Genomic DNA, 54,903 nt, shown 5'->3' with positions numbered 1-54,903 from the left:
TCTTCATCACCGGCCATGGCGACATGGCGATGGCGGTGGGCGCCATGAAGGCCGGCGCCATCGAATTCCTGGCCAAGCCCTTTCGCGACCAGGACCTGCTGGACGCCATCCAGAACGGCATCGCCCGCGACCGGCAGCGGCTGGCGCATGAGGCCGCCGGTGCCGAGCTGCGTGCACGCTGGGCCACGCTCACGCCCGGCGAGCAGGAGGTGGTGCGCCTCGTCGTGCAGGGCCAGTTGAACAAGCAGATCGCCTGGCAGCTTCAGCTGAGCGAGGTGACGGTGAAGGTGCGCCGCGGCCAGGCCATGCGCAAGATGCAGGCGCCGTCGCTGGCGGAGCTGGTGCGGATGGTGGACCGGCTGGGCGACGCGGGCTGAACGGCGCCTCCACCCTCGGGTCAGCCCAGGGGCGGCAACAGGTTGAGCAGCAGCACCATCACGAGGCCCACCACCGCCACGATGGACTGCACCACCGAGATGGTCCTGGTGGCCTCGCCCATGCTCATGCCGAAGGATTCCTTCACCAGCCAGAAGCCGGCATGGTTGGCATAGTTGAAGAACAGCGAGCCGCAGCCGATGGCCAACGCCAGCAGCGGCAGGTTGAGCGAGGGGTCGGCCGCACCCAGCGGCGCCAGCAGGCCCGCCGCGCCCACGATGCCGACCGTGGCCGAGCCCGTGGACACGGACAGCAGCATCGAGATCAGCCAGCCCAGCACCAGCGGCGACAGCGACAGCTGACGGCTCATGTGCACGATGGCGTCGCCCACATGCGCATCGGTCAGTACCTGCTGGAAGGCCCCGCCGCCGGCAATGATGAGCAGCACGCTCGCGATCGGCTTCAGGCTGCTGCCCAGCGCGGTGCGCATGGCCTCCGGCGAGCCGGGGCGCAGGGCGACCATGGCCAGCACGACGCCCAGCAGCATGGCCGTGACGGGATGCCCCAGGAAGGCCAGTGCATGGAGCAGGGATGAGCCCTTGGGCAGCAGGACCTCGCCCGCGGCATGGCCGAGCATGAGCAGCGCCGGCGCCAGGGCGGTCAGTACGCCGAGGCCCAGGCTGGGCAGACGGCGCCTGCGCGCAGCATCCTGCGCCGCATCGGCGGCCGGCGCATATTGCGCCACCAGGGCCTCGTCGGGCCGCACCGTCATGCGCGGCGCGATGAAGGCGCCATACACCGGGCCTGCCAGCACGATGGCCGGCAGCGCCGCGATGAAGCCATAGATCATGGTCGCGCCAACGCTGGTCTTGAGCGTGGCGATGGCCGTGAGTGGACCGGGATGGGGCGGCACCATGCCGTGCATGGCCGCGAGCGCTGCGATCACCGGCACGCCCACGTACACATAGGCGGAGCCGCTGCCCTCGCGCTGCGCCTCCAGCTTGCGCGCGACGCCGAAGATCAGCGGCAGCAGCACCACCAGACCCACCTCGAAGAACATCGGGATGCCGATGACGAAGGCGACGCCCGCCATGGCCCAGGGCAGCATGCGGCGCGAGGCCCGGTCGAGGATGGCATTGGCCAGCGTCTCGGTCACGCCGGCATCGGCCAGCAGCTTGCCCAGCATCGCGCCCAGGGCGACGACGAGGCCGACCGCGCCCAGCGTCTTGCCGGCGCCCCCCACGATGGACTGCATCAGCTTGTCCAACGGCATGCCGGTGGCCAGGCCGGCGCCCAGGGAGACGATCAGCAGCGCGAGCAGGGGATGCAGCCGCGGCTTGGTCACGATCAGCACGACGAGGGCGACGACGCTGACGAAGGCGGTACTCAGAAGTCGAATGTCGGTGGAGGTCATGCCGAGAAGCGGCCCCGGGCGGGGTCGGCCCCGGGGCGGATGGGAGGGGGTCGCATCCTAGGTGAAATCTCACGCACGCGTGCGGGCAGGGGCACGGCTCTGCCTGCTTCGGCGACGGCACTCGGCAGGCGACGGGGCGCAGCTCCGCCCTGCCCCGGTCATGGAGCCGGGGCAGGGCGTCAGCCCTAGGCGGGCCGCAGTGACTGCACCATGCGCAGCAGCGCCACCATGCCCGGATCGTCCAGGCCGACGGTGCGCTCGGCGAACATGCGGGCGCGCCCTACCCGATTGGGCAGCTCGCGGAAGGCGTCCAGTGCCGCCCGGGCCGCGTATTCGGCCGTCTGCTGAAGGGACGCGTCGTCGCCGGCGCGCCCGAGGGCCTGGCGGATCGCCTCCAGCCCATCGAGGACGGTCTTGTCGCCCAGGCTGGCGCCGCCGCGCGCGGACAGGGTCTGCACGATGTCACCCAGCAGCGCGGCCAGCGCCGCTCGCTCCAGCCGCTCGGCGCCTGCGCTGCCCTTGGCGGCCGTCATCAACGCCACGGCCAGCAGGGTGCCGAAGCTGGAGCCCGAGGCCTTGGCACAGGCCTGGGCGCAGCGGCGCAACGTGCCGTCGAGGCTGGCGGGCATCTCGGGCAGGGCCGCCTCGACCAGCGTCGCGCATTTGTCGAGCGTGGCGCCGAGGTCGGCATCGCCGAGCCGGCCGTCGATTTCGTTGAGTTCGGGAGCGGCACGATGCAGCCCCGCACACCAGCGCGGAAGGACTTCGTGAAGACGGGCGGCATCGATCATGCGCGCACGCTCCAGAAGGGGCAGTCGGCCGGTGCGGCCAGCAGCTCGGCCAGTTCGTCGTCCAGCTTCATCACGCTGAGCGACGCACCGGCCATCTCCATCGAGGTGGCGTAGCGGCCCACCAGCGGATGGGCGATGACGATGCCGCGCTCGTCCAGCATCTGCCGCGCGCGGCGGTAGAGGATGTAGAGCTCTTCCAGCGGCGTCGCGCCCAGGCTGTTGACCAGCAGGGCGATGCGGTCGCCACGCGCAAGCTGCAGTTCGGGCAGCACGTGGCCCAGCATCTCGTCGACCAGCGCATCGGCCGTCTTGAGCGGCCCGCGCCAGATGCCGGGCTCGCCGTGGATGCCCATGCCGAATTCCAGCTCGGTGTCGGCGATCTCGAAGGAGGCCTTGCCCGATTCGGGCACCACGCAGGGCGTCAGGGCCACGCCGATGGAGCGCACGGCATCGGCGGCCTTGCGCGCCAGTGCCGCCACGTCCTGCAGCGGGGCACCGGCCGCCGCCTTGGCACCCGCCGCCTTGTAGACGAACACCAGGCCCGCCACGCCGCGGCGCTTGTCGCGCTGGTCGGCCGGCGCACTGGCCACGTCGTCGGCCACGCGCACCGAGGCGACCGGCATGCCTTCGAGTTCGAGCATCTCGGCCGCCATGTCGAAGTTCATGCGGTCGCCGCCGTAGTTGCCATAGAGCTGCAGCACGCCGGCACCGCCGTCGGCCGCACGCATGGCGGCCATGCAGTCGTCCATGCGCGGGCCGGCGAACACATTGCCCACCGCGCAGGCGTCGAGCAGTCCCTCGCCCACATAGCCGAGGAACACCGGCAGATGGCCCGAGCCGCCGCCGGTGACGATGCCCACCTTGCCCGCCACGGGGCCGCCGGTGCGCACGATCACGCGGCCGTCGTCGCCCTGGCGCTGCAGCTGGGGATGGGCCAGGCACAGGCCGTCGAGCATCTCGTCGACATAGTGCTGGGGGTTGTTGAGGATCTTCTTCACGGCAGATGGCAGGAGGAGAGGCAGTCGAAAGAGACGAGGCGGCCCCACGGCCGCCCCGAAAGACGCGCAAAGGTGGTCAGTCGACCTTGAGGCGACCGTCCTTGGCGGCGGCGCTGGCCAGCGTGTACTCGGCGTCCAGGATGCGGGCGAATTCCTGCGGCGTGCTGGAGAAGGCCACGCTCCCGAGCTCGCGCGCGCTGCGCACGGTCTGCGGGTCCTGCACGGCCTGGGCGAGGGCCTTGGCCAGCTGCTCCTGCAAGGCCGGCGGCATGCCGCTCGGGCCGAGCACGCCGACATAGGTGGTGCCGTCGATCTGGCCGAAGCCCAGCTCGGCCACGGTCTTGACGCCGGGCAGTGCCGGGTCTTCCGTGGGACCGAGCACGGCCAGCGGCTCGAGCGTGCCGGCGCGGATGTGCTGCAGCGAGCTGGTGACCTGGTCGAAGTGCACGTCCACCTGCCCACCGATCAGATCGACCAGCGCCGGGCCTGACCCCTTGTAGCTCACCGGGGTGAACTTGGCCTTCAGCAGCGCCTCCAGCTGCAGCTGCGCCAGGTGGTTGGGCGTGCCCGGGCCGGAATGCGCGGCATTGACCTTGCCCTCGCCCGAGCGGGCATAGGCGACGAATTCCTGGAAGGTCTTGAAGCGCGGATCGTTCTTGCGCGCCAGCAGCACCATCGAGCTCTTGTTGACCAGCCCGATGGGCGCGAAGTCCTTGCGGCTGTAGGCCGTCTTGACCATCTCGGGCACGGTCACGACCACGCCGGCACCGCACAGCAGCAGCGTATAGCCGTCCGGCTGCGCACGGGCGACCACGTTGGCGCCGATGGAGCCGCCGCCGCCACCGCGGTTGTCCACCACCACCGACTGGCCGAGCACCTTGCCGAGGGCCACGGCCACGGTGCGGGCCACGATGTCGGTGTTGCCGCCGGCCGGGAAGGGCACGACGATGGTCACCGGCTTGGTGGGAAAGGCGCCACCCTGCGCCCAGGCCGGCGCGAGCAGCGGGCCGCCCAGGGCGGCGAGCGTTCCGGCCTTGAGCAGGCCACGGCGTTGGATCTTCATGAGCGTTGTCTCCGTTCTGGATGGAAAAGCGGGCGTCAGGCGTCGAAGCGCAGCACGCCGTCCAGGGCCTTGCGGATGCGGGCTTCCTGTTCGGGCGTGGTCGGCGGCATGGGCGCACGCGGCAGGCCGGTGGGGCAGCCCTGCAGTGCGATGGCGGTCTTGAGGTTGGCCGGCAGGTTGTCGGCCACCACGGCGTTCCAGAAGGCGAGCATGGAACGGTGCATTTCCAGCGCCTTGACGTGGTCGCCAGCCTGCACGGTGTTCCACAGGTTCACGCACACGCCCGGCAGCGCGGCCGGCGTGGCGGCGATGGTGCCGTGCGCGCCCAGCGCGAAGGAGGAGTACAGCAACGCGTCGACGGCCGAGAAGACCTTGCAGCCTTCGGGCACGCCCAGCACCAGGTCGGCCATGAGCTTGAGGTCGCCCTGGCTCTGCTTGATGCCCTGCACACCCGGCAGCTCCTTCATCAGGCGGATCATCTGCGCCGGGTTCAGGTAGTTCCACGGCACGACGTTGTAGATGATGACCGGGATGTCGACGGCCTCGGTCAGTGCCTTGAAGTGCCGGAAGGTGGCCTCTTCGTCGGGCTTGAAGAGGTAATGCACCGGCGTGACCTGCAGCGCGGCGATGGGCAGGTGGGCGATGGACTTGGCACGGCGGATCGCCTCGCGGGTGCTGTTGGCGATGATGCCGGCCACGATGGGCACGGCGCCGTTCACCTCTTCCACCGTGATCTCCAGCAGGCGCTGGAACTCCTCGGCGGTGAGCGTGTGGCCCTCGCCGCTGCTGCCCCCCGGGCACACGCCGTGCACGCCCTTGGACAGGTTGAAGCGGATGACCTGCCGGTAGGCCGCCTCGTCGATGTCGCCGTCGGCGGTGAAGGGGGTGACGAGGGGCGGGATGACGCCCTGGAGCTGAAGAGCCATGGTGATTCCGTGAAAGGAAAGAGGGTTCGAGGTCGATGGCCGGTGAAGGCCCGGCCGCGGCGCGCCGCCTGTTCGCTGCGCTGTGATGCAACTATAAGCGCACTGACATGTTAGCTAAACGTCAGTGATAACCCGAACTGCGTTCACCGATGCCCGGACGGTGCGAGTCCACGTACCATGGCCCCATGCGCAGCACCGCTCCGGCCCGTCCCTCTTCCCGTCCCGCCCGCTCCACGGCCACGCCCCCGCCCCCGCCCCCTTCACCGGCCGGAGAGCCGGTGGCACAGCGCACCCTGGCCTACCACGGCTTCCGTCAGCAGATCATCGATGCGCGCATCCGGCCGGGGCAGTTCGTCTCGCAGCGCGAGCTGATGGAGCTGCTGAAGATGCCGCTGGCGGCCGTGCGGGAACTGGTGCCGCGGCTGGAGGCGGCCGGGCTCATCAAGACGGTGCCCAAGCGCGGGCTGCAGATCGCGCCGGTCGACCTCAAGCTCATCCGCAACGCCTGGCAAGTGCGCGCCATGGTCGAGCGCGAGGCGGTGCAGCACTTCGCGGCCACGGCCAGCCCGGCCACGGTGACACGGCTGATCGAGCAGCACGAGGCGATCCTGCAGCGGGCGCTGCAGCCCGAGCCCGATGCCACGCTGGAGAAGGATGCGCAGGCCGTCGACTGGGGCCTGCACGACACGATGGTCGACGCCATCGGCAACGAGATCCTGTCGGAGATCTACCGCGTCAACAGCCTGCATGTGCGGCTGATCCGCTATGACGCCGACTCGCTGCGCCCCATGCAGGTGGTGCCCGCCATGCGCGAGCACCTGGACTTCCTGCATGCGCTGGCCGAGGGCGACCGCGCGGGCGCCCTGGCGCGGATGATGGCCCACATCGAGCAGTCCAAGCACCGTGTCCTCACGGGCATGCTGCAGACGCAGTAGGCGTCCGCAACTTTAGGGCCGTCCCCGGCCCCAAGGCGAAGGCCGTCAGGCAGCGGGCGCGACCGACGCCCCCTCGATTCCATGCCGCGCCAGCGCTTCAGCCACGAAGCCGCTGGCCTTGGCCTCTTCCACGAAGGCGGCCAGCGCGGCGGCCGCGGCCTCGCCCCGGCTGGCGGGCGTGCCCATGGCTTGCTGGATCACCATGAAGCGGCCTGGCAGCAGGCGCAGGCCGCCGATGCGCGCGGCGTCGGCCTGCAGTTGCTGCTTGACGCCGGCGGCCACGTCCGCGCCTTCGGCGATGAAGCTGTCGACCACCGCCGGCGAGGTGGGCGCGCGCTCGATGGTGGCGGCCTGGAGCTCGCGCGTCAGGTACAGGTCGTAGGCGCTGCCCCTGCCCACCATCACGCGGGTGCCGGCGCGGTCCACCTCGTCGTTGGATTGCAGGGGCGAGGCCTCACGCACCAGGTACGCGCCCTCGATCAGCACATAGGGTGCGGTGAAGCGGATGCCCTCCCCGCGCAGCGGGTCGATGGCGAAGAAGCCGATGTCGGCCTCCTCGGCCTTGACGGCGGCCACCGACTTGCCGGCGGCGTCGAACACCACGAGCTCGATGCCCACGCCCAGCTTCTGTGCAAAGGCCCGCGCCAAGTCCACCGACACGCCACCCACCTCGCCCGTGTCCGGGTGGCGGTTGGCCAGAATGGGGTTGCCCAGGTTGATGGAAGCGCGCAGGACGCCGCACGGCGCGAAGGTGGCGACGAGGGCCGGGTCGATGTCGGGCATGGCAGGCTCTTTCTCAGGACACAAGAGGACGGAACAGGCCGGCGGCGGGTGCGCCGCACAGGTCGATCATTGTCTGCTCGGCCACCGTCTCGCCGAACCACGCGGCAATGGCGGCGCGGCGCTCGCCCACATACTGGGGCCGGCCGTGCGCATCGAGCCGCATGCTCAGGTCGTGGCCCGGCACCAGCAGCGTGCCGGGCACGGCGCGCCACAGCGCCCAGATCCGCGCCAGCGATTCGCGGCTGGCTGCGTGGTCCAGGCTGGCGTCCACCCGCATGCCGATGAGCTCGGCGCGGTTCTTGGCGGCGTCGCCGGTGAAGAGCACAGGCGACGCGCCCGCGCCTTCGAGCAGAAAAACGAGGTGCCCGGGTGTGTGGCCGGCCGCGCCCACGGCCCGCAGGCCCGGCAGGCATTCGTCGCCGTCGCGCAGCAGGCGCACGCGCGGGCTGGCGCGCAGCTCGCGCACGTACAGCTCCGGCAAGGGGTTGAAGCCCGGCGGCTGGGCGGCGGCCCAGGCCAGCTCGGCCTCGCCGATCCAGACCGTGGCCTGCGGGAACAGCGTGAAATTGACGGCATGGTCGTAGTGGGCATGGGTGAGCACGACGTCCGTCACGTCCAGTGGCGCCACGCCCAGGCGGGCCAGTTGCCCCGCAAGTTCGCGCCGCACGCCGAAGGCGCCCACGTCCAGCAGCGCCATGCGGCCACCGCCGCGGATCAGCGTAACGGTGCTCCAGCCCAGACCGCCATGGCAGACGGCGCGGCCCGGAAAGCCCTGCACCAGCACATCAATGTGGTAGTCGGGCATGGTCATTCGGCGCGGATGTGGGCGTCGCGGATCAGCTTGCCGTAGGCCGCATGCTCCTGCGCCACCAGCCGGGCGAACTGCTCGGGCGTGCCGCCCACCAGCTCGTAGCCGCCGTCGGTCTGCAGCCGCTGCACCACCTCGGGCAGGCGCAGGGCCGCCACCAGCTCGCGGTGCAGCCGCCCGACGACGGCGGCGTCGGTGCCGGCCGGTGCGAACAGGCCCTGGAACTGCGTGACCACGAAGCCGCCGAAGCCCAGCTCCTGCATCGTCGCCACCTCGGGCAGCAGCGGCGAGCGGCTCGGACCTGACACGGCCAGCGGCCGCAGCTTGCCGCTGGCGATCTGCGGCGCGGCGGTGACCACCGTGTCGAAGGTGCAGGACAGCTGGCCGCCCAGCACGTCGGCCAGGGCCGGCGCGTTGCCCTTGTAGGGCACATGCGTCATCTCGGCGCCGGCCATGCGCGCCAGCATGGCGCCCGCCAGATGGGCGCCGCCGCCGATGCCGCTGGAGCCATAGCTGACGCGACCGGGCGCGGCCTTCGCCGCCTGCACCAGCTGCTTCACATCGCGCAGCGGAGAGGCCTGGGCCACCACCAGCACGTACTGGTAGCTGGTGGCCTGGGACACGGCCCGCAGATCCTTCAGCGGGTCATAGGGCAGCGAGGCATACAGCGCGGGGTTGGCGACGATGGGCCCGCTGGCGGTAAACAGCAGCGTGTCGCCATCCGGCGCCGCCTTGGCCACCGCATCGGTGCCGATGTTGCCGTTGGCGCCGCCGCGGTTGTCGATCACCACCGGCACGCCCAAGGCCTGCCCCATGGGCTTGGCCAGCACGCGCGCCGTGATGTCGGCCGCGCCGCCGGCGGCATAGGGCACGATCAGCCGGATGGGCTTCGCGGGCCAGGCCGGGCGGCGCTGTGCGCCAGCGGGTAGTGCACAGGCGGCCAGGGCCGCGCCGGCGCCGGCCAGGACTTGTCTGCGTGTGAAGGTCATGGTTGTCTCCGTGCATGTCGCCACGCCGCGACTCGGCGGCAGGCTCGGGATGGGGCGCTGCCCGGGCGCCCGAGCGTTCAGGCCGGCACGCGCGCCGCGTGGCGCTGCAGCAGGGCCAGCGCGGCGGGGTCGACGGCCACGCCCTCGACACGCTGGCGGGCCATGTTCCGCAGCTCGATCTCGCCGGGCACGATGACCGGCCGGCCGGCGTCCACCGGCGCGCTGCCGTGCAGGATCTGCGCGAAGTCCTGCATGCGCGCAGCCAGCCAGCCCGCCGATCCCAGGCGGCGCGTGTCGATGAGCACGAAGAAGTGGCCCAGGTTCTGCGGCTCGTCGGGCGCATCGACCCAGGACTTCACATGCGTCAGATAGGCCGCATCGGACAGCAGGCCGGCGAACAGGTCGACCAGCAGGGCCAGTCCGTAGCCCTTGTGGCCGCCAATAGGCAGCAGGAAGCCGTCCAGCGCCGCACGCGGGTCGGTGGTGGGGCGGCCCGCCTTGTCGGTGGCCCAGCTGTCGGGGATGGCCTGGCCGGCCTTCAGCGCATTGCGGATCTTGGCACGGGCGACCACGCTCATCGCCATGTCGAGCATGAAGTGCGCCCCGTCGGCACCGGGCACGCCGAAGCCCAGCGGACTGTTGCCCAGCCGTGCGTCGCTGCCGCCCCATGGCGCGATGGTGGTGGTGGCATTGCTGCCGATCATGCTGGCGAAGCCGGCTTCGGCCGCGATCCAGCTGTACGGTGACACCGGCCCGAAGTGGTTGCTGCCCCGCACGAAGGCCGCGCCGATGCCGTGCTCGCGCGCCAGTTGCATGGCGGTACGCAGTCCATGCATCCCCACCAGCGGACCGACGCCATTGGCGCCATCGAGGCGGGCCAGCGCCGGTGCCACGCGCTCGGTGGCGATCTCCGGCCGGCAGGTGATGCCGCCCAGTTCCAGCCGCTCGCCATAGGACTCGATGCGGCCCAGGCCGTGGGTGGACAGCCCGAACAGGTCGGCCAGCAGCAGCACCTGCACCACGTCCGCGGCATCGGTGGCGGGCAGGCCCAGGCCCTGGAAGGCGCGTTCGCCCAGGGTGCGCAGTTCGGCCTCGGGCAGGCAGGGAAAGGTATCGGCGCGTGCGTTCATGATGGTCGCGATCGGAATGGAATGAAGGAAAGAGAAAGCGGGACCAACTCAGTCGGCCGTGAGGCGGGCGCTGCGCACCACCTCGCCCCAGCGCTTCTGCTCGGCGACGATGAAGCGGGCGAATTCCTGCGGGCCGAGCGGCGTGGGCGTGCTGGAGTCCTCGGCCAGGCGATGGACCACGGCCGGCGTGCCCAGGGCCTTCACGGCCTCCTGGTACAGCCGCTCGACGATGGGTGCGGGCGTGCCGGCAGGCGCCAGCAGGCCGAACCATTGCGAGCTTTCGAAGCCCGGATAGCCCAGCTCGGCCACGGTGGGCACGTCGGGGATGGCGGGCAGCCGCGCGGCGGCACCCACGGCCAGGATGCGCAGCCTGCCGGCCTTCACATGCGGCAGGAAGCCCGGCAGCCCGGCCGAAGCCGCCTCGATGGTGCCGGCCAGCAGGTCGGTCATCTGCGCGCCGGTCCCCTTGTAGGGCACATGGGTCACGTCGATGCCCGCACGCAGCTTGAGCATCTCGAAGGCCAGGTGACCCGCGCTGCCATTGCCCGCGGAGCCATAGTTGAGCCGGCCCGGCACGGCCTTGGCCTCGGCGATGAAGGCCGGCAGCGTGGCCGAGCGGTCCCTGGGGCCGACGGCGAAGAGCATGGGCACCCGCGTGAGCAGAGCCACGGGGGCGAAGTCCCTGGCCGGGTCGTAAGGCAGCTTCGCCATCATGGCCGGGTTGACCGCCAGCGTGCCCACATGACCGAGCACTACCGTGTAGCCGTCGGGCGTGGCACGGGCCGCTTCCAGCATGGCGATGGTGCCCTGTCCGCCGGCCTTGTTGTCGACGAAGACCGACTGGCCGAGCGACTTGCTCATCTCGCCGGCCAGCGCCCGGGCGATCACGTCCGAGCTGCCGCCGGGGCCGTAGGGCACGATCAGGCGGATGGGCCGTTGCGGCCAGGATGCAGACGGCGCGGCGAGGGCTGCGCCGCCTGCGGCGGCCAGCGCCAGGGCGCACAGCGCGCGGCGGCCGATGCGGCGGGGAAATGAAGAGCGATTCATGGGCTTGCCTTTTTCAAGCGGCCGACCGTGCGGGGCGCCGTCGGCGCGCCAGGCCTGCCTGTCTCCGTGGATGGCCGTGCAGCGCAACTGCCGGCCGTGGATGAATGATCGAGACCACCATTGCCGGTGTAAAGTGCAAATATCCGAGGCATTCTTGCGTTCACAACAAGAATCGCCACCCTCCCCCAGTCCCATGAACTTCGACCTCGCCGACCTGCGCGCCTTCCTTTCCGTCGCCGACCTTGGCAGCTTCCGCGCCGCCTCCGACGCGCTGCACCTGTCGCAGTCGGCCCTGTCGCGGCGCATCGACAAGCTCGAGGACGCGCTGGGCGTGGCGCTGTTCAACCGCACCACGCGCAAGGTCGAGCTGACGGTGGTCGGCCGCACCTTCGTGCACAAGGCGCGCAACGTGCTCAACGAACTCGACAGTGCCCTGCTCGGCATCGAGGACGTGGCGGCCCGCCTGCGCGGCGAGGTCACGCTGGCCTGCGTGCCTTCGGCGGTGGGCCACTTCCTGCCCGCCGTGGTCGACCGCTACCACAGCCGCTATCCGGCCATCCGCATCCGCGTGCTCGACGAGGCCTCCAGCGACGTGCTGCTGGCCGTCACGCGCGGGGACGCCGACTTCGGCCTCACCTACATTGGCACGCAGGAGGCCGATGTGGACTTCCGGCCACTGATGGACGACGCCTTCGTGGTGGCCTGCCCGGCGGGCCATGCGCTGGCCCGCCGAAAGATCGTTCGCTGGCGCGAGCTCGGCGAGCATGCGTACATCGCGCTGGCCCAGGGCAGCGGCAACCGCTTCCTGATCGACCAGGCCCTGGCCCAGGCGCCCGAGCGCCCGCGCTGGTTCTGCGAGGTGAGCCACGTGCCCGCGCTGGTGAGCATGGTGGAGGCCGGCGTCGGCATCGCGGTCGTGCCGCGCATGGCGCTGCCGCCCACCGGCAAGGGCAACGTGGTCGCCGTCCGCCTGGTCGAACCCGCGATCGTGCGCACGCTGGGCCTCATCTCGCGCCGCGGCAAGGTGCTGCCGCCGGCGGCGCAACTGCTCTACGACCTGATCGTGCAGGGCGCGCAGAAGCGCAGCGCCTGAGGCCGTGGGATGATCGCCGCGGCCGCGCGCACGCCACTGAAAGGCTTTTGACAGCTTGGTTTGCGCACCATCGCAATTCGTGGCCTGCATCGCACCGGCCGCGTTCGACCCCTGTACAGGCGGGCATTGCCACAGCACCCGCACAGCCCCGGAGACACATGCCATGAACCTCGAGCCGCTCGCCCACCCCGCCCTGCCCACCCGCCGCCGCCTGCTGCAAGGCGCGGCCGCCTCCGTCGCTGCCGGCGCCCTGCCCCACCTGGCCTTCGCGCAGGACAACTGGCCCACGCGCCAGGTGCGCTTCGTGGTGCCCTTCGCACCGGGCGGCTCGTCCGAGATCGTGGCGCGCTCCACCGCGGCCGAGCTGGGCAAGACGCTGGGCCAGAGCGTCTACGTCGACAACAAGCCCGGCGCCGCCGGCAACATCGCCATGCAGGACGTGGCCCGTGCCGACGACCAGCACACCATCATCCTGGGCCACATCGGCACGCTGGCGGTCAATCCGTACATCTTCGCCAAGCTGCCCTACGACCCCAACAAGGACTTCAAGCCCGTCAGCCTGCTGGCCAAGGTGCCCAGCCTGTACGTGATCCATCCGGATGTGCCGGCCAAGAACCTCAAGGAGTTCATCGCCTATGCCAAGACCCGCCCGGGCCGCCTGAGCTACGGCTCGGCCGGCAACGGCAGCGCCGGCCATCTGGCGATGGAATACCTGAAGATGAGCGCCGACATCTTCATGCTGCACGTGCCCTACAAGGGCACCGGCCCCATGCTCACCGACCTGATGGCCGGCCGGCTGGAGGCCTCGGCCATCGGCGCGGCGGCCGTGATTCCCTTCATCAAATCGGGCAAGCTGCGCTGCATCGCCACCGGCTCCACGCGGCGCCTGCCGCAGTTGCCCGACGTGCCCACGGTGGCCGAGCAGGGCTTCCCGGGCTTCGAGATGACGCAGTGGTACGGCATGATGGCCCCGGCCTCGATGACGCCGGCCCACCTGGCCAAGCTGTCGGTCGAGACCATGAAGGCGGCCAAGTCGCCCCCCGCGCTGGAGCGCATGAACGCCGATGCGGCCGAGGTGGTCGGTGGCACACCGGAGCAGTTCGCGCAGTTCATCGCGGCCGAACAGGCCCGCTGGCAGAAGGTCATCGCCCGGGCCAACATCAAGCCCGATTGAGCGGCGCCGCCGGCTGCCGCCGCGGCCCGGGCCGCGGCTAGCATCGGCCCCCATGCGCATCCTCCTGGCGGAAGACGAACACACCCTCGGCACCTGGCTGTGCCGGGCGCTGGAGCATTCGGGCATCCAGGTCGAATGGGTGGACGACGGCCGCCTGGCCGACCGCGCCCTGCAGCAGCGCGACCATGACGCCGTGGTGCTCGACCTGGGCCTGCCGGGCCTGGACGGCCATCGCGTGCTGCAGCGCCTGCGCGAGCGCGACCAGCGCATCCCGGCGCTCATCCTCACCGCCCGCGATTCGGTCGACGAGAAGGTGGCGGCGCTCAACGCCGGCGCCGACGACTTCCTCGCCAAGCCCTTCGCCCTCGCCGAGCTGGAGGCGCGGCTGCATGCGCTGGTGCGGCGCGCGCGCGGCGTGGAGCATCCGCGCCTGGCCTGCGGCCCGCTGGTGTACGACGGCACGCGCCGGCAGTTCACGCTGCATGGCGAGGTGCTGGCCCTGTCGCCGCGCGAGTCGGCCGTGCTGCGGGTGCTGGCGCAGCGCACGGGCGAGCCGCTGTCCAAGCAGCAGATCATCGACCGCGTGTTCTCGGACCAGGACGACGTGCACCCCGAGGCCGTGGAGGTGCTCGTGTACCGCCTGCGCAAGCGCCTGGAGGGCAGCGGCGCGCGCATCGTCACCCTGCGCGGGCTGGGCTATGTGCTCGAGCCGGACTGAGCCTTCTCCCACCACGGGCGGGCCACGCACGCGCATCGCGCGCTGGCTGCGGCGCAGCAGCCTCTGGCAGCGGCTCGCGCTGCTGCTGCTGCCGGGACTGGCGGCCGTCACCACGCTGGAGCTCTGGATGACGCGGCACGACGCGCTGGAGTCCGCCAACGCCGCCTACGACCGCTCGCTGCTCGGCGCCCTCAAGTCCATCGACGCCAACATCTCCACCGCCTCGGGCGGCCTGTCGCTGGAGATGCCCTTCACCCTGCTCGAGTTCTTCGAGCTGACGGCCAGCGGCCAAGTGTTCTTTCGCGTGGCCACCTCGGACGGGCTGGTGGAGCTGGGCAGCGCCGACTTTCCGCCGCCGCCCACGCCGCCGCCCATGGGCGTGCCGGTGTTCTACGACGCCAGCTATTTCGGCGAGCCGGTGCGGCTGGCGGCCTATCAGCGCGCGCTGGACCATGCGCCGGCCGGCAGCACCGCGCGCAGCGTGATGATCCAGGTGGGGGAAAGCACGCGCTCGCGCCAGACCTTCAGCGCCCGCTTCGTGCGCAGTGCGGCCCTGCGCGACCTGCTGGTGCTCCTGCTGCTGCTGGGCGGCACCACCGCCGCCCTGCTTGCCGCGTTGCGTCCGCTGTCGCGCCTGGCGCAGGAGGTGGAGGAGCGCGCGCCCGAGGACCTGAACCGCATCTCGCAGGAGAACCTGCCGGCCGAGATCCGCCCGCTGGTGGCCGCCGTCAACCGCCACATGGCGCGCACGCAGGAGCTGGTGGCGCTGCAGCGCCAGTTCCTGGACGACGCATCGCACCAGCTGCGCACCCACCTGACCACGCTGCAGATGCAGGTGGACTACGCGCGGCGCGAGCAGGACGCGGCCAAGGTACAGGACGCGCTGGCCGCCCTGGAGGCGGAGATCGCCAGCGCCACGCGCAGCGCCCAGCAGCTGCTGGCGCTGGGCCGCAGCGACACGGTGTCGGTCGAGTCTGCCGCCTTCGGCGCCGACGAGCTGCTACGCGAGGTGGCGCTGCAATGGCTGCCCGCCGCCCGCCGCAAGCGCATCGACCTGGGCATCCAGCCCGAGGAAGGCGCCGCGCGGGCCATCGGCGACCGCCACCTGCTGCGCGAGGCCTTCGCCAACCTGGTCGCCAACGCCATCGCCTACGTGCCCGAGGGCGGCACGGTCACGCTGCTGTCGGGCAGCGACGAGCAGGGCTGGTACCTGGCCGTCGAGGACGATGGACCCGGCCTCGGCGAAGAAGACCGTGCACGGCTGGGCCATCGCTTCCAGCGCGGAAGCGGCGCGCGGCCCGGCGGCTTCGGGCTCGGCCTGGCCATTGCGCGCTCCGTCGCCCAGCGGCACGGGGGCGACCTCTGGCTGATGGACCGCGGCAGCCTGCCGGGTCTGCACGCCGAGATCCGGTGGCCGCGCGACCGCCGTGCCGAGGCCACGAGAACGACAGGAGACCCGCATGACACGTCCGCCACTGCCGCCCCGGGCTGAGCGCCGCCGGCTGATCCTCGGCGCCGCGGCGACCCTGGCGCTGCCGGCCGCACCGTGGCGACCGGCCCTGGCCGCGACACCGGCGGACACCACGGCGAGCCCGGCCGATCCCAGCCGCCTGCCGGCCGACTGCGTCATCCCGGCGAAGGCCGGCGGTGGCTTCGCCCTCACCTGCGCGTTGGCGCGCGATGCGCTGCAGGCGGTGCGGCCGCAGCGCGCGCCGCTGGGCCAGCGCTTCCTGCCCGGCGGCATCGGCGCCGTCGCCTTCGACCAGGTGGCCACCGGCCGCCTGGGCGGGGCGGGCACGCTGGTGGCGTTTTCCGGCGGCTCGCTGCTCAACATCGCGCAGGGCCGCTTCGGTCCGCATCCGGTGTCGGCCGTGCGCTGGCTGGCGCTGCTCGGTGCCGACTACGGAGTGATCGCCGTCCACCGCGACTCGCCCTACCGCCGGCTGCAGGACCTGGTGCAGGCGCTGCGCGCCAACCCGGCCCGCATCGCCTTCGGCGCGGGCGGCACCGTCGGCAGCCAGGACTGGGTCAAGGCCGCGCTGCTGGTGCGCGCCAGCGGCGGCGACCACCGGCGCATGCGCTTCGTGGCCTTCGAGGGCGGTGGCGACGCGCTCAACGCCCTGCAGGGCCGGCATGTGGACGTGTTCTGCGGCGATGCGGCCGAGGCCGCGCAGGCCGTGGACGCGGGCGCCGCCCTGCGCTTCCTGGCGGTCTTCTCGGCCCAGCGCCTGGGCGGCGTGCTGCAGGGCGTGCCCACCGCGCGCGAGCAGGGCATCGACATCGTCTGGCCCACGGTGCGGGGCCTGTACGTCAGCGCCGATGTGCCCGAGCCGGCGCTGCAGGCCTGGACGGTGGCCTTCGATGAGGCGACCAAGGCGCCGGGCTACGCGCAGCTGCTGGCCCGCCATGCGCTGTACCCCTTCGCGCTGACCGGTCCGGCGCTCGACCGCTACGTGGCCGACGAGATCGACAAGTACCAGGCGCTGGCCGCGGAACTGGGTCTGCGGCGCTGGGGCCGCCCCGGCAGCTAGCGCCGAGTGAGGGCGAGCCCCACGCAGGCCCTACTGGATGACCCCCGCCGCCACATTGATGGACAGCGCCAGCACCACCATGTTGAAGCCGAAGGAAAGCACGCTGTGCAGCAGCGTCAGCCGCCGCATCTGGCGCGTGGTGACCTGCACGTCCGACACCTGCGAGGTCATGCCGACCACGAAGGCGTAGTACATGAAGTCGGCGTAGTCGGGCTCTTCCTTGCCCGGGAAATCCAGCCCGCCCTCGTCCGGCGTGCCATCCTCGCGGTAGTAACGGTGGGCATAGTGGAAGGCGTAGACGGTGTGGATCATGAGCCACGAACCCGCCAGCGCCACCATGCCCAGCACGATGTGCGCGCCGCGTTCCACGCCGCCGAGCTGCTTGACCTGCTGCAGCAACAGGCCGATGGCGATCACGCTGCTGACGATGGCGGCCGAGACGATGGCCAGGATGATCGGCCCCGGCGGGTCGAGCGAGCGCGCCCGGGCCTTGACCTGGGCCGCGTCGAAGATGCGCGCCTGCCAGCAGGCCCAGCCCAGGTAGGCGGCAACGGCGGCACACCAGCCAAGCAGGCCGGCCGGCCGCGCGGCCATTCCGCCACCCAGGCAGAGCCCCGCCACGGCCAGGCCGGCCAGGGCCCCGTAGCCCAGGCGCTGCGAGCCCCCCACATGTCGCAAATGCCGTTTCATGCCGGCGACTCTAGCGGCAGCCGGCTGGCGCCCATCTGACCCGCGGAACGATCGGCGTGGCGACCTACACCGGTGCGCAGATCCGCTGCTAGCTTGCCTTCTCGATCAAAGGAGCACGCGCGATGACGACGTCGATCAAGACCGGCGACAAGGTGAAGTGGGAAACGTCCCAGGGCGAGACCACCGGCAAGGTGACACGCAAGGTCACCCATACGGCCCATGTGCAGGGCCACGAGGCCAAGGCCTCTCCTGCCCATCCTCAGTACGAGGTCGAGAGCAGCAAGACCGGCAAGAAGGCGATCCACCATGCCGACGCATTGAAGAAGGCCTGAGGTCATGACGCAGGCACAGGAACACAGCGCCAGCCAGACGCTGAGCGACTTCAAGGACGTGGTGAACATGACACCCGCCCGGCTCGAACGGTGGCTAGAGACGGAGGACTCGAAGACCGTCGGATTCAAGGGCAGCAGCGGCGGCGAATCGGTCGGCCACCGTTCCGGCCGGCGGATCGTGCGGCTGCTCAGGAAGAAGATGGAGGACCTGACGCAGGGCGACCTGGCCCACATGCGCAAGGTCGTGGGCTATGTGAAGCGGCACCTGGCGCAGCGCCCCAGCGGCGCGGTCCGCGACACGCCCTGGCGCTATTCGCTGATGAACTGGGGCCACGACCCGGTGGGTCGCTGACCGGCCAGCCCGCCGTCGGCGCGGCTTCCTTCGGTCAGAGCGCCCAGCTCGCCGCCATGCTGGGCCGCTGACGGAAGTCCTCGTACCAGGCGGCGGTGGGCGCATGGCGTTCCCGCCAAGCCAGGTCGGGAAAACGCAGATCCAGATACCAGAGCGCGCAGCCCACGGCCAGCGTGCCGAGGTCGACGCGACCGGCGAGTAGCTGCGGTTCGGCATCCAGATGGGTGAGCGAGGTCTCGATCTTGTCCAGCTGGCCGGCGCGCCATTGCGGCCACCGGATGGCTTCGGGGCGGGCCGTGTCCTCGTAGCGCGCGAGCAGCGCCGCATCGAGCATGCCGTCGCCCAGCGACTGCAGGGTGAGCGTGGCCCAACGCGCGGGGCCCGCCGCCGGAATCAGCCGCCCGCCCGCCTGCACGTCGAGGTATTCGCAGATGACGCGGCTGTCGTAGAGCACCTGGCCATCGTCGGTGAAGAAGGTCGGCACCTTGCCCAGCGGGTTGTGGCCAATGATGGCCGCATCGCGCTGGATGGGGTGTGCGCTGGACGGCAACAGCGCGATCTTTCCGTCCATGCCCAGCTCATGCGCCGTGACGAGGCATTTGCGCACGTAAGGGGAGAAGGGTGAGAACAGGATCTTCATGCAGAGGACTCCGTGTCAGGGGACGTCGGGTTGGAGGGGGCCACCGGTCGCACGAGGGCGAGCGCTGGGCAGGCGTGATGTCGCGCGCAGCATAGCGGCGCATGTGCGCCCGCGAGATGCCGGTGCGGCGTCGGCCGGGGCTGGACCTCAGGAAGTGGGGCAACCTGGAGAAACAGCCACCCTAGGCCAAGCATCGACCCTGCACGTTGCAGCCATTTTTCGCCTTCAACCGGCACGCCTAGCATCGTTGACACAGGAAATCGTTGATCCAACGCCAAAGCGTGTTGGAAATTGCAGGATATGTGCGCACCGCTTTGCCTACAGTAGAGGCACGTTTTTCACCCCCAACACCTGGAGCCAACGATGTCCGACCTCTTCGACAACCCCATGGGCCTGTGCGGCTTCGAATTCGTCGAATTCGCTTCTCCCACGCCGAATGTCCTGGAGCCCCTGTTCGAGAAGATGGGCTTCACGCTGGTCGCCAAGCACCGTTCCAAGGACGTGCTGCTCTATCGCCAGGGCGGCATCAACTTCATCGTCAACCGCGAGCCGCGCAGCCCGGCCGCCTACTTCGCCGCCGAGCACGGTCCCTCGGCCTGCGGCCTTGCCTTCCGCGTGAAGGACTCGCACCACGCGTACCAGCGCGCCCTGGAGTTGGGTGCCCAGCCCGTCGAGATCGCCACCGGTCCCATGGAACTGCGCCTGCCGGCCATCAAGGGCATCGGCGGCGCGCCGCTGTACCTGATCGATCGTTATGAAGACGGCAAGTCCATCTACGACATCGACTTCGAGTTCCTGCCCGGCGTCGAGCGCCACCCGCAGGGCCACGGATTCCAGGTGGTGGACCACCTGACGCACAACGTCTACCGCGGCCGCATGAGCTACTGGGCCGACTTCTACAGCAAGCTCTTCAACTTCCGCGAGATCCGCTACTTCGACATCAGCGGCGAGTACACCGGCCTGACCTCCAAGGCCATGACCGCGCCCGACGGTCTGGTGCGCATTCCGCTGAACGAGGAATCGCGCCAGGGCGGCGGCCAGATCGAGGAGTTCCTGATGCAGTTCAACGGCGAGGGCATCCAGCACATTGCCCTGCTGACGGACAACCTGCTCGAGTCCATCGACCGGCTGCAGATGGCCGGCGTGCCGCTGCTCACGGCGCCCAACGACATCTACTACCAGAACCTGGACAAGCGCCTGCCCGGCCACGGCCAAGCCGTGGGCGAGCTGCAGGCCCGCGGCATCCTGCTGGACGGCACCACCGAAGGCGGCCAGCCGCGCCTCTTGCTGCAGATCTTCTCGGAGCCCACGCTGGGCCCGGTCTTCTTCGAATTCATCGAGCGCAAGGGCGACTACCGCGAAGGCTTCGGCGAGGGCAACTTCAAGGCCCTGTTCGAGTCTCTGGAGCGTGACCAGATCAACCGCGGCGTGCTCAAGGTGGACGACAAGGCCGCCGAGAAGGAAGCCGCGTGAGCACGGCACCTGCCCGGCTCGACGGCGAGGCCCTGGCCGCACCGCTCAAGGCCTTGCCGCACTGGCGGCATTCGCCGGAGCGCGGCGGCCTGATCACGGCCGAATTCGTGTTCGCCGACTTCGTGACCGCCTTTGGCTTCATGGCCCAGGTCGCCCTCCATGCAGAGCGCATGAACCACCATCCCGAGTGGTTCAACGTCTACAACCGCGTGCAGGTCACCCTGACCACGCACGATGCCAACGGCCTGTCGGCCAAAGACATCGAGATGGCCGGTTTGATGGACCGGCTGGCCACTGCCCTCGGCGCCCGCGCCCCCGCCTCCACCTAGGAGCTTTCCATGCTGCAGACCTCCGACACCGCGCCGGCCAAGCATGGCCTGGCGGCGGGGAGCGAACACGCCCCCGCGCGACCCGACTGGACCATCGACCAGGACTGGGGCCGCTACACCGCCGAGGAGCACGGCGTGTGGCGCACGCTCTTCGAGCGCCAGAGCCGGCTGCTGCCCGGCCGGGCCTGCGACGAATTCATCCGCGGCATGCAGGACCTGCCCATCGGCCCCGAGCAGATTCCGGACTTCGAACAGATGTCCAAGGTGCTGCGCCAGCGCACCGGCTGGGAGGTGGTGGCCGTGCCGGGCCTGGTGCCCGACGACGTGTTCTTCGAGCACCTGGCCAACCGCCGCTTTCCGGCCGGCCAGTTCATCCGCAAGCCGCACGAGCTGGACTACCTGGAAGAGCCCGACGTCTTCCATGACGTGTTCGGTCATGTGCCGATGCTGATGAACCCGGTGATCGCCGACTACATCCAGGCCTACGGCGAAGGTGGCCTCAAGGCCAACCGCCTGGGCATGCTGGAGAAGCTGGCCCGGGTGTACTGGTACACGGTGGAGTTCGGCCTGGTGCAGCAGAGCGACGGCCTGCGCATCTACGGCGCGGGCATCGCGTCATCGTTCAGCGAGACGCGCTTCGCGGTCGAGTCCGATTCGCCCAACCGCGTCCGCTTCGAGCTGGCGCGCGTGATGCAGACGCACTACCGCATCGACGACTTCCAGGAAACATACTTCGTGCTGGGCCACCTGGACGAGCTGCTGGAGCTGGCCCGCATCGACTTCGCGCCCCTTTACCAGCGCCTGGCCGGTGCGGCGGAGCATCAGCCGGGCGACGTGCGGCCCGGCGACACGGTGCTCACCCGTGGCAGCGGCCACTATCACGCGACGCGCCGCAACCCGGCCACGGCCTGAAAGAACGCCAGTCCATGACGACCCCCTCCCCCACCCGGAAGACCGTGCTGATCACCGGTGCGTCCGGCCAGCTGGGCCGCGCCGTCGCGCAGGCCTTCCTCGACCAGGGCGCGCGGCTCATCCTGCTGGACCGCCAGCGCGGTGAGCTGCCCGATGGCCAAGACCTGCGCCATGTGATGGTCGACCTCGCCGACCGCGAACAGGTCGTGCAGCGCATCGGCGAGGCCGCCGCACAGATGGGCGGCCTGCACACGGTCTGCCACATCGCCGGCGGCTTCCGCATGGGCGAGGCGGTGCACGAGACCAGCGCCGCGACCTGGGACTTCCTGATGGACCTCAACGCCCGCTCGCTGCTGCATGTGGCCGCGGCCACCGTGCCGCTGCTGCTCGCGCAGGGCGGCGGCCAGATCGTGACGGTGGGCGCCGGCGCCGCCGCGCGCGGTGGTGCGCAGATGGGCGCCTACAGCGCGTCCAAGAGCGCGCTGATCCGCCTGACCGAATCGATGTCGGCCGAGCTGAAGGACCAGCGCATCCGGGTCAACTGCGTGCTGCCCTCGATCATCGACACGCCGGACAACCGGCAGTCCATGCCCGAGGCCGACTTCGGCCGATGGGTGACGCCCCAGGCCCTGGCGGAGGTGATCGCGTTTCTGGCGTCCGATGCGGCGCGCGCGATCCACGGCGCGGCGATTCCGGTCAGCGGACGGGTCTAGGCCGGCCGCGGCCCGGCGGCAGCACCGCCCACGAATGGCCGCCCGGCGCCAGCGGCCGCGTCGGGCGACTCCGGCAGGCCCGCAGCGCCGCAGATGCACACCCAGGCACGCCATTCCTCGTCCGTGAGGCGGCCGGCCGCGCGGGCCGTGTCAACGAACTGCGCACGGTCGGTCATCAGGCCCAGCTTGCGGATGTCGCAGACCAGCGACTTGAAATGCTCGATGGCATGCGCCGGATCGGCCGCAATGATGTGCAGCGGCAGCTTCGACAGGTCGGCCGCCATCTCCCGTGCACGCTTGGCCTCCTGCATGAGCACGTCCACGTCCTCGGCGGACAGGTGCAGCCGGCGTGCCTCGCGGTTGACGATCTCGGCTTCTTCCTCCGAGAGCACGCCGTCGGCCAGCATGTCGAACAGCTCCTGCCGCAGCGCGTCCCGCTCCTTGTGCAGCTGGTCCGAGAAGGCCGAGGACAGGAGCGCCGCCGGGATGGCGAAGATGCCGATGCCGATCAGCGCCAGCACGATGGTCACCGCCCGGCCCGCCGGCGTGACCGGCGTGATGTCGCCATAGCCGACCGAGGCCAGCGTGATCACGGCCCAGTAGATCGACTGCGGGATGTTCTCGAACTTGTCGGGCTGCGCGTCGTGTTCGAACACATAGCCCAGGCTGGCGGTCAGCACCACGAGCAGCAGCATGATGAAGGCGGCGGCAGCCATCACCGGCCATTCCCGCCCGATCACCTTGGCGAGCGTCCGCGTGGCATCGGTGTAGCGCGTGAGCTTGAGCAGGCGCAGCAGGCGGAAGATCCGCAGGAAGCGCAGGTCCAGCACGTAGTGGAAGAAGGCCTCCAGGAAGAAGGGCAGGATCGCCAGCACGTCGATCACCATGCCCGGGCTGCGCGCCTGCCGCAGCCGCCCCACCAGCGGCCGCTCGAAGCCCGGCTCCTCGACGCAGCCATACAGGCGCAGGCACAGCTCCAGCGTGAAGACCGACACCACCGCGATGTCCAGGGCCACCAGCTCCAGATGGAACCGGTACTCGACCCACTGCACGGACTCGAGGATGACCGCGATCACCGACAGCAGGACGCAGCCCGCGATCACAAAGTCGAAATGGCCGTGCAGCCGCCCGCCGTACGGACTGGCGAAGACCAGCGCATGCGCCTTCTGCCGCAGGCTGCGGCCCTGGTTCAGCTGGCGGAACTCGGCAAAGGCCGGCACGAGGAAGCGGAACAGCTTGAGCGTGCGCAGCAGGCGGAACACCCGCAGCGCACGCAGGTCGATGGGCATGAACGCATGCAGCAGGCTGGGCAGGATCGCGACCAGGTCGAGCACCGCATAGGGATTGCGGGCGAAGGCCAGCCGGGGCCGGCGCGCGGCGGCGAACTGTGGGTCCTCCGGCGCCGTGTAGAGCCGCAAGGCGTATTCGAGCGTGAACACCACGAGCGAGGCCAGGTCGAAATGATGGAGCCAGGGCGCCGCGGTCTCCGGCAGCACCCGGCCGAACTCCAGGACCGCCACGACCAGGTTGGCGCCGATCATCCAGGCCACCATGCGGTCGAAGCCGCGCTGGACGTTGCGGCCGTTGGTCGGATCGAGCAGCCAGGCCCACAACCATCGGCGCAGCGATTGCCGCGGATGGAGTGCATCGGCTTCGCGTCGGGCGCGCTCTCCGATAAGGGCGGGCACGGCGCCCCGCCCGGCATGGCGGTAGGAGCGCGGCATCGGCTCGGCGGACGGATGCTCGGTCATGGGCGCCGGCAGCGGTCTGCCGGCGGCAGGCCGTCGGCGTGATTCATTGCGTGATTCGTCGCGTGACTCATGGCGCCACTCATGGCCGCATCGCCAGTTCCTGCACCGGAATCGGATAGCCGGCGCCGTCACACACCTGAAGCTTCAGTGTCCAGGCGGCCGGCGGCGCCTCGCCCGGCGCCGGAGCCGCCGCGACGCGGCCCGGGTCGGTGGCAGCGGGGCCGGCATGCGCCTCCAGCATCAGTTGCCCGAAGGTCCCGGTGCTGCCAGGGCGGCAGCGGTCGACGATTTCGGGCGCATGGCCGCTGAACGGATTGCGCATCGCCGCGAGCGGGCCCTCGGGTGCGGTGATCGTGCGCAGGCAGCCTTCCCAACGCACGGGCATGCCGCGATCGGTCAGCTCCGGGCAGACCCCGTCGTCGCCTTGCACGGCCTGCTGCAGCCAGTGGCCCAGGCGCTCTGCGTTGGTCTTGCTGTGCTCCGTGGCGGTGGCCACTGTCCAGGTGCGCTGGACGGCCAACCCCAGGGCCATCAGCGCGCACAGCGCGAAGGCGAAGAACACCAGGTCGCCTGCATGGGCGGTGAAGGGGGCAGTGGATGCTTCTTCGTTCGGCACGGGCGCGCGGGCTTGTGGGGGCGCTGCTCAGGGAGCAACGCGCACGCCAAAGCCCGCCATCGACAAGCTGGGACGACAACCCCAGCGCGGCCGGACCTGCTCAATGAATGTGACGCAGACCGCGGCCGGCGGCCTCACCACGACGGTGCGGCGCACCGGATGTGCGCGCGCCGCGCCCTGCAATGGTTCGCATCGGCGGCGGGCCAGGGTGGCCCGCGCGCCCGGCCTCGTCCTCAGGGAAGTCGGACGGTGCCTTGGATGACCACGCCCGGGTCACGCTGGGCGGGATACACCGGCACTGGAACGGGCACATAGGCCGGCGCCGGCGCGGGGCCGTAGCCGACCGGCCCGTGATCCTTGCATTTGCGCTTCTCGTCGAAGTCGCCGTTCTTCTTCCATTTGCGCTCGATCTTGCACGGGCCGTCCCAGTAGCTTTCCTTGTGGCCAGGACCGTGGCCCTTGCCGTGGCCGCGCCCATGTGGCGGATCGGCCAGGGCGAGCACGGGAGCGAGGAGCAGGGTGCCGGCGAAGCCGACGAGCAGGCGCGTGCTTGGGGTTGTCATGGTGAGCGGAACGTGGGTGATGGACGACTTCTTGCGCGGCCGAGCGTAGCCAGCGCGCGCGGGCCGACGAGTCGGCCAAGTTCAACCGAGCGCATCAGACAAGCGGACGACGGCCGGGCCCCTTGGCCGGGCCGACCGCCGACCCTGCCGACGCCCAGCGCGCCCGGCGGCCTCGGTCAGGCCGCGTCCGGCAGCAGGTCCCAGGCGACCGCCAGGCGCATCGATTTGCCGGGCGCCAGCAGACGCAGCCCTTCCTGCCCCGGCAGATGGAAGGCATCGATGGGATGGGTGATCGGCTCCAGGCAGAAGGCCTCGCCCTGCGGCGGGCGGTAGACGAGACAGTGGCCGTCGACGCGAACCGCGGGCTCGATCTGGCGCAGCTGCACCTGCAACCCGCGCGAGGGCCAGCGCACCTGCGCCGAACCGTCCCAGCCGAAGAAGGCGTTGTCGATGAAGCTGCCATGGGCCGGCATGCCGGTGGGCAGGTTCCAGTCTGCGGGCAGCGTGGTGCTGCGGCCCGTGGGAATGGGGTCGCTGCCGCTGAGCCACACGCCTGCCACCTTCGCCTGGATGCGGGTGTCGGTCGTGCGCACGAACCAGGGATGCAGGCCCAGGCCATACGGCAGCGGCACGTCGCCTTCGTGGCGAACCTCGACCAACTGGTCCAGCCCCCGCTCGCGCAGCCGCAGCACCTGCCGCGCGAAGAATCGGTAGGGGCTGCCACCGAAGCCGTCGGACCACAGCGTCATCTCGATCTCGCCCGGTGCCGGCTGGCGAAGCTGCCACGGCTGCAGCCAGCCCTCGCCATGGATCGGATAGGGCTCGCCCGCACGGTTGGGCGCCATGGCATGGAAACGCCCCGCCGCCATGAAGCCGCCCTGCGCGATGCGGTTGGACCACGGCACCATCGCGAACGAGGCCTGGCGGTAGAGGTCGTCGCTGCCGTCCCAGGGGCGCCACAGGTCGAGCGGCGCGCCTTCGGGCGGCAGCCACTGCCAGGCGGCCACGGCGCCGCCGCGCAAGGGCACGACCGCCAGCCGCTGACCCGCATGCTGCAGCCAGTGACGGCCCTGGGCGTCGGCCCTGGGCACCACGCTGTCGACGCCGTGATCCCGATCGCAGGACGGTGCCGGCGAGCCGGCGATCTCGGAATCGTTCATGCGAAAGCTCCAAAGGCATGGGCCGGCAGGCCGGCCACGTTCATCGGCACGGCGAAGAGCCCACCGGCCAAAGGCTCACCACGCAGGGCCACATCGTCCAGGCCCACGCGGGCGGTCGTGATGTAGAGCGTGCGCAGGTTTTCGCCGCCGAAGGTGCAATGGGTGACTTGGCTGGCGGGCACGGCAATGCGCGCCAGCTCCTGGCCCGTGTCGGGGTCGTGGGCAGTGATGCAGCCACCGCCCCAGTGCGCGATCCAGAGACGGCCGTCTGCATCGACCGTCATGCCGTCGGGATGGCCGTCACCGGCAGGGAAGGTCAGCCAGGGCCGCAGCGGCACACGTGGGCCACTGGCCGGGTCCACCTCGCAGGCCAGCACATGCCGGCCCACGGTGTCGTTGACGTACATGCGCCGTCCGTCCAGCGACCATGCGGGGCCGTTGGTCACGCGCAGGCCCAGCAGCAGGCGCTCGCAGGGGCCCGCCTCGTCGTAGCAGTACAGGTGGCCGGTGGGCTGGCGGGCGTCGAAGTCCATGCTGCCGGCCCAGAAGCGCCCGTGGTGGTCGCAGCGGCCATCGTTGAAGCGGTTGCTGGCCGGTTCGCCCTCGGGCCGGTGCAGGTAGACCGGCTGCGAGCCCGGTGCGTCGGGATCGAAGCGGGCCATGCCCCGGCGCAGCGCCAGCATCAGGCCGGTGCCGTCGCGCCGCTCGGCCACGGCCGAGACCTCTTCGTCGAACTGCCAGCACAGGGCCTCGCCGTCGGCCGGGCGCCAGCTGAAGAGGCGCTGCGAGAGGATGTCCACCCACCACAGCGCCTGACGGCGCGGCGACCACAGGGGGCCCTCGCCCAACTGGGCACGGGCATCGAGCACGCAGTGCACCGGGCCAGCCTGCAGCGGCGCGCCGCCGGTGGGTGGCAGGAGGGAGGAAGTCATGCGGGGGTCCTCTTCACGCGGGTCTCGCGTCTGTCTCGTCTTGACGCCACTGATGCTAGCCGGGCATATTGATGATCGTTGAATGATTTATTAGCGTCAGTCGATATACAAATGAATATCCCATCATCAAGCACCGGCGACGCCGGAACCGCCCGCTATCCGGGCCTGCGCGGCCGTCGCGCCTTCGTGACCGGCGGCGGCAGCGGCATCGGCGCCGCCATCGTGGGCGAGCTGGCCCGCCAGGGCGTGCTGGTCGGCTTCGTCGACATCGCGGAAGGCCCCAGCCGGGCGCTGGCCGAGTCCCTGGCGGCAGAAGGTCTGCCGGCGCCCTGGTGGCGGCGCTGCGACGTGCGCGACGTGCCCGCGCTGCAGGCCGCCATCGCCGACGCGGCCGCGGCGCTGGGCGACTTCCATGTGCTGGTCAACAACGTGGCCAGCGACGACCGGCACACGCTCGAATCGGTGACGCCGCAGTACTACGACGAGCGCATGGCCATCAACGAGCGGCCGGCCTTCTTCGCGATCCAGTCCGTGGTGCCCGGCATGCGACGGCTGGGCGGCGGATCGGTGGTCAACCTGGGCTCCACCGGCTGGCAGGGCAAGGGCAGTGGCTATCCCTGCTATGCCATCGCCAAGTCGTCGGTGAACGGCCTGACGCGCGGCCTGGCCCGCACGCTGGGGCAGGACCGCATCCGCATCAACACCGTCTCGCCCGGCTGGGTGATGACCGAGCGGCAGATCGCGCTGTGGCTCGATGCCGAGGGCGAGAAGGAGCTCGCGCGCAACCAGTGCCTGCCCGACCGGCTGGCGCCGCAGGACATCGCGCACATGGTGGCCTTCCTGGCCAGCGACGCGGGGCGCATGTGCACCGCGCAGGAATTCACGGTGGATGCGGGGTGGGTCTGATGGCAGGCGTCAGGGACTGAGGCCGTAGACCGGCCGGCAGGCCGTGCGCAAGGCCTGCATCAGCAGCGTGGCGCCGGGGGACAGCTGCCGGTCGGTGCGGGTGATGAGCCCGAAGTCGTCCATGTGGCAAGGCATGTCCAGCGGCAGGATGCTCAGGATGCCGTGGCCGGCGTAGTAGCGCGCCACCTCGGTGGCCATGACGCACAGCATGTCGCTCTGCTGCAGCATGCGGGTGATGAAGAGCAGCGCCGCCGTCTCCACCACGTCGAAGGGCGGGGCCAGGCCGGCCTCCTGGAACATCAGGTCGAAGCGGTGCCGCAGCACGCTGCCCGCGGGCGGCACGATCCACGGCCGCGTGGCCACGTCGCCCAGCGTCAACCCCGCCGCGCTCGACAGCGGATGCCCCGGCCGCGCCACGGCGCACACCGGCTCGCCCGTCAGCGGCTCGTAGCGCAGGTTCGACTTGTCGTCGTCGGCAAAGATGCGCGCCACCAGGATGTCCAGCCGGCCCTGGCGCAGGTAGTCGACCAGCACGGGGCTGGTCTCGATCTCCAGCACCACGCGCAGGCTGGGCTGCTCGCGCTTCACGGCCGCCACCGCCTGCGGCAGCAACGCGAGCCCGGGCGAGGTGATCGCGCCCACACCCACCTGGCCGTAGCGGCCGGCCTTGAGCGACATGAGCTCCTCGTGCGCCTGGTTGAGGCTGGCCAGCGCCTGGCGGGCGTGGCGGATCATGGTCTCGCCGTACCAGGTCGGCCGCATGCCCCGCGGCAGGCGCTCGAACAGCGGCACCTCCAGCACGTCCTCCAGGTCCTTGAGCAGCTTGCTGGCAGCGGGCTGCGTGATGTTGAGCGTGCGCGCCGCGGCGTGGATGTTGCCCTCGTCGGCCAGGACCGTGAGCAGCAGCAGTTGCCGAGTCTTGAGCCGGGCGCGCAGGAACCAGTGCGGGTTGGAGGTGGAGGGGCTGCTCATCGAGGGGTGTGCGGGGGGGGCCGGCGGGCGGCGAGGGTTTGTGCGAATGCTCCGATTGATATCCATTCTCTTCAAAAAACCATTGGATTGATATTTTTTCGCTCCATACACTGCCTACACGTTCGATGCGGTGCGGGTGCGCCGCACGGCGCCCACAACACCATCGATTCCTTCAGGAGACAACCATGCGCCCCACCCGTCGTCAGCTCGTCGCCCTGGCAGCCGGCCTGCCCTTTGCCATGGCCCTGCCCAGTGCTGCCTGGGCGCAGAAGAAGATCGTGCTCGGCTTCAGCCAGGTAGGCGCCGAAAGCGAATGGCGTACCGCCAATACGGAATCGATCAAGTCGGCCGCCAAGGACGCGGGCATCGAGCTCAAGTTCTCCGACGCGCAGCAGAAGCAGGAGAACCAGATCAAGGCCATCCGTGCCTTCATCGCGCAGAAGGTGGACGTGATCGCCTTCTCGCCGGTGGTCGAGACCGGCTGGGACAACGTGCTGCGCGAAGCCAAGGCCGCCAAGATCCCGGTGGTATTGACGGACCGCGCCGTCAACACCAAGGACACCTCGCTCTACGTCACCTTCATGGGCTCCGACTTCGTCGAGGAAGGCCGCAAGGCCGGCCGCTGGCTGGTGGACAAGATGAAGGACCAGAAGGGCGAAGTGCGCATCGTCGAACTGCAGGGCACCGTGGGCTCGGCCCCGGCCATCGACCGCAAGAAGGGCTTCGAGGAAATCATCAAGGCCGATCCCAAGTTCAAGATCGTGCGCTCGCAGACCGGCGACTTCACCCGCGCCAAGGGCAAGGAGGTGATGGAAGCCTTCCTGAAGGCCGAGGGCAAGAACGGCATCAATGTGCTCTACGCGCACAACGACGACATGGCCATCGGCGCCATCCAGGCCATCGAGGAAGCGGGCCTGAAGCCGGCCAAGGACATCACCATCATCTCGGTCGACGCCGTCAAGGGCGCCTTCGAGGCCATGATGGCCGGCAAGCTGAACGTGTCCGTCGAATGCTCGCCCCTGCTGGGGCCGCAGCTGATGACGGCGGTGAAGGACATCGTGGCGGGCAAGCCGGTGGCCAAGCGCATCGTGACGGAAGAAGGCATCTTCCCCATGGAGACCGCCGCCGCTGAATTCCCGAAACGCAAGTACTGATCGCCGAGGGAGCACAACAACATGAAGCGCACCTTCCTCAAGACGATCGTGGCCGGCGCAGCATTGGCCACCAATTTGCTGGCACCGCTCGCACACGCACAGGACAAGGGCCTCATCGGCATCGCCATGCCCACCAAGTCCTCGGCGCGCTGGATCGCCGATGGCGACAACATGGTCAAGGTGCTGAAGGACCGGGGCTACAAGACCGACCTGCAGTACGCCGAGGACGACATTCCCAACCAGCTGGCACAGATCGAGAACATGATCACCCGCGGCGCCAAGGTGCTGGTGGTGGCCTCCATCGACGGCACCACGCTCGGCAAGGCGCTGCAGAACGCGGCCGACCGGGGCATCAAGGTCATCGCCTACGACCGGCTGATCCGCAACAGCAAGAACGTCGACTACTACGCCACCTTCGACAACTTCCAGGTCGGGGTGCTGCAGGCCAGCTCCATCGTCGACAAGCTGGGCCTCAAGCAGGGCAAGGGGCCGTTCAACATCGAGCTGTTCGGCGGCTCGCCCGACGACAACAACGCCTTCTTCTTCTACGACGGCGCGATGAGCGTGCTCAAGCCCTACATCGACAGCGGCAAGCTGGTGGTGCGCAGCAAGCAGATGGGCATGGACAAGGTGGGCACGCTGCGCTGGGACGGCGCGGTGGCGCAGGCGCGCATGGACAACCTGCTGTCGGCCTTCTACGGCAATGCGCGCGTCGATGCGGTGCTCTCGCCGTACGACGGGCTGTCCATCGGCATCCTCTCCTCGCTCAAGGGCGTGGGCTACTGCACTGCGCAGCAACCCTGCCCCGTGGTGAGCGGGCAGGACGCCGAGGTGCCCTCGGTCAAGTCGATCCTGCGTGGCGAGCAATCCTCCACCGTGTTCAAGGACACGCGCGAGCTGGCCAAGGTCACGGCCGACATGGTCGACGCCGTGGTCTCGGGCAAGCAGCCGCAGGCCAATGACACCAAGACCTACAACAACGGCGTCAAGGTGGTGCCGTCGTACCTGCTCAAGCCCGTGAGCGTGGACAAGAGCAACTGGGAACAGGTGCTCGTGGGCAGCGGCTACTACAAGGCCGCGCAGTTCAAGTAACAGCCAGGCCGGCGCTGCGCCCCCGGGGCAAAGCGCCAGCAACCCTGCCATGACCTTGCTGCTGGAGATGCGCCACATCCGCAAGACCTTTCCCGGGGTCGTGGCCCTGGACCGGGTGGAGCTGGGCGTGGAAGCCGGAAAGATCCACGCCCTGGTGGGCGAGAACGGCGCGGGCAAGTCCACGCTGATGAAGGTGCTGAGCGGCGTCTACCCGCATGGCGAGTACGAGGGCGACATCGTCTACGACGGCCAGGTGCAGCGCTTCGGCGGCATCCACGACAGCGAGCGCGCCGGCATCATCATCATCCACCAGGAGCTGGCACTGGTGCCCATGCTCTCCATCGCCGAGAACCTGTTCCTGGGCAACGAGGTGGCGCGCGGCGGCGTCATCGACTGGACCGAGGCGCACCGCCGCACCCGCGCGCTGCTGGCCAAGGTGGGCCTGCGCATGTCGCCCGAGACGCCGGTGGGCGACCTGGGCATCGGCCAGCAGCAGCTGGTGGAGATCGCCAAGGCGCTGGCCAAGCAGGTGCGCCTGCTGATCCTGGACGAGCCCACCGCCAGCCTCAACGAGAACGACAGCGCCGCCCTCCTCGACCTCCTGATGGAGCTGCGCGCCCAGGGCATCACCTGCATCCTCATCTCGCACAAGCTCAACGAGATCGCCCGCGTGGCCGACACCGTGACGGTGCTGCGCGACGGCAGCAGCGTGCAGACGATCGACTGCGACGCCGGCCCGGTGGACGAGAACGAAGTCATCCGCGCCATGGTCGGCCGCCCCATGGCCGACCGCTATCCGCCGCGCACGCCGAAGATCGGCGCCGTCGGCTTCGAGGTGAGCGGCTGGCATGCGCACCATCCGCAGCGGCCCGAGCGGCCCTTCCTGCAGGACCTGAACCTGAGCGTGCGCCGCGGCGAGGTGGTGGGCATCGCCGGCCTGATGGGCGCCGGGCGCACCGAGTTCGCCATGAGCGTGTTCGGCCGCAGCTGGGGCCAGCGCGTGGCAGGCAAGGTGCGCATCGATGGGCGCGAGGTCGATGTGAGCACCGTGGGCAGGGCCATCGCCCAGGGCCTGGCCTATGTGACCGAGGACCGCAAGGGCGCCGGCCTGGTGCTGGACGAGAGCATCCGCTTCAACACCTCGCTCGCCCACCTGAAGGGCGTGTCGCGCGCGGGCGTGATCGACCCGCTGCAGGACACGGCCGTGGCCGAGCGCTTTCGCCGCGCCATGCGCATCCGCACGCCCGACGTGCTGCAGAAGACGCTCAACCTCTCGGGCGGCAACCAGCAGAAGGTGGTGCTGGGCAAGTGGCTGTTCACCGAGCCCCGGGTGCTGATCCTCGACGAGCCCACGCGCGGCATCGACGTCGGCGCCAAGTACGAGATCTACGCGCTCATCGCCGAGCTGGCGGCCCAGGGCCGCTGCGTGATCGTCATTTCCTCCGAGATGCCCGAGCTGCTGGGCATCACCGACCGCATCTACGTGATGAACGAAGGCCGCTTCGTCGCCGAGATGCCCACGGCCGAAGCCACGCAGGAGCGGATCATGGGCGCCATCGTGCGCGGCCATGCCGCCGCACGCGGGCCGGTGGCCACGACGGAAGCCCTTGCATGACCGACAACGCCGCCTCCCTCGCCCGCGCCGCCGCACCGGCGGCCGCGCCGGCATCTTCCACCGCCGCCTTCCTGCGCCACAACTTCCGCGAGTACGGCATGCTGGTGTGCCTGGTCGCGATCATGGTGCTGTTCCAGGTGCTGACCGACGGCACGCTGATGCAGCCGCTCAACCTCACCAACCTGGTGCTGCAGAACAGCTACATCGTCATCATGGCGCTGGGCATGCTGCTGGTGATCGTGGCGGGCCACATCGACCTGTCGGTGGGCTCGGTCAGCGGCTTCATCGGCGCGCTGGCGGCGGTGCTGATGGTCAACCATGACTGGCCGGTGATCCCCGCCGCGCTGGCATGCCTGGTGGGCGGCGCGCTCATCGGCGCGGCGCAGGGCTGGTTCGTGGCCTATGCGCGCATCCCCTCCTTCATCGTCACGCTGGCGGGCATGCTGGTGTTCAAGGGCCTGGCACTGGCACTGCTGCAGGGGCAGTCGGTGGGGCCCTTTCCCGACAGCTTCCAGCGGCTGAGCTCCGGCTTCATCCCCGATGCCTTCGGCAACCAGGGCCTGCGGCTGACCTCGCTGCTGATCGGCGTGGCCATGGCCGCCGTCTTCGCCGTCGCCGGCTGGCGATCGCGGCAGCGCCAACAGGCGCATGGCATCGTGGACGAGCCGGCCGGCTTCTTCGCGGCCAAGACGCTGGTCTTCGCAGGCCTGCTCATCGGCTTCGCCTGGATGATGGCCTCGTACCGCGGCCTGCCCAATGTGCTGGTGGTGATGGCGGTGCTGATCGTGCTGTTCGACTTCGTCACCCGCCGCACCGTGCTGGGCCGGCGCGTCTACGCCCTCGGCGGCAACGAGAAGGCGGCACGGCTGTCGGGCATCGACACGCGGCGCCTGAGCTTCTATGCCTTCGTCAACATGGGCGTGCTGGCGGCGCTGGCCGGCCTGGTGTTCGCGGCGCGCCTGAACACGGCCACGCCCAAGGCCGGCCTGGGTTTCGAGCTGGACGTGATCGCGGCCTGCTTCATCGGCGGTGCCTCGGCCTCGGGTGGCGTGGGCAAGGTCACCGGCGCGGTGATCGGCGCCTTCGTCATGGGCGTGATGAACAACGGCATGTCGATCATGGGCATCGGCATCGACTACCAGCAGGTGATCAAGGGGCTGGTGCTGCTGGCCGCGGTGTTCATCGACGTCTGGCACAAGAACCGCTGAAGCCATGGCTGCTGTCCCCTATTCCCCAACCGCCGCGCCGGTGCTCGAACTGAGCGGCATCGGCAAGCGCTTCGGCAGCGTGCCGGTGCTGCAGGACGTGCAGCTGCGGCTGTACCCCGGCGAGATCCATGCGCTGATGGGCCAGAACGGCGCGGGCAAGTCCACGCTGATCAAGGTGCTCACCGGCGTCTTCCCGGCCAACGAAGGGCGGATGGTGCTGGCGGGCGCGCCCATCGTGCCGACCTCGCCCGCGCATGCGCAGGCGCTGGGCATCAGCACCGTCTACCAGGAGGTGAACCTCTGCCCCAACCTGTCGGTGGCCGAGAACGTGTTCGCCGGCCGCTACCCGCGCCGCGGCCTGCTGCAGGGCCGGCGCATCGACTGGGCGACGGTCAATGAAGGCGCCCGCGCGCTGCTGGCGCGGGTGGGGCTGGACATCGACGTGACCCGGCTGCTGGCCAGCTACCCGGTGGCGGTGCAGCAGCTGGTCTCCATCGCCCGGGCGCTGGGGGTGGATGCGCGGGTGCTGATCCTGGACGAGCCCACCTCCAGCCTGGACGACGACGAGGTGCGCAAGCTCTTCGAGGTGATGCGCCGGCTGCGGGACGAGGGCCTGGCCATCGTCTTCGTCACCCACTTCATGAACCAGGTGTATGCCGTGTCGGACCGCATCACCGTGCTGCGCAACGGCCGCTTCGTGGGCGAATGGCCGACGGCCGCACTGCCCGCGCCAGCACTGATCTCGGCCATGGTGGGCCGCGAGCTGGCCGCCGCGCAGGGCCAGTCGGCCGCGTTGCCAGCGGCTGCTGTCGGTGAGACGCCGCTGCTCAAGGCCGAGGGCCTGGGCCAGAAGGCGCAGCTGCATCCCATCGACCTGCAGGTGCGCGCCGGCGAGGTGGTCGGCCTGGCCGGCCTGCTGGGTGCGGGCCGCACCGAGCTGGCCCGGCTGCTCTTCGGGCTGGAGGCGGCCGACAGCGGCACGCTGTGGATCGACGGTCAGGCGCAGCGCTTCGGCAGCCCCACCGAGGCCATCGCAGCCGGCCTGGCCCTGTGCCCCGAGGAGCGCAAGACCGACGGCATCGTGGCCGAGCTGTCGGTGCGCGAGAACATCGCGCTGGCCCTGCAGGCCCGGCGCGGCGCACTGCACTTCATTCCCCATGCCGAGCAGGTGCGCATGGCCGAGCACTACGTCGCTGCGCTGGGCATCAAGACCGCCAGCATCGACACGCCGATCGGCCTGCTCTCCGGCGGCAACCAGCAGAAGGCCGTGATCGCGCGCTGGCTGGCCACGGCGCCGCGCCTCTTGATCCTGGACGAACCCACACGCGGCATCGATGTGGCCGCCAAGCAGGAAATCATGGAACAGATCCTCCAGCTTGCGAAGGCGGGCATGGCGGTGCTGTTCATCTCGTCCGAGATCAGCGAGGTGGTGCGCGTGGCCCACCGCATCGTCGTGCTGCGCGACCGCTCGAAAGTGGGCGAGCTGCCCGCCGGCAGCAGCGAGGACGACGTGTACGAACTCATCGCCGCGGAGCCGGCGCACTGACATGCCCCCTTCCCTCCTCTCCCGACTGATGCAGCACCGGCTCGCCTGGCCGCTGCTCACGCTGGCGCTGCTGCTGGCGGTCAACGCCGGCTTCAACCCGGGCTTCCTGCACCTGGAGTGGCGCGACGGCCACCTCTACGGCAGCCTGGTCGACATCCTCAACCGCGCGGCGCCGCTGGTGGTGGTGTCGCTGGGCATGACGCTGGTGATCGCCACGCGCGGCATCGACATCTCGGTGGGCGCGGTGGTCGCCATCTGCGCGGCGGTGGCGGCCTGGCTGATCGGCGGTGCGGTCGATGGCCAGAGCGCCCGCTTCGGCCTGCCGCTGGCGGTGGCCGGCGCCCTGGGCGTCGCCATGCTGTGCGGGCTGTGGAACGGCCTGCTGGTGGGCGCCATCGGCATGCAGCCCATCATCGCGACGCTGATCCTGATGGTGGCCGGCCGCGGCCTGGCGCAGCTGATCACCGACGGCCAGATCCTCACCATCTACTACAAGCCCTTCTTCTTCATCGGCGGCGGCTACCTGTTCGGCCTGCCCTTCTCGGTATACGTGGCGGCGGCCGTGCTCGCGCTGCTGGGCCTGGCCTGCACCCGCACGGCGCTGGGCCTGTTCATCCAGGCCGTGGGCATCAATCCGACAGCGGCACGCGTCGCAGGCGTGAAGGCGCGGCGCCTCATCGTCGGCTGCTATGCGGTGTGCGGGCTGTGCGCCGGCATCGCGGGCCTGCTGATCAGCTCCAACGTCAAGAGCGCGGACGGCAACAACGCCGGTCAGCTGATGGAGCTGGACGCCATCCTGGCCGTGACGCTGGGCGGCACGCTGCTCACCGGCGGACGCTTCAGCCTGGTGGGCAGCGCCATCGGCGCGCTCATCATCCAGACGCTGACCTATGCCATCTATTCGCTGGGCGTGCCGCCCGAGATCAACCTGGTGGTCAAGGCGGCCGTGGTGTTCGTCGTGATGCTGCTGCAATCCGCCGAATTCCGCGCCATGCTGCGCACCCTGGCCGTGCGGCCCGCGCCGCGGGAGCAGCTGCGATGAGCGCCGTGTTGCCCACCGCCCGCGCCGCCGACAAGGCGAGCCCCGTGGCGCCAGCACGCCCGCGCCGCCGGCTCGACCCCAAGTACCTGCCCCTGGCCGCGACCATCTCGCTCTTCGCGGCGGTGGTGCTGGCCGGCTCGCTGCGCTACGACGGCTTCTTCTCGCTGCAGGTCTTCCTCAACCTAATGATCGACAACAGCTTCCTGCTGGTGGTGGCGGTGGGCATGACCTTCGTCATCCTCAACGGCGGCATCGACCTGTCGGTGGGCTCGGTGATCGCCTTCTCGACCATGGTGCTGGCCACGCTGGTGGAGCAGCACGGCTGGAGCCCCGCACCCGCCATCGCCGTGGTGCTGGTGATGGGCACGGCCTTCGGCGCTTTCATGGGCCTCCTGATCGAACGCTTCCGGCTGCAGCCCTTCATCGTCACGCTGGCCGGCATGTTCCTAGCGCGCGGACTGTGCTACCTGATCAGCATCGATTCCATCAGCATCACCAGCGAGGCCTACACCGAGCTGGCCCAGCTGCGCGTGCCCTTCTTCGCCGAGACCTCGCTGTCGCTGGGCGCCGTGGTCGGCTTGGCGGTGCTGCTGGTGGCGATGTACGTGGCCCACTGCACGCCCTTCGGCCGCACGGTGTACGCCATCGGCGGCAACGAGCATTCGGCCCACCTCATGGGCCTGCCGGTGCGCCGCACGCTGGTGGGCGTGTATGCCCTGTCGGGCCTGTGCTCGGCCCTGGCCGGCGTGCTCTTCACCTTCTACATGCTCTCGGGCTACGGCCTGCATGCCGTGGGGATGGAGCTGGACGCCATCGCCGCCGTCGTGATCGGCGGCACGCTGCTCAGCGGCGGCGTGGGCTACGTGGCCGGCACGCTGTTCGGCGTGCTGATGCTGGGCGTGATCCAGACCCTCATCGCCTTCGACGGCACCCTGAGTTCGTGGTGGACGCGCATCGTCGTCGGCCTGCTGCTCTTCGCCTTCTGCCTGCTGCAGCGCGTGGTGTCGCTGCGCACGGCGCGCCGCTGACCCTGCCTTCCGCCCCCTTCAAAGACCGTTGCCTCCGACCTCCTGAAAGCCACCATGTCCGACACAACCCCCAAGAAAAAGCTGCGCTCCACCGAGTGGTTCGGCCACAACGACAAGAACGGCTTCATGTACCGCAGCTGGATGAAGAACCAGGGCTTCCCCGACCATGAGTTCGACGGCCGCCCCGTGATCGGCATCTGCAACACCTGGTCGGAGCTGACGCCCTGCAACGCGCACTTCCGCAAGATCGCAGAGCACGTGCGGCGCGGCGTGTACGAGGCGGGCGGCTTTCCGGTGGAGTTCCCGGTGTTCTCCAACGGCGAGTCGAACCTGCGGCCCACCGCCATGCTCACGCGCAACCTGGCGGCCATGGATGTGGAAGAGGCCATCCGCGGCAACCCCATCGACGCGGTGGTGCTGCTGGCCGGCTGCGACAAGACCACGCCCGCGCTGCTGATGGGCGCCGCCAGCTGCGACGTGCCGGCCATCGTGGTCTCGGGCGGGCCGATGCTCAACGGCAAGCTCGACGGCAAGAACATCGGCTCGGGCACCTCGGTGTGGCAGCTGCACGAGTCGCTCAAGGCCGGCGAGATCGACCTGCACAAGTTCCTCTCGGCCGAAGGCGGCATGTCGCGCTCGGCCGGCACCTGCAACACCATGGGCACGGCCTCCACCATGGCCTGCATGGCCGAGTCGCTGGGCGTCACGCTGCCGCACAACGCCGCCATTCCGGCGGTGGACGCGCGGCGCTATGTGCTGGCGCACCTGTCGGGCCAGCGCATCGTGCAGATGGCCAGGGACGACCTCACGCTGTCGAAGATCCTCACCCGCCAGGCCTTCGAGAACGCCATCCGCACCAACGCGGCCATCGGCGGCTCGACCAACGCGGTGATCCACCTCAAGGCCATTGCCGGGCGCATCGGCGTGGACCTGGAGCTGGAGGACTGGACGCGCGTCGGCCAGGGCATGCCCACGCTGGTGGACCTGATGCCCTCGGGCCGCTTCCTGATGGAGGAGTTCTATTACGCCGGCGGCCTGCCCGGCGTGCTGCGCCGCATGGGCGAGGCCGGGCTGCTGCCGCATCCCGAGGCGCTGACCGTGAACGGCCACAGCCTGTGGGACAACGTGCGCGAGGCGCCCATCCACGACCCCGAGGTCATCCGCCCGCTGGACAAGCCCCTCATCGCCGACGGCAGCATCCGCATCCTGCGCGGCAACCTGTCGCCGCGCGGCGCCGTGCTCAAGCCGTCGGCCGCCACGCCGGCCCTGCTCAAGCACCGCGGCCGCGCCGTGGTGTTCGAGAACCTGGAGCACTACAAGGAGCGCATCGTCGACGAGAGCCTGGACGTCGATGCCGATTCGGTGCTGGTGCTCAAGAACTGCGGCCCGCGCGGCTACCCCGGCATGGCCGAGGTGGGCAACATGGGCCTGCCGCCGAAGCTGCTGCGCCAGGGGATCAAGGACATGGTCCGCATCTCCGACGCCCGCATGAGCGGCACCGCCTACGGCACCGTGGTGCTGCACGTGGCGCCCGAGGCGGCGGCCGGCGGCCCGCTGGCCATGGTGCGCGATGGCGACTGGATCGAGCTGGACAGCGACGCCGGCCGCCTGCACCTGGACATCTCCGACGAGGAATATGCGAGCCGCATGGCTGACGTGCAGAAGAGCCTGACGCCCCCGGGCGGCGGCTACCGCAAGCTGTACGTGGAGCATGTGCTGCAGGCCGACGAGGGGTGCGACCTGGACTTCCTGGTGGGCTGCCGCGGCGCCGCGGTGCCGCGCCATTCGCACTGAGTCTTCACCCCTTCACATCAGCACAGACGCGACCCGCCCATGGCCCATCCCGCCACTCCGTACCGCGGCATCTTCCCGGTGGTGCCCACCACCTTCACCGAGAGCGGCGAGCTCGACCTGCCCAGCCAGAAGCGCGCACTCGACTTCATGATCGACGCCGGCGTGGACGGCCTGGCCATCCTGGCCAACTTCTCGGAGCAGTTCTCGCTGTCGGACCAGGAGCGCGAGGTGCTCACCCGCACCGCGCTGGAACATGTGGCCGGCCGCGTGCCGGTGATCGTCACCACCTCGCACTACGCCACGCGCATCTGCGCCGAGCGCAGCCGCCGCGCGCAGGACATGGGCGCCGCCATGGTGATGGTGATGCCGCCCTACCACGGCGCCACCTTCCGCGTGCCCGAGGCGCAGATCCAGGCCTTCTACCAGCAGGTGTCGGACGCCATCGACATTCCCATCATGGTCCAGGACGCGCCGGCCAGCGGCACGGTGCTCGCCCCCGCCTTCCTGGCCCGCATGGCGCGCGAGATCGAACATGTGTCGTACTTCAAGATGGAGACCGCCGGCGCCGCCAACAAGCTGCGCGAGCTGATCCAGCTCGGCGGCGATGCCATCGAAGGCCCGTGGGACGGCGAAGAGGCCATCACGCTGCTGGCCGACCTGCATGCCGGCGCCACGGGCGCCATGACCGGCGGCGGCTTCCCGGACGGCATCCGCCCCATCCTGGAGGCGCACCGCCGCGGGGACATGGATGGCGCCTTCGCGCTCTATCAGCGCTGGCTGCCCCTGATCAACCACGAGAACCGCCAGGCCGGCATGCTGGCCGCCAAGGCGCTGATGAAGGAAGGCGGCGTGATCGCCTGCGAGGCGCCGCGACATCCGCTGCCGCCCATGCACCCGGCCACGCGCCGCGAGCTGATCGACATCGCGCGGCGGCTGGATCCGCTGGTGCTGCGCTGGGGGCGGTGAGGGGCGGGGCGTTGCGGGGCGCCCCGCCGTCGCCGCTAGTGGTAGTCCTGCTCCAGCTGATGCCTCACGGCCAGGATCAGGACGGTCGCGGGATCCGCGATTTCGTAGAGAAGAACATAGCCGCTGGCCCCAAACGGAACGATCAGCTCGCGACGCAGCCCAGTGCCGTGGGCCGTCTTGCGGTAGATGAACGGAGTCCTGGACAGGTGCAGTTGCGCAGCCGATTCGATGGCTGCGATGGCGCGCTCCGCCAGATCGAGGTCTTCCGCCGTCTTGGCCCGGTCGATCAGGTATTGGAAGAGTCTGAACAAGTCCGCTCGGGCCTGCGGCGCGAACAACACGGCGAAGGTCATCGCGTCTTGGCTTGCGCAATCCCCAACTGCTTGCGCCGGCTCTCCAGACGCTGGCGCATTTCGCCGATGACCTCATCGGCGGCATGCGCCACACCGGTTCGCGAATACTCCTGCCACGCCGCCTCGCCCCGGGCGTAGAACTCCGCCTCGGCGCGCCGGTACGCAACGGCGCTGCGCACGCTGTCTTCGATGAATCCGGACAACGACTCCCCGTCGCGAAGCAGGGACTCCAGATCGGCGCGCAGCTCCGGATCGACACGCACCTGAGGAAGGATGGCTGACTTCATCCGAAAATTGTGCTTCAAATGTGTTGCACGGGCAAGGCGTCGAGGCCCGCCCGATGGTGGCAGGCTTCGGCAGACCGACGCGGAGAGATGGCTCCGCTGGTGCTGCGCTGGGAGCGCTGAGCAGCGCCCCATCCGGCAGTCTCAGCCGCGCAGCAGGCGCCGCAGCAGCTTGCCGGTGCCCGTGGCGGGCAGGGCTTCCAGCAGTTCGAGCTGCCGCGGCACCTTGTAGTGGGACATGTTCTCGCGCGCCCAGGCCAGCAGCGCGTCCCGGTCGAAGGATCCGGCGCCCGCCGAGGGCACGACGAAAGCCTTCACCACCTCGCCCTTGTCGGCATCGGGCACGCCGATCACGGCCACCTGGGCCACATCCGGATGCAGGATCAGGATCGACTCCACCTCTTCCGGGAAGACGCTGTAGCCCGACACCTTGATCATCTCCTTGACCCGGCCGATGAAGCTGAGGTAGCCCTGCGCGTCGAGCCGGCCGATGTCGCCCGTGTGCACCCAGCCATCCCGCAACACCTCGGCGGTCGCCTCGGGCCGGTTCCAGTAGCCATGGAACACACCCTGGCTGCGCACCACGATCTGTCCGCTCTCGCCCACCGGCACCGGCTCGCCGGCGTCGCCGAGGATGCGCAGTTCCACGCCCGGGCCCGGCACGCCGTTGGTGCCCCAGCGCACGGCATCGCGCGGCATCAGCACATCGTTGGTGTGGGTCTCCGACAGGCCATAGCCCGCCTCGTACACCAGGCAGTCGTTGGCGAAGGCGCTCCAGCGTTCGGCCAGCTCCTGGGTCAGCTTGATGCCGAAGCTGGTGGCCATGGTGGTCTTCAGACTCGACAGGTCGAACCCGGCCGCGCCGGGCGCCTTCATCGTGGCCTCGAGCATGGGCGCCATGGCGTACCACCACGTCACGCGGAAGCGCTCGATGCTCTGCAGCACCGCCAGCGGGTCCATGCGGTTGAGCAGCACGATGGTGGCGCCGGTGTAGGCCAGCAGCGTCACGCCGCAGATCATGCCGGCGATGTGGTAGACCGGCGCGACCGCGAGCATCGTGTCCTCGGCGCGGATGCCGAACATCTGCGCGCCCACGGCCGTCTTGTAGAGCGCGTTGCGGTAGCTCAGCATCGCGCCCTTGGGCATGCCGGTGGTGCCCGAGGTGTAGGTCATGAGGGCCACATCGTCCATGCCGAGCGCGGGCCGCGGCGGCTGGGGATGCGTCTCGGCGGTGGCTTCGCCGAAGTCGACCACGCCCTCGGGCAGCGGCGTGCGTGCCAGCAGCTCCGGCGGCACCTCGACCTGCGGCTCGGACGGCAGCAGGTCGGCATAGCGCACTGCATACACATGGGGCACCGCCACCCGGTCGCGCACCGACATCACGATGGGCAGCAGATGGTCCGCCACCACGAGGGCCTTGGCACCCAGGTCGCCCACCTGGTAGGCGAACTCGTGCGCCTTGAACATGGGGCTGCAGGGGCTGACGATGGCCCCCAGCTTCTGGATGCCGAAATGCGCCACCAGGTACTGCGGGCAGTTCTGCAGGAAGAGCGCGACCCGGTCGCCCGGACCCACGCCCGCCCGGTGCAGCGTCTGCGCGAAGGCGTCGCTCATGCGGTCGAGTTCGGCATAGCTCAGCGCCCGGCCGTACCAGACGATGGCCGCCTTGTCGGGCTGGTGGCGCGCATGGGCACGCAGGTATTCGTGCAGCGGCTGTTCGCCGAGTGGATAGTCGATGGGGGGCTGGCTCATGGATACCTTCTCAGAGGCCCAGCACGTGCTTGGCCATGATGTTCTTCTGCACTTCGGTGCTGCCGCCGTAGATGGTCATGGCCCGGCAGAACTGGTAGCTCGCCACCGGCCCCAGCGCATGCTCGGGCCCCAGCAGCGGCGTGTCGCCGTCGCCGAACAGCCAGCCGGGCTGGAAGCGCTGCGCATCGGGTCCGCTGGCCATCACCCGCAGCTCGGTGATGCGCTGGGCGATCTCGGTGCCCCGGATCTTGATGAAGGACGAGGTGCCCGGCGCCGCCGCCTGGCCCGCCTGCGCGTCGGAGAGCAGGCGCAGCAGCCCGATCTCCAGCGCCTTGAACTGCGCCTCCACCTGTGCCAGCTCGCGCGCGAAGGCGGGGTCGTCGATCAGCCGGCGGCCGCCACTGCCCACCTCGGCCGCCACCTCGCGCAGGCGCGCGAGCTCCTGGGTGATGAAGCGCAGGTTCGCGTTCTCCACCCGCTCATGCGCGAGCAGGAACTTGGCGTAGGTCCAGCCGCGGTCGACCTCGCCGATGAGGTTCTCGCGCGGCACGCGCACGTCGTCGAAGAAGACCGCGTTGAGGTAGTGCCGGCCGTCCATCATGCGGATCGGCTGCACCTGCACGCCCGGCGTCTTCATGTCGATCAGCAGGAAGGAGATGCCGGCCTGCTTCGGCCCCTCGGTGCTGGTGCGCACGAGGCAGAACATCCAGTCGGCGAAGTGCGCGTAGGAGGTCCAGATCTTCTGGCCGTTGACGAGGAAGTGATCGCCCCGATCCAGCGCCTGCGTCTTGAGCGCGGCGAGGTCCGAGCCGGCACCCGGCTCCGAATAGCCCTGGCACCACCACACGGAGGAGTCGCGGATGGCGGGCAGGTGCTTCGCCTTCTGCGCCTCGGTGCCGAAGGTGTAGATCACCGGCCCGACCATCGCGGGGCCGAAGACCTGCAGCTCGGGGCAGTGCATCTCGCCGGCCACGCGGTTGAAGATCAGCGTGTGCAGGGCGCTCCAGTCCAGGCCACCCTGGGCCCGCGGCCAGGCGCCGGTGAACCAGCCGCGCCGGGCCAGGATCTGCTGCCAGCGCATGAAGTCGTCGCGCGCCAGGGTGCGGTCCAGCCGCACCTTCTCGCGGATGTCCGCCGGCAGTTCGGCGGCAATGAAGGCCCGCACCTCAGCTTCGAAGGCGCGGTCCTGGTCGCTCAGGCGGAGGTCCATCGTGCGGGCCTCACTGCGCCATGTAGCGCTCGGCATGCCAGTCGGCGTCGCCGAAGCCCAGGCGGATCATCGACAGGCGCTTGAAGTAGTGGCCCACGGCCAGTTCCTCGGTCACGCCCATGGCACCGTGCATCTGCACCGCCTCCTGCCCGACCAGCCGGGCCGTGCGGTCGATCTCCATCTTGGCGGCCGACAGCGCGCGGCGGCGCGCCGGGGCATCGGCCTCGCGGAGCATCAGCGCCGCGTACAGCGCCATGGACCGCGCCTCGTCCAGCGCGATGGTCATGTCGACCATGCGGTGCTGCAGCGCCTGGTTGGTGCCAATGGGCCGGCCGAACTGCTGCCGGGTCTTGAGGTAGTCGAGCGTGGTGTCCACCAGCACCGCCATGGCGCCGACCGCCTCGGCGGCAAGCGCGGCGATGCCGTGGTCGACCACCCGCTCCAGCGCATCGCCCACCTCCGTCCCGTCGGCCGGCACCAGCCGGCGCGACGCATCCACCGTCACGCCGTCCAGGTGCAGGTCGGCCGCGCGCTGCCCATCGTGCATGGCGTAGGCCGTGCGCGACAGCCCCGGCGCATCCGCATCGACCACGAAGGCCTGCAGCCCGGTGCGCTCCCCGGGCGCGCCCGCACTGCGGGCGATCACCACCAGAGCCTCGGCGCAATCGCCGCCGTAGACCAGGGTCTTGGCGCCATCCAGGCGCCAGACGCCGCCTTCCTGGCGTGCCGTCGCGGCGATGTGGAAGGGGTCGTAGCGCGAGCCCGGCTCGGCATAGGCCAGGGCCAGGCGCAGCTCGCCGGCCATCATGGGCTGTAGCCATTCGGCCTTCTGCGCCTCGCTGCCGATCAGGCTGAGCAGGCCGCCGCCCAGCACCACGCTGGCCAGGTAGGGCTCGAGCAGCAGGCCGCGGCCCACGCCCTCCATGACGATGCCGGTGTCCACCGCATCGCCGCCGATGCCGCCCTCGGCCTCGGAGAAGGGGATGGCCAGCCAGCCGAAGTCGGCATAGCGGCGCCAGCAGTCGGCGTCATGGCCAAGCTCGCTGGCAGCCACGCGCCGCCGGTGGCTGAAGTCGTAGGCCTCGCGCACGAAGCGCTCCACGCTCTCGCGCAGCTGGTGTTGTTCGGGGGTGTATTGCAGGTCCATGGTCGGTGTCGCTCGGCAGTCACAGCGCCAGGTAGCGCTGCTGGATCTCGGGATGGCGGTCGAAGGCGGCCCAGTCGCCCTCGAAGACGAGGCGGCCGGTGTCGATGACGTAGACGTGGTCGGTGCAGCGGCGGGCGAACCAGATGTTCTGCTCGCACAGCAGGAGGGCCACGCCGTTGTCGGTGCAGCTGCGCACCAGGTCGTGGGCCATCTCCTCCACGATGATGGGCGCCAGGCCCTCGGTGGGTTCGTCCAGCAGCAGCAGGCGCGGGTGGGCGGCCATGGCCCGCGCCACGGCCAGCAGCTGCTGCTGCCCGCCGCTGAGCTGGCCGCCGTGGCGCTGCAGCAGGCTGGCCAGCATGGGAAAGCGCTGCACGATCTCGTCCACCGGCACGGCGGGCCGGCCCGGACCGGCGCCATAGCGGGCCATGGCGATGTTCTCGGCCACGGTCAGGTGGGTGAAGATGCGCCGGTCCTCCGGCACCAGCGACAGGCCCAGCCGGGTGCGCCGGTGCGTGGGCAGCGCGGCCAGGTCCTGCCCGTCGAAGCGCACGGTGCCGCGCACGCGCGGCCCGGCATTCATGACGCTCTTGAGCAGCGTCGACTTGCCGGCGCCATTGCGGCCCAGCAGCGCCACGCGCTGGCCGGCCGCCACCGACAGCCGCAGGCCGAAGAGGATGTGGCTGTCGCCATAGAAGGCGTCCAGGTCGCGCAGATCAAGCATGGACCATCTCCTTGCCGAGGTAGACCTCGCGCACCCGCGGATCGGCCCGCACGGCCTCGACGCTGCCGGTGGACACCACCTCGCCGTAGTTCATCACCATGATCCGGTCGGCCAGGCCGAAGACCACGTCCATGTCGTGCTCGGTCATCACCACGGTGATGCCGCGCTCGCGCTGCATGCGGGCGATGAGTGCCGCCACGTCCGCCCGGTCGCTCGGGGACATGCCCGCGGTGGGCTCGTCCAGCATCAGGATGGCAGGCCGGCCCGCCAGGGCGATGGCGAATTCCAGCCGCTTCTTGTCGCCATGCGACAGGAAGCGCGCGCCCTGCTGCGCATGCCCGGCGAGGCGCAGATCGGCCAGCAGCGCCATCGCTTCGTCCCGGATGTCGGGCGACGGCGCGCAGCGCCGCCACGAGCCGAGCGGCTCGCCGGTGTGGCGCCGCCGCGCCTCGATGGCGACCACGACGTTGTCCAGCACATCGAAGTCGGCGAACACCCGCGCCACCTGGAAGGTGCGGCCGAAGCCGCGGCGCACCCGCTCGTGCGACGGCAGGCGGGTGACGTCCTCGCCCTTGAAGCGGATGCTGCCGCCGTTGCAGGCGACCTCGCCCGTCATCACCCGGAACATGGTCGTCTTGCCCGCACCGTTGGGGCCGATGATGGCGAACACCTGCCCGGGCTCCACCGCCAGGCTGACGCCGCGCAGCACCTCGATGGGGCCGTAGTTCTTGCGCACCTGGCTCACTTCCAGCAGGGCGCCGCTCATGGCGTGCCTCCCGCGCGCAGCGGCTGGCCGGCGGCCCGGGGCGCCGGCTGCGACTCCGGCGGCGCGGGGCTGCGGGCGCGCTCGCCCCACAACCGGGCCTCCAGGCTGCGCCACAGGCCCACCGCCCCGTTCGGCGCCAGCAGGATGATGGCCAGCAGGCCGCAGCCGACGATCAGCTCCGACAGCCCGACCAGGGTGCGCGTGGCATAGGCGATGGCGGCGAACAGCCCGGCCCCCACCACCGGTCCCCAGAAGGAGCTGACGCCACCGAGCAGCGTGTTGAGCATCGGCTGGGCAGAGGCCAGCCAGTGCACCTCCTCCACCGTCACGATGCGCGACCAGGGCGCATACAGGCAGCCGGCCACCGCGGCCACGGCGCCGGAGATGACGAAGGCGGCCAGCCGGTAGCTGGCCACCGGCGTGCCCATGAAGGCGGCCCGTTCCGGGTCCTGGCGGATGGTCTGCAGCGTGCGCCCGAAGCGGCTGTGCAGCAGCCACCACAAGGCGCCGGTGATCAGCACGCAGGTCGCCAGCAGGAACAGGTAGTAGGCGTTGGAGCTGCCCAGGTCCACGCGCAGCAGCAGCAGGTCGAGCACCGGCCGCGGGATGTCGGTGATGCCGTCCTCGCGCCCCAGGAAGGCGCTGAAGCCGATGACCAGCCGCAGGGCCTCGGCCAGCGCCACGGTCAGCACCGCCAGGAACACCCCGCTCATGCGACGCAGGGCCAGCACGCCGATCAGCCAGGCCGCCGCCGCACCCAGCAGCGCGGCGCCGCCCATCACGAGCAGGAAGGGCACGCCGGCCACATGCCGCAGCGCCAGTGCCGTCAGGTAGGCGCCGATGGCGAAGAAGCCCGCATGGCCGAAAGAGACCAGGCCCGTGTAGCCGAAGAGGATGTTCCAGGACAGCGCGAACACCACCTGGATCAGCACCGTGCCCACCACATACAGCGGACCGGCGCCCACCCACCAGGGCAGCGTCGCCAGCAGCAGCACCAGCGCCGTGCCCAGCGCCTGCCAGACCGGGCGCGGCACACGCGGACGGTGCAGGCTGCCGCCACTGCCGGCCTCGTGGTGGCCGGCGTCCTGGCTGCCCACCGCCGGGAACAGGCCACTGGGCTTGCACAGCAGGAAGATCGCCAGCACCACGTACACCGCCAAACCCGGCACCTGCGGCAGCAGCACGGTGTTCAGGCTCTGCACCAGCCCCAGCACCAGCGAGCCGATGAAGGCGCCGCGGATGTTGCCGAGCCCCCCGATGATGACGGCGAAGAAGGCATACATGAGGTAGGAATCGCCCAGGCCCGTCGACAGGCTCTGGTTGGGCAGCAGCAGCCCGCCCGCCAGTCCGGCGAGCATGAAGCTGGCCATCACGCTGAGCGCGACGCCGAAGGACACGTTCAGCCCCAGCACGCCCGACATCCACGGATCGGCCGCCAGCGCCTGCATGAGCTTGCCGAACCACAGGCGGTGGATGGCGATCTCGAGCAGCACGTAGATCACCAGGCCGGCCGCGATCACGAAGATCTGGTAGGCCGAGAAGAACAGCCCGAAGGGATTGAGCGGCTGGTCCAGCCCCGGCGGCGGGTTGACGGAGAAGAAGTCCACTCCCCACACCAGCTTGGTGACGCCGGTGCACACCATCATGAGCGCGAAAGTTGCGATCAGCACATAGTGCGGATCGACATGGCGCAGGCGGCGCAGCACGAGCCGGTCGGTGACCAGCCCCAGCACCGCCACCACCACGCCGCCCGCCAGGGCAGCCAGCAGGAACATGCCCAGCGACTGGACGTCGCGGCCCATGACCGAATAGGCCGTGTAGGCGCCGATCATGAAGAAGCCGCCCTGCGCCATGTTGAGCAGCCGCAGCAGCCCGAAGATGAGCGTCAGCCCGGCCGCCACCAGGAAGATCGCCATGCCGAAGGCGGCGGCATTGAAGAAGGCGAAGAGGATCTCGTTGGCCATCGCGTCAGGCCTCGTACTTGCGGCCAGGCGACGGCGGCTCGACGATCTCGGATTCGTCCAGGCGGATCACCTGCTCCAGCCCATAGCCGGGCGCCGCCTCGCGCGCGCCGATCTTCGCGAAGTAGGCATAGCCGATGCCCTGGTGGTCTTCCTTGCGGATGCGGTAGGGGCCGGCCGCCGTGTCGAAGGCCAGACCCTCCAGCGCCGGGATCACGGCCTCGGTCTCGGTACTGCCCGCCTTCTTCACCGCATTGAAAAGCGCCAGCGCCGAGCGGTGCGAAGCCTGCACGATGCCCGGCACATGGGGCGTGCCGGTGACCTTGACGATGTACTCGGACAACTGGCGGCTGAGCGGGTACTGGCTCTTGAAGGGCTCCAGCTCGGGCGCCCAGAAGCTCACGCCCCACAGGTTCTGCGGCGTGGAGCGGCCCATGGCCTTGGCGATCATCAGCTCGGTGCCGGCCTCGCCGATCACCTTGAAGCGCCGGTCCATGCCCACGGCGCGGCCCTGCTGCAGCAGGCTCACGCAGGGCGCCGCCGTCAGGCCCACGAACAGCCCCTCGGCGCCGGAGTTCATCAGGCTGTTGATCTCGACCTTGTAGTCGGCCTTGTTGAGCGAGGCATACACCGGCTCCAGCACCTTGGGCGCCGTGCCGCCGGCCTTGGCGGCCCGCTCCACGCCCAGCCGGAAGTAGCGCGCCATGTCGCGGCCGTTCTCGCTGTCGGGCAGGATCAGCGCCCAGCTGCCCACCTGCGGGAACTTGGTGGCCAGCATGTTGCCGATGCCGCCGAAGAGCATCAGCGCGTTGGACGCCACGCGGAAGAAATGGCGGCTGAAGTTCTCGTGCGTGACCGACATCACCGTTGGCGCAGGCGCCGCCACGACGGCCTTGAGCTCGGCCAGGATCGGCGCGATGGCCAGGGCCATCGGCGACTGGCCGGCGCCGACCGACAGGTTGACGCCCTCGCCCGCCAGCTCGCGCACGGCGGCCACCGCGCCCGCGCTGGTGAACTTGTCGTCGCGCACCACGATCTCGATCGGCCGGCCGAGCAGGCCGCCCTGGTCGTTCCATTGCATCTGGGCGGCGCGGATGCCGGCCAGCCAGTTGGCGCCGGCCTCGGCGCCGATGCCGCTCATCGGCAGCATGGCACCGATGCGCACCGGCCCGGGCTGTGCGCGCACCCAGGGCGCCGCCGTCGCGGCCAGCACGGCACCTGCACCGGCGGCCTGGATCAGGGTTCTGCGTTGCAAGGACATGGTGCTGCTCCTCACATCGACAGCGGCTTGCCGGGGCTCGGCGGCTCGGCCACGTCGGCCTCGCGGTAGGCGATGGCATCGACGATGCCGTAGCCGGGGTCGGCCTCGCGGGCGCCCACCTGGGCGATGTAGGCCTCGCCCAGGCCCTGGTGATCTTCCTTGCGGATGTGGTAGCGGCCCACCGCGGTGTCGAACTCCAGGCCTTCGAGCGCGGCGATGACGGCGTCGGTGTCGGTGCCGCCGGCCTTCTCGATGCCGTTGAACAGCGCCAGCGCGCAGCGGTGGCTGGACTGCACGATGCTGGGCGGATTGCGGTCGCCGGTGAGCTTGACGTAGTCCTCGTACAGCGCGTTGCTCATGGCATGGCGGCGGCCGGCCTCGGTGCCCGGCACCCAGTAGCTGATGCTCCAGAGATTGGCCGGCGTGGACTTCTGCATCGCCTTGGCGATCATCAGCTCGGTGCCGGCATCGCCGATCACCTTGAACTTGCGGTCCATGCCCACGGCGCGGCCCTGCTGCAGCAGGCTGATGCAGGGCGCCGCGGTGAGACCGACGAACAGCCCCTGCGAGGGCGCGTTCATCAGGCTGTTGATCTCCACCTTGTAGTCGGCCTTGTTGAGGCTGGCGAAGACGGGGTCGAGCACCTTGACCGTGCGGCCGGCCTTCTGCGCGGCTCGCTGCACACCGACGCTGAAGAAGCGCGCCATGTCGCGGCCGTTCTCGCTGTCGGGCACGATGCACGACCAGGTCTGCACTTCCTTGAAGCGGTCGGTCAGCATGTTGCCGATGCCGGCGAAGGCGATGTAGGCGTTCCACGACAGCCGGAAGAAGTTGCGCTGGAAGCCCTCGTGCGTGAGCGACATGACCGTGGGGCACGGCGCCACCATCAGGGCCTTGAGCTCGGGCAGGATCGGCGCGGTCGCCAGCGCCATCGGCGATTGCGAGCCGCCGATGAGCAGGTTGACGCCGCTGCCGGCCAGCTCGCGCGCCGCGGCGACGGCGCCGGCACTGCTGAACTTGTCGTCGCGCACCACCAGCTCCACCTGGCGCTTGAGCACCCCGCCCTTGGCGTTCCACTGCGCCACGGCCACGCGGGCCCCGGCCAGCCAGGCGGCGCCCGCCTCCGCGCCGATGCCGCTCATGGGCAGCATCAGCCCGATGCGCAGGGGTCCGCCCTGGGCCCGCACGGGGCGGACCCCGACGCTGCCGAGGACGGCAGCGGCCGCAGTCGCCTGAAGAAAGTGACGTCGATCGGTCTTCATCGCATGTCTCCTGTTCCGCCTGGTGATCGGCGAGATTTGTTATAACAGATTTGCGATGGTGAGCAGGCACGGCTTTGCTGTCACCGGCATTAACCCCTAAGGGTCGGCGGCAGCGGGCGAAGCAAGGCGGCGGCCATGGGCCGCGCAGGCATGGGGGAACGCAGGCGCGAGTGCGCCCTCAGCGGGCGTAGCAGCTCAGCATCACCGAGCGCAGCCAGCGGTTGGCCGCGTCGTTGTCGGTGCTGGCGTGCCAGTACAGGTAGGCGTCCATGGAGGACAAGGGTGCCGGCATCGGCAGCACCTGGTTGCCGAAGGTCTTGTTGACCATGTGGGCGTAGCTCTCGGGCATGGTGAGCACCAGGTCGGTCTGCGACACCGTGCGGCAGGCCGCGAAGTAATACTGGCAGCGCAAGGCCACCTGCCGCTGCATGCCCAGACGGCGCAGCTCGATGTCCTCGAAGCCCGGCCCCTGGCGCCGCGTGGTGACCAGCACATGCCGCTGTGCGAGGTAGGTGTCGATGTCCACGCTGCCCTGGATGGCCGGGTGACCCTGCCGCGCGACCACGGCCGCGCCGTCGACCGTGATGCGGGTGAACTTGACCGCGTCCGACACGGGCAGCAGCACGTCCACGGCGAGGTCGAGCGTGCCGGCCGCCAGCTCACCCTCGAGGCTGCGACGGCTGGCACGCACACTGGCCACCTCGACGCCTGGTGCCTCGCCGGCCAGCGTGCGCATCAGCGGCGGCATCACGGTCGACTCCATGAAGTCGCGCAGCCCGATCACGAAGCGCTTGGTGCTGGTGGCCGCATCGAAGCTCTGGGTGTCGTTCAGCAGCGAGCCCAGCGACTGCAGCGAGCCGCGCAGCGGATCGATGATGCGCTTGGTCAGTGCCGTGGGCACCATGCGGTGGCCCTGGCGTTCGAACAGCGGGTCGTTGAAAAGATCGCGCAGCCGCGCCAGGGCATGGCTGATCGCCGGCTGCGTCAGGTGCAGCTTGTCGGCGGCCTTGGTGATGCCGCCCTCGGTGTAGATCGTGTCCAGCACGACCAGCAGGTTGAGATCGACCCTCGAAATATGCATGGACTGTATCGGCGGGCATGCCGCGCTTTCATTGGGCAGCACGGGCCGGGGCGCTTAGCCTTGGCGGCCCCCGATGATGCCCGCAAGCGGGGCGCCCTGCATGCCCACCGGAGACAGCCCTTGCCCCTGAACGACACCCTTGCCGACACCACCGCCGTGCGTGCCGGCCACCAGCTGGACGAAGAGGCCCTGCGCGCCTGGTGGATCGACCATGTCGACAGCAGTGCCCGCCAGCGCTTTGGCCTGGTCCAGTTCAAGGGAGGGCAGTCCAACCCCACCTTCCTGGTGGAGACGCCGGGCGGTCGCTACGTGCTGCGGCGCAAGCCCGCCGGCACGCTGCTGCCCTCGGCCCACGCCGTGGACCGCGAGTTCCGCGTCATGCAGGCGCTGGCCGGCAGCGGAGTCCCGGTGCCGCGGGTGCATGCGCTGTGCACCGACGCGGCGGTGATCGGCACCATGTTCTACGTGATGGACTGCGTGCCCGGCCGCATCCTCTGGGACCCGCACCTGCCCGACATGGCCAGCAGCGAGCGCACCGCGCTCTACGACGACATGAACCGCACCCTCGCCGCCCTGCACGAGGTGGACGTCGCGGCGGTCGGCCTCGCCGACTACGGGCGCACCGGCGGCTACATCGCCCGGCAGCTGGACCGCTGGACCCGCCAGTACCGCGCCAGCGAGACCGAGCCGATCGAGGCGATGGAGCAGTTGATCGCCTGGCTGCCGCGCCATCAGCCTGCCGACACGGGCACGCGCCTGGTCCATGGCGACTTCCGGCTGGACAACCTGGTCTTCGCGCAGGACGCGCCACGCGTCGTGGCGGTGCTGGACTGGGAGCTGTCGACGCTGGGCGACCCCATGGTCGACTTCGCCTACCACTGCATGGCCTGGCGGCTGCCACCCTCGGTGCGCGGGCTCGGCGACCTGGACGCGGCGCAGCTGCAGGCGGCCGGCATCCCGACCGTGGCGGCCTACCTGGCGCGCTACTGCGAGCGCCGCGCCCTGCCCCGGGTCGACGCGCAGACCTGGCGCTTCTACGAGGCCTTCAACCTGTTCCGCGCCGCCGCCATCGCCCAGGGCATCATGGGCCGGGCCCTGGCCGGCAACGCGGCCAGCAGCGAAGCCCTGCAGGCCGGCCGCCAGGCCCGGCAGCTGGCCGAGCTCGGCTGGCACGGCGTCGGCCAGGACGCCTGAGTCGCCCACCGCGCATGGACGCCGCCCGCCGCCTGCCCCGGCTTCGATTCGCGCGGCTGCGCATGACCGATCCCGCCGTGGCCCGCGCACTCTTCGCGGACCTGCTGGGCTGGGCCCCCGCCCACGCGCACGATCGCCTGGCCTTCCATGGACCCGGCCTCAGCGTGGAGGTGTCGACACCCGCCGATCCCTTCGCCACCCCGGGCGCCCCGGACCTTCTGGGTTGGCAGGTGCCCGATCTGCTCGACTGGCAGCGGCACTGCCACCGCCAGGGCCTCAGCGTCACGGACGGCGGCCTGCTCGGCCCCGGCAGCGCCCTGCAGCTGGCCGCCGGGGAGACGGGTGGCTGCACACTGGAGTTCAGCGAGCGGATGGAGGGCCGGTGCGCCCCGCCCAGCCTCCCCTCCGACGGCCGGCCCGGGCCGGGTCCGCATTCGCTGGCAGCCATCGAGCTGCGCGTGCGGGCGCCGGAACGGGTGGCCGCACATTGGGGCCGGCTGCTCGGCCTGCCGATCGTGCGTCAGGACGGGCTGCCCGCCGTGGTCACCCCCTGTGGCGCGCTGTGCTTCCTGCCGGCGCAGGAGCAGGCCGACGCCGGCATCGACGGCCTGCGCATGCGGCCCGCCGAGGCGGGCCTGCTGTCACGCTGGAGCCGCCAGCTTGCGCTGGGACGCCTGCCGGCCGGCCATTGGATGGCCGGCGGCCTGAGGCTGCGCTGCGACTGAGCCCGTGCCGCGGCGCGGCCGGCCGTCACCTTCAGGCGAATCCCCGGCCTTCGGCGACGAGTCGGCGGATCAGCCCCGCCGGCTCCCAGAACTTGGCGTCGTCGTTCGGGTTGCGGCCGAAGCGCTGCATCGCCTGCACCACGTTGAACAGCCCCTGCTGGGTGGCGTAGTGCATCGGGCCACCGCGGAAGATCGGGAAGCCGTAGCCGGTGATGTAGACCATGTCGATGTCGCTGGCCTTGCTGGCGATGCCGTCTTCCAGGATGTGTGCGCCCTCGTTCACCAGCGAATACACCAGGCGCTGCACGATCTCCTCGTCGCTGATCTTGCGCGGCGTGATGCCCAGTTCCTTGCGGTGCGCGACGATCATGTCCTCCACCAGCTTGGACGGGATCGCGTCGCGCTTGCCAGCTTGGTAGTCGTACCAGCCGGCGCCCGTCTTCTGGCCGAAGCGGCCCAGCTCGCACAGCTTGTCGGCCGTGCGGCTGTACTTCATGTCGGGCTGCTCGACCGAGCGGCGCTTGCGGATCGCCCAGCCGATGTCGTTGCCGGCCAGGTCGCCCATGCGGAAGGGGCCCATGGCGAAGCCGAACTTCTCGATGGCCTTGTCCACCTGCGCTGG

The 54,903-nt window shown here is 70.2% G+C and carries 55 protein-coding genes (1 of these 55 only partly in view); 25 read left to right on the top strand and 30 right to left on the bottom strand.

All coding sequences use genetic code 11. The annotated features are described in order from the left end of the window. Positions 1–377, top strand: the 3' portion of a protein-coding gene (locus BXA03_RS08015; protein WP_076505923.1) for a response regulator transcription factor. 259 nt of this gene lie to the left of the window's left edge; the window shows 377 of its 636 coding nt (coding positions 260–636); its start codon lies beyond the left edge, outside the window; it ends in the stop codon at positions 375–377. Positions 378–397: 20 nt separating this feature from the next. Here BXA03_RS08015 and BXA03_RS08010 read toward each other — a convergent pair whose 3' ends face one another. The 5 genes from BXA03_RS08010 to BXA03_RS07990 form a co-directional block, all read right to left on the bottom strand. After that, positions 398–1,789, bottom strand: a complete 1,392-nt coding sequence (locus tag BXA03_RS08010) for a GntP family permease (RefSeq protein ID WP_076505921.1) — start codon at positions 1,787–1,789, stop codon at positions 398–400. A gap of 185 nt (positions 1,790–1,974) precedes the next feature. Next, entirely contained in the window at positions 1,975–2,580 is a 606-nt protein-coding gene (locus BXA03_RS08005) for a DAK2 domain-containing protein (protein WP_076505919.1), read from the bottom strand. Further along, on the bottom strand, positions 2,577–3,578 hold the full coding sequence (locus BXA03_RS08000; protein ID WP_076505917.1) for a dihydroxyacetone kinase subunit DhaK: 1,002 nt from the start codon (positions 3,576–3,578) through the stop codon (positions 2,577–2,579). Before BXA03_RS08000 ends, BXA03_RS08005 begins: the two co-directional genes overlap by 4 nt. A 76-nt stretch (positions 3,579–3,654) precedes the next feature. After that, positions 3,655–4,641, bottom strand: a complete 987-nt coding sequence (locus BXA03_RS07995; protein WP_076505915.1) for a Bug family tripartite tricarboxylate transporter substrate binding protein — start codon at positions 4,639–4,641, stop codon at positions 3,655–3,657. 35 nt (positions 4,642–4,676) lie between these two features. Continuing rightward, complete coding sequence (locus BXA03_RS07990) at positions 4,677–5,567, bottom strand: dihydrodipicolinate synthase family protein (RefSeq protein ID WP_076505913.1); 891 nt, start codon at positions 5,565–5,567, stop codon at positions 4,677–4,679. Between the two features lie 278 nt (positions 5,568–5,845). Between BXA03_RS07990 and BXA03_RS07985 the strand changes: the two genes are divergently transcribed. Continuing rightward, a complete protein-coding gene (locus tag BXA03_RS07985; RefSeq protein WP_076505911.1) occupies positions 5,846–6,502 on the top strand; it encodes a GntR family transcriptional regulator in 657 nt (218 codons plus the stop codon). A gap of 45 nt (positions 6,503–6,547) precedes the next feature. Here BXA03_RS07985 and BXA03_RS07980 read toward each other — a convergent pair whose 3' ends face one another. From BXA03_RS07980 to BXA03_RS07960, 5 genes are all read right to left on the bottom strand, one after another. After that, on the bottom strand, positions 6,548–7,285 hold the full coding sequence (locus tag BXA03_RS07980) for a transporter substrate-binding domain-containing protein (protein WP_076505909.1): 738 nt from the start codon (positions 7,283–7,285) through the stop codon (positions 6,548–6,550). 13 nt (positions 7,286–7,298) lie between these two features. Beyond that, a complete protein-coding gene (locus BXA03_RS07975) occupies positions 7,299–8,096 on the bottom strand; it encodes an MBL fold metallo-hydrolase (RefSeq protein WP_234983630.1) in 798 nt (265 codons plus the stop codon). After that, the gene (locus BXA03_RS07970; protein WP_076505905.1) at positions 8,093–9,082 is read right to left on the bottom strand and encodes a Bug family tripartite tricarboxylate transporter substrate binding protein; all 990 of its coding nucleotides are present in this window, start codon (positions 9,080–9,082) and stop codon (positions 8,093–8,095) included. The genes BXA03_RS07975 and BXA03_RS07970 overlap by 4 nt, the downstream gene beginning before the upstream one ends. 77 nt (positions 9,083–9,159) lie before the next feature. After that, positions 9,160–10,212, bottom strand: a complete 1,053-nt coding sequence (locus tag BXA03_RS07965) for an Ldh family oxidoreductase (RefSeq protein ID WP_076505903.1) — start codon at positions 10,210–10,212, stop codon at positions 9,160–9,162. Positions 10,213–10,260: 48 nt separating this feature from the next. After that, on the bottom strand, positions 10,261–11,259 hold the full coding sequence (locus BXA03_RS07960; RefSeq protein ID WP_076505901.1) for a Bug family tripartite tricarboxylate transporter substrate binding protein: 999 nt from the start codon (positions 11,257–11,259) through the stop codon (positions 10,261–10,263). A gap of 193 nt (positions 11,260–11,452) precedes the next feature. Between BXA03_RS07960 and BXA03_RS07955 the strand changes: the two genes are divergently transcribed. From BXA03_RS07955 to BXA03_RS07935, 5 genes are all read left to right on the top strand, one after another. Further along, on the top strand, positions 11,453–12,352 hold the full coding sequence (locus BXA03_RS07955; RefSeq protein WP_076505899.1) for a LysR family transcriptional regulator: 900 nt from the start codon (positions 11,453–11,455) through the stop codon (positions 12,350–12,352). Positions 12,353–12,515: 163 nt separating this feature from the next. Next, positions 12,516–13,526, top strand: a complete 1,011-nt coding sequence (locus tag BXA03_RS07950; RefSeq protein WP_076505897.1) for a Bug family tripartite tricarboxylate transporter substrate binding protein — start codon at positions 12,516–12,518, stop codon at positions 13,524–13,526. A gap of 52 nt (positions 13,527–13,578) precedes the next feature. Then, positions 13,579–14,244, top strand: a complete 666-nt coding sequence (locus tag BXA03_RS07945; RefSeq protein ID WP_076505895.1) for a response regulator — start codon at positions 13,579–13,581, stop codon at positions 14,242–14,244. Next, positions 14,225–15,736 carry a sensor histidine kinase gene (locus tag BXA03_RS07940; protein WP_076505894.1) on the top strand — a complete coding sequence of 504 codons (1,512 nt, stop codon included), beginning with the start codon at positions 14,225–14,227 and terminating at the stop codon, positions 15,734–15,736. Before BXA03_RS07945 ends, BXA03_RS07940 begins: the two co-directional genes overlap by 20 nt. Continuing rightward, complete coding sequence (locus BXA03_RS07935) at positions 15,705–16,775, top strand: Bug family tripartite tricarboxylate transporter substrate binding protein (RefSeq protein ID WP_083715950.1); 1,071 nt, start codon at positions 15,705–15,707, stop codon at positions 16,773–16,775. Before BXA03_RS07940 ends, BXA03_RS07935 begins: the two co-directional genes overlap by 32 nt. Before the next feature lie 30 nt (positions 16,776–16,805). On the opposite strand, the gene BXA03_RS07930 is transcribed toward BXA03_RS07935, so the two are convergent. Beyond that, complete coding sequence (locus BXA03_RS07930; protein ID WP_076505893.1) at positions 16,806–17,465, bottom strand: DUF1345 domain-containing protein; 660 nt, start codon at positions 17,463–17,465, stop codon at positions 16,806–16,808. 122 nt (positions 17,466–17,587) lie between these two features. On the opposite strand from BXA03_RS07930, the gene BXA03_RS07925 reads away from it, so the two are divergent. Both BXA03_RS07925 and BXA03_RS07920 read left to right on the top strand, forming a co-directional pair. Next, complete coding sequence (locus BXA03_RS07925; protein ID WP_076505892.1) at positions 17,588–17,797, top strand: hypervirulence associated TUDOR domain-containing protein; 210 nt, start codon at positions 17,588–17,590, stop codon at positions 17,795–17,797. A 4-nt stretch (positions 17,798–17,801) separates the two neighbouring features. After that, entirely contained in the window at positions 17,802–18,149 is a 348-nt protein-coding gene (locus BXA03_RS07920) for a DUF3140 domain-containing protein (RefSeq protein ID WP_076505891.1), read from the top strand. Positions 18,150–18,183: 34 nt separating this feature from the next. Here BXA03_RS07920 and BXA03_RS07915 read toward each other — a convergent pair whose 3' ends face one another. Continuing rightward, a complete protein-coding gene (locus tag BXA03_RS07915) occupies positions 18,184–18,789 on the bottom strand; it encodes a glutathione S-transferase (RefSeq protein ID WP_076505890.1) in 606 nt (201 codons plus the stop codon). A 363-nt stretch (positions 18,790–19,152) separates the two neighbouring features. Here BXA03_RS07915 and hppD point away from each other — a divergent pair, with 363 nt between their 5' ends. The 4 genes from hppD to BXA03_RS07895 are packed head-to-tail and all read left to right on the top strand — an operon-like array spanning position 19,153 to position 22,216. After that, positions 19,153–20,262, top strand: coding sequence for a 4-hydroxyphenylpyruvate dioxygenase (gene hppD / locus BXA03_RS07910; RefSeq protein ID WP_076505889.1), 1,110 nt, complete (start codon positions 19,153–19,155; stop codon positions 20,260–20,262). Then, positions 20,259–20,591, top strand: a complete 333-nt coding sequence (locus BXA03_RS07905; protein ID WP_076505888.1) for a 4a-hydroxytetrahydrobiopterin dehydratase — start codon at positions 20,259–20,261, stop codon at positions 20,589–20,591. The genes hppD and BXA03_RS07905 overlap by 4 nt, the downstream gene beginning before the upstream one ends. Before the next feature lie 9 nt (positions 20,592–20,600). Further along, positions 20,601–21,503: a phenylalanine 4-monooxygenase gene (gene phhA, locus BXA03_RS07900; protein WP_076505887.1), complete on the top strand. Its 903-nt coding sequence runs from the start codon at positions 20,601–20,603 to the stop codon at positions 21,501–21,503. Between the two features lie 14 nt (positions 21,504–21,517). Continuing rightward, complete coding sequence (locus BXA03_RS07895; RefSeq protein ID WP_076505886.1) at positions 21,518–22,216, top strand: SDR family oxidoreductase; 699 nt, start codon at positions 21,518–21,520, stop codon at positions 22,214–22,216. Here the strand turns inward: BXA03_RS07895 and BXA03_RS07890 are convergent. The 5 genes from BXA03_RS07890 to BXA03_RS07870 all read right to left on the bottom strand — a co-directional run bounded on the left by BXA03_RS07890 (position 22,213) and on the right by BXA03_RS07870 (position 27,238). Further along, positions 22,213–23,967, bottom strand: coding sequence for an ion transporter (locus BXA03_RS07890; protein WP_076505885.1), 1,755 nt, complete (start codon positions 23,965–23,967; stop codon positions 22,213–22,215). The two genes, BXA03_RS07895 and BXA03_RS07890, sit on opposite strands and share 4 nt — an antisense overlap. Positions 23,968–24,046: 79 nt before the next feature. Next, on the bottom strand, positions 24,047–24,583 hold the full coding sequence (locus tag BXA03_RS26850; RefSeq protein WP_076505884.1) for a hypothetical protein: 537 nt from the start codon (positions 24,581–24,583) through the stop codon (positions 24,047–24,049). Positions 24,584–24,816: 233 nt separating this feature from the next. Next, positions 24,817–25,146 carry a hypothetical protein gene (locus BXA03_RS07880; protein ID WP_076505882.1) on the bottom strand — a complete coding sequence of 110 codons (330 nt, stop codon included), beginning with the start codon at positions 25,144–25,146 and terminating at the stop codon, positions 24,817–24,819. A gap of 176 nt (positions 25,147–25,322) precedes the next feature. Continuing rightward, positions 25,323–26,306 carry an aldose 1-epimerase gene (locus BXA03_RS07875; RefSeq protein ID WP_083715949.1) on the bottom strand — a complete coding sequence of 328 codons (984 nt, stop codon included), beginning with the start codon at positions 26,304–26,306 and terminating at the stop codon, positions 25,323–25,325. Next, positions 26,303–27,238, bottom strand: coding sequence for an SMP-30/gluconolactonase/LRE family protein (locus BXA03_RS07870; protein ID WP_076505880.1), 936 nt, complete (start codon positions 27,236–27,238; stop codon positions 26,303–26,305). The genes BXA03_RS07875 and BXA03_RS07870 overlap by 4 nt, the downstream gene beginning before the upstream one ends. Positions 27,239–27,349: 111 nt before the next feature. Here BXA03_RS07870 and BXA03_RS07865 point away from each other — a divergent pair, with 111 nt between their 5' ends. After that, a complete protein-coding gene (locus BXA03_RS07865; protein WP_076505878.1) occupies positions 27,350–28,144 on the top strand; it encodes an SDR family NAD(P)-dependent oxidoreductase in 795 nt (264 codons plus the stop codon). Between the two features lie 9 nt (positions 28,145–28,153). On the opposite strand, the gene BXA03_RS07860 is transcribed toward BXA03_RS07865, so the two are convergent. Continuing rightward, a complete protein-coding gene (locus tag BXA03_RS07860) occupies positions 28,154–29,116 on the bottom strand; it encodes a LysR family transcriptional regulator (protein WP_076505876.1) in 963 nt (320 codons plus the stop codon). Between the two features lie 185 nt (positions 29,117–29,301). On the opposite strand from BXA03_RS07860, the gene BXA03_RS07855 reads away from it, so the two are divergent. Genes BXA03_RS07855 through BXA03_RS07815 form a run of 9 tightly spaced genes read left to right on the top strand, consistent with a single transcriptional unit; the run spans position 29,302 to position 40,561 of the window. After that, complete coding sequence (locus BXA03_RS07855; protein WP_076505874.1) at positions 29,302–30,270, top strand: ABC transporter substrate-binding protein; 969 nt, start codon at positions 29,302–29,304, stop codon at positions 30,268–30,270. Positions 30,271–30,291: 21 nt separating this feature from the next. Further along, positions 30,292–31,362 carry a multiple monosaccharide ABC transporter substrate-binding protein gene (gene chvE, locus BXA03_RS07850; RefSeq protein ID WP_076505872.1) on the top strand — a complete coding sequence of 357 codons (1,071 nt, stop codon included), beginning with the start codon at positions 30,292–30,294 and terminating at the stop codon, positions 31,360–31,362. A 55-nt stretch (positions 31,363–31,417) separates the two neighbouring features. Then, complete coding sequence (gene mmsA / locus BXA03_RS07845; RefSeq protein WP_076506701.1) at positions 31,418–32,977, top strand: multiple monosaccharide ABC transporter ATP-binding protein; 1,560 nt, start codon at positions 31,418–31,420, stop codon at positions 32,975–32,977. Continuing rightward, positions 32,974–34,185 carry a multiple monosaccharide ABC transporter permease gene (mmsB, locus tag BXA03_RS07840; protein ID WP_076505870.1) on the top strand — a complete coding sequence of 404 codons (1,212 nt, stop codon included), beginning with the start codon at positions 32,974–32,976 and terminating at the stop codon, positions 34,183–34,185. Before mmsA ends, mmsB begins: the two co-directional genes overlap by 4 nt. Before the next feature lie 4 nt (positions 34,186–34,189). Beyond that, positions 34,190–35,731 (top strand): sugar ABC transporter ATP-binding protein, encoded by a 1,542-nt coding sequence (locus BXA03_RS07835; RefSeq protein WP_076505868.1) that lies wholly within the window; start codon positions 34,190–34,192, stop codon positions 35,729–35,731. 1 nt (position 35,732) lies between these two features. Further along, positions 35,733–36,773 carry an ABC transporter permease gene (locus BXA03_RS07830; RefSeq protein WP_076505866.1) on the top strand — a complete coding sequence of 347 codons (1,041 nt, stop codon included), beginning with the start codon at positions 35,733–35,735 and terminating at the stop codon, positions 36,771–36,773. Beyond that, positions 36,770–37,801 (top strand): galactofuranose ABC transporter, permease protein YjfF, encoded by a 1,032-nt coding sequence (yjfF, locus tag BXA03_RS07825; RefSeq protein ID WP_076505864.1) that lies wholly within the window; start codon positions 36,770–36,772, stop codon positions 37,799–37,801. Before BXA03_RS07830 ends, yjfF begins: the two co-directional genes overlap by 4 nt. 54 nt (positions 37,802–37,855) lie before the next feature. Continuing rightward, positions 37,856–39,595 carry an IlvD/Edd family dehydratase gene (locus BXA03_RS07820; RefSeq protein WP_076505862.1) on the top strand — a complete coding sequence of 580 codons (1,740 nt, stop codon included), beginning with the start codon at positions 37,856–37,858 and terminating at the stop codon, positions 39,593–39,595. Between the two features lie 39 nt (positions 39,596–39,634). Continuing rightward, complete coding sequence (locus BXA03_RS07815; RefSeq protein WP_076505859.1) at positions 39,635–40,561, top strand: dihydrodipicolinate synthase family protein; 927 nt, start codon at positions 39,635–39,637, stop codon at positions 40,559–40,561. Positions 40,562–40,596: 35 nt separating this feature from the next. On the opposite strand, the gene BXA03_RS07810 is transcribed toward BXA03_RS07815, so the two are convergent. The 11 genes from BXA03_RS07810 to BXA03_RS07760 all read right to left on the bottom strand — a co-directional run bounded on the left by BXA03_RS07810 (position 40,597) and on the right by BXA03_RS07760 (position 52,362). Beyond that, positions 40,597–40,914 (bottom strand): type II toxin-antitoxin system RelE/ParE family toxin, encoded by a 318-nt coding sequence (locus tag BXA03_RS07810; protein ID WP_076505857.1) that lies wholly within the window; start codon positions 40,912–40,914, stop codon positions 40,597–40,599. Then, positions 40,911–41,201, bottom strand: a complete 291-nt coding sequence (locus BXA03_RS07805; protein WP_076505855.1) for a YlcI/YnfO family protein — start codon at positions 41,199–41,201, stop codon at positions 40,911–40,913. The genes BXA03_RS07810 and BXA03_RS07805 overlap by 4 nt, the downstream gene beginning before the upstream one ends. Positions 41,202–41,342: 141 nt before the next feature. Next, positions 41,343–42,950: an AMP-binding protein gene (locus tag BXA03_RS07800; RefSeq protein ID WP_076505853.1), complete on the bottom strand. Its 1,608-nt coding sequence runs from the start codon at positions 42,948–42,950 to the stop codon at positions 41,343–41,345. A 10-nt stretch (positions 42,951–42,960) separates the two neighbouring features. Beyond that, complete coding sequence (locus BXA03_RS07795) at positions 42,961–44,160, bottom strand: acyl-CoA dehydrogenase family protein (protein ID WP_076505851.1); 1,200 nt, start codon at positions 44,158–44,160, stop codon at positions 42,961–42,963. Positions 44,161–44,170: 10 nt separating this feature from the next. Continuing rightward, positions 44,171–45,307 (bottom strand): acyl-CoA dehydrogenase family protein, encoded by a 1,137-nt coding sequence (locus BXA03_RS07790; RefSeq protein WP_076505849.1) that lies wholly within the window; start codon positions 45,305–45,307, stop codon positions 44,171–44,173. Between the two features lie 19 nt (positions 45,308–45,326). Next, on the bottom strand, positions 45,327–46,031 hold the full coding sequence (locus BXA03_RS07785) for an ABC transporter ATP-binding protein (RefSeq protein WP_076505847.1): 705 nt from the start codon (positions 46,029–46,031) through the stop codon (positions 45,327–45,329). Beyond that, on the bottom strand, positions 46,024–46,797 hold the full coding sequence (locus BXA03_RS07780) for an ABC transporter ATP-binding protein (RefSeq protein ID WP_076505845.1): 774 nt from the start codon (positions 46,795–46,797) through the stop codon (positions 46,024–46,026). The genes BXA03_RS07785 and BXA03_RS07780 overlap by 8 nt, the downstream gene beginning before the upstream one ends. Further along, positions 46,794–48,761, bottom strand: a complete 1,968-nt coding sequence (locus tag BXA03_RS26995; RefSeq protein WP_076505843.1) for an ABC transporter permease — start codon at positions 48,759–48,761, stop codon at positions 46,794–46,796. The genes BXA03_RS07780 and BXA03_RS26995 overlap by 4 nt, the downstream gene beginning before the upstream one ends. A 4-nt stretch (positions 48,762–48,765) precedes the next feature. After that, positions 48,766–50,019, bottom strand: a complete 1,254-nt coding sequence (locus BXA03_RS07770; protein WP_083715947.1) for an ABC transporter substrate-binding protein — start codon at positions 50,017–50,019, stop codon at positions 48,766–48,768. An 11-nt stretch (positions 50,020–50,030) separates the two neighbouring features. Next, the gene (locus tag BXA03_RS07765) at positions 50,031–51,281 is read right to left on the bottom strand and encodes an ABC transporter substrate-binding protein (RefSeq protein WP_076505841.1); all 1,251 of its coding nucleotides are present in this window, start codon (positions 51,279–51,281) and stop codon (positions 50,031–50,033) included. Positions 51,282–51,459: 178 nt separating this feature from the next. Next, positions 51,460–52,362 (bottom strand): LysR family transcriptional regulator, encoded by a 903-nt coding sequence (locus tag BXA03_RS07760; RefSeq protein WP_076505839.1) that lies wholly within the window; start codon positions 52,360–52,362, stop codon positions 51,460–51,462. A 120-nt stretch (positions 52,363–52,482) separates the two neighbouring features. On the opposite strand from BXA03_RS07760, the gene BXA03_RS07755 reads away from it, so the two are divergent. Both BXA03_RS07755 and BXA03_RS07750 read left to right on the top strand, forming a co-directional pair. Beyond that, on the top strand, positions 52,483–53,556 hold the full coding sequence (locus BXA03_RS07755) for a phosphotransferase (RefSeq protein ID WP_076505837.1): 1,074 nt from the start codon (positions 52,483–52,485) through the stop codon (positions 53,554–53,556). Positions 53,557–53,570: 14 nt separating this feature from the next. After that, the gene (locus tag BXA03_RS07750; RefSeq protein ID WP_076505835.1) at positions 53,571–54,281 is read left to right on the top strand and encodes a hypothetical protein; all 711 of its coding nucleotides are present in this window, start codon (positions 53,571–53,573) and stop codon (positions 54,279–54,281) included. A gap of 31 nt (positions 54,282–54,312) precedes the next feature. Here the strand turns inward: BXA03_RS07750 and BXA03_RS07745 are convergent. After that, positions 54,313–54,903, bottom strand: a 591-nt coding sequence (locus BXA03_RS07745) for a 3-hydroxyacyl-CoA dehydrogenase family protein (protein ID WP_234983629.1), incomplete at its 5' end; no start/stop codon positions are given.

The organism is Pseudacidovorax sp. RU35E, from assembly GCF_900156165.1.
GTDB lineage: Bacteria > Pseudomonadota > Gammaproteobacteria > Burkholderiales > Burkholderiaceae_C > Xenophilus.
The sequence above is the reverse complement of the archived record's forward strand: the minus strand, read 5'-3'. Positions and strand labels throughout refer to the sequence as shown.

Excerpts from the sequence above, each read along its gene's own strand:
- BXA03_RS08010 (WP_076505921.1), bottom strand. The coding sequence starts at position 1,789 with ATGACCTCCACCGACATTCGACTTCTGAGTACCGCCTTCGTCAGCGTC.
- BXA03_RS07830 (WP_076505866.1), top strand. The coding sequence starts at position 35,733 with ATGCCCCCTTCCCTCCTCTCCCGACTGATGCAGCACCGGCTCGCCTGG.
- BXA03_RS07785 (WP_076505847.1), bottom strand. The coding sequence starts at position 46,031 with ATGCTTGATCTGCGCGACCTGGACGCCTTCTATGGCGACAGCCACATC.
- BXA03_RS07780 (WP_076505845.1), bottom strand. The coding sequence starts at position 46,797 with ATGAGCGGCGCCCTGCTGGAAGTGAGCCAGGTGCGCAAGAACTACGGC.
- BXA03_RS07915 (WP_076505890.1), bottom strand. The coding sequence starts at position 18,789 with ATGAAGATCCTGTTCTCACCCTTCTCCCCTTACGTGCGCAAATGCCTC.
- yjfF (WP_076505864.1), top strand. The coding sequence starts at position 36,770 with ATGAGCGCCGTGTTGCCCACCGCCCGCGCCGCCGACAAGGCGAGCCCC.
- BXA03_RS07770 (WP_083715947.1), bottom strand. The coding sequence starts at position 50,019 with ATGTCCTTGCAACGCAGAACCCTGATCCAGGCCGCCGGTGCAGGTGCC.
- BXA03_RS07860 (WP_076505876.1), bottom strand. The coding sequence starts at position 29,116 with ATGAGCAGCCCCTCCACCTCCAACCCGCACTGGTTCCTGCGCGCCCGG.
- BXA03_RS07945 (WP_076505895.1), top strand. The coding sequence starts at position 13,579 with ATGCGCATCCTCCTGGCGGAAGACGAACACACCCTCGGCACCTGGCTG.
- BXA03_RS07870 (WP_076505880.1), bottom strand. The coding sequence starts at position 27,238 with ATGACTTCCTCCCTCCTGCCACCCACCGGCGGCGCGCCGCTGCAGGCT.
- BXA03_RS07940 (WP_076505894.1), top strand. The coding sequence starts at position 14,225 with ATGTGCTCGAGCCGGACTGAGCCTTCTCCCACCACGGGCGGGCCACGC.
- BXA03_RS07935 (WP_083715950.1), top strand. The coding sequence starts at position 15,705 with ATGACACGTCCGCCACTGCCGCCCCGGGCTGAGCGCCGCCGGCTGATC.
- BXA03_RS07790 (WP_076505849.1), bottom strand. The coding sequence starts at position 45,307 with ATGGACCTGCAATACACCCCCGAACAACACCAGCTGCGCGAGAGCGTG.
- BXA03_RS07970 (WP_076505905.1), bottom strand. The coding sequence starts at position 9,082 with ATGACCTTCACACGCAGACAAGTCCTGGCCGGCGCCGGCGCGGCCCTG.
- phhA (WP_076505887.1), top strand. The coding sequence starts at position 20,601 with ATGCTGCAGACCTCCGACACCGCGCCGGCCAAGCATGGCCTGGCGGCG.
- BXA03_RS07835 (WP_076505868.1), top strand. The coding sequence starts at position 34,190 with ATGGCTGCTGTCCCCTATTCCCCAACCGCCGCGCCGGTGCTCGAACTG.
- BXA03_RS07955 (WP_076505899.1), top strand. The coding sequence starts at position 11,453 with ATGAACTTCGACCTCGCCGACCTGCGCGCCTTCCTTTCCGTCGCCGAC.
- BXA03_RS07995 (WP_076505915.1), bottom strand. The coding sequence starts at position 4,641 with ATGAAGATCCAACGCCGTGGCCTGCTCAAGGCCGGAACGCTCGCCGCC.
- BXA03_RS07880 (WP_076505882.1), bottom strand. The coding sequence starts at position 25,146 with ATGACAACCCCAAGCACGCGCCTGCTCGTCGGCTTCGCCGGCACCCTG.
- mmsB (WP_076505870.1), top strand. The coding sequence starts at position 32,974 with ATGACCGACAACGCCGCCTCCCTCGCCCGCGCCGCCGCACCGGCGGCC.
- BXA03_RS07800 (WP_076505853.1), bottom strand. The coding sequence starts at position 42,950 with ATGAGCCAGCCCCCCATCGACTATCCACTCGGCGAACAGCCGCTGCAC.
- BXA03_RS08005 (WP_076505919.1), bottom strand. The coding sequence starts at position 2,580 with ATGATCGATGCCGCCCGTCTTCACGAAGTCCTTCCGCGCTGGTGTGCG.
- BXA03_RS07875 (WP_083715949.1), bottom strand. The coding sequence starts at position 26,306 with ATGAACGATTCCGAGATCGCCGGCTCGCCGGCACCGTCCTGCGATCGG.
- BXA03_RS07765 (WP_076505841.1), bottom strand. The coding sequence starts at position 51,281 with ATGAAGACCGATCGACGTCACTTTCTTCAGGCGACTGCGGCCGCTGCC.
- BXA03_RS07930 (WP_076505893.1), bottom strand. The coding sequence starts at position 17,465 with ATGAAACGGCATTTGCGACATGTGGGGGGCTCGCAGCGCCTGGGCTAC.
- hppD (WP_076505889.1), top strand. The coding sequence starts at position 19,153 with ATGTCCGACCTCTTCGACAACCCCATGGGCCTGTGCGGCTTCGAATTC.
- BXA03_RS07750 (WP_076505835.1), top strand. The coding sequence starts at position 53,571 with ATGGACGCCGCCCGCCGCCTGCCCCGGCTTCGATTCGCGCGGCTGCGC.
- BXA03_RS07805 (WP_076505855.1), bottom strand. The coding sequence starts at position 41,201 with ATGAAGTCAGCCATCCTTCCTCAGGTGCGTGTCGATCCGGAGCTGCGC.
- BXA03_RS07760 (WP_076505839.1), bottom strand. The coding sequence starts at position 52,362 with ATGCATATTTCGAGGGTCGATCTCAACCTGCTGGTCGTGCTGGACACG.
- BXA03_RS07820 (WP_076505862.1), top strand. The coding sequence starts at position 37,856 with ATGTCCGACACAACCCCCAAGAAAAAGCTGCGCTCCACCGAGTGGTTC.
- BXA03_RS07795 (WP_076505851.1), bottom strand. The coding sequence starts at position 44,160 with ATGGACCTCCGCCTGAGCGACCAGGACCGCGCCTTCGAAGCTGAGGTG.
- BXA03_RS07960 (WP_076505901.1), bottom strand. The coding sequence starts at position 11,259 with ATGAATCGCTCTTCATTTCCCCGCCGCATCGGCCGCCGCGCGCTGTGC.
- BXA03_RS26995 (WP_076505843.1), bottom strand. The coding sequence starts at position 48,761 with ATGGCCAACGAGATCCTCTTCGCCTTCTTCAATGCCGCCGCCTTCGGC.
- BXA03_RS07895 (WP_076505886.1), top strand. The coding sequence starts at position 21,518 with ATGACGACCCCCTCCCCCACCCGGAAGACCGTGCTGATCACCGGTGCG.
- BXA03_RS07965 (WP_076505903.1), bottom strand. The coding sequence starts at position 10,212 with ATGAACGCACGCGCCGATACCTTTCCCTGCCTGCCCGAGGCCGAACTG.
- chvE (WP_076505872.1), top strand. The coding sequence starts at position 30,292 with ATGAAGCGCACCTTCCTCAAGACGATCGTGGCCGGCGCAGCATTGGCC.
- BXA03_RS07815 (WP_076505859.1), top strand. The coding sequence starts at position 39,635 with ATGGCCCATCCCGCCACTCCGTACCGCGGCATCTTCCCGGTGGTGCCC.
- BXA03_RS07865 (WP_076505878.1), top strand. The coding sequence starts at position 27,350 with ATGAATATCCCATCATCAAGCACCGGCGACGCCGGAACCGCCCGCTAT.
- BXA03_RS07925 (WP_076505892.1), top strand. The coding sequence starts at position 17,588 with ATGACGACGTCGATCAAGACCGGCGACAAGGTGAAGTGGGAAACGTCC.
- BXA03_RS07950 (WP_076505897.1), top strand. The coding sequence starts at position 12,516 with ATGAACCTCGAGCCGCTCGCCCACCCCGCCCTGCCCACCCGCCGCCGC.
- BXA03_RS07990 (WP_076505913.1), bottom strand. The coding sequence starts at position 5,567 with ATGGCTCTTCAGCTCCAGGGCGTCATCCCGCCCCTCGTCACCCCCTTC.
- BXA03_RS07810 (WP_076505857.1), bottom strand. The coding sequence starts at position 40,914 with ATGACCTTCGCCGTGTTGTTCGCGCCGCAGGCCCGAGCGGACTTGTTC.
- BXA03_RS07855 (WP_076505874.1), top strand. The coding sequence starts at position 29,302 with ATGCGCCCCACCCGTCGTCAGCTCGTCGCCCTGGCAGCCGGCCTGCCC.
- BXA03_RS07890 (WP_076505885.1), bottom strand. The coding sequence starts at position 23,967 with ATGACCGAGCATCCGTCCGCCGAGCCGATGCCGCGCTCCTACCGCCAT.
- BXA03_RS07975 (WP_234983630.1), bottom strand. The coding sequence starts at position 8,096 with ATGACCATGCCCGACTACCACATTGATGTGCTGGTGCAGGGCTTTCCG.
- BXA03_RS07980 (WP_076505909.1), bottom strand. The coding sequence starts at position 7,285 with ATGCCCGACATCGACCCGGCCCTCGTCGCCACCTTCGCGCCGTGCGGC.
- BXA03_RS07920 (WP_076505891.1), top strand. The coding sequence starts at position 17,802 with ATGACGCAGGCACAGGAACACAGCGCCAGCCAGACGCTGAGCGACTTC.